Annotated in this window: 31 protein-coding genes, 2 pseudogenes and 1 CRISPR repeat array (2 of these 34 cut by a window edge); of the genes and pseudogenes, 19 read left to right on the top strand and 14 right to left on the bottom strand. The window is 50.7% G+C overall.

All coding sequences use genetic code 11. From position 1 onward, the window contains the following. On the bottom strand, window positions 1–1,620 hold the 5' portion of the coding sequence (locus J4864_RS05310; protein WP_211813989.1) for an outer membrane beta-barrel family protein. 558 nt of this gene lie to the left of the window's left edge; 1,620 of the gene's 2,178 nt are visible here — the first part of the coding sequence; its start codon is at window positions 1,618–1,620; its stop codon lies beyond the left edge, outside the window. Window positions 1,621–1,894: 274 nt separating this feature from the next. Between J4864_RS05310 and J4864_RS05315 the strand changes: the two genes are divergently transcribed. From J4864_RS05315 to J4864_RS05335, 5 genes and pseudogenes are all read left to right on the top strand, one after another. Continuing rightward, window positions 1,895–3,406 carry a GH3 auxin-responsive promoter family protein gene (locus J4864_RS05315; protein ID WP_211813990.1) on the top strand — a complete coding sequence of 504 codons (1,512 nt, stop codon included), beginning with the start codon at window positions 1,895–1,897 and terminating at the stop codon, window positions 3,404–3,406. Window positions 3,407–3,596: 190 nt separating this feature from the next. Continuing rightward, window positions 3,597–5,764 (top strand): annotated as a pseudogene (locus J4864_RS05320) (Ig-like domain-containing protein). Between the two features lie 636 nt (window positions 5,765–6,400). Continuing rightward, complete coding sequence (locus tag J4864_RS05325; protein WP_118866279.1) at window positions 6,401–7,090, top strand: succinate dehydrogenase/fumarate reductase cytochrome b subunit; 690 nt, start codon at window positions 6,401–6,403, stop codon at window positions 7,088–7,090. 38 nt (window positions 7,091–7,128) lie between these two features. Further along, window positions 7,129–9,111 (top strand): fumarate reductase/succinate dehydrogenase flavoprotein subunit, encoded by a 1,983-nt coding sequence (locus J4864_RS05330; protein WP_007367745.1) that lies wholly within the window; start codon window positions 7,129–7,131, stop codon window positions 9,109–9,111. 134 nt (window positions 9,112–9,245) lie between these two features. Further along, a complete protein-coding gene (locus J4864_RS05335) occupies window positions 9,246–10,004 on the top strand; it encodes a succinate dehydrogenase/fumarate reductase iron-sulfur subunit (protein ID WP_004353967.1) in 759 nt (252 codons plus the stop codon). A gap of 288 nt (window positions 10,005–10,292) precedes the next feature. On the opposite strand, the gene J4864_RS05340 is transcribed toward J4864_RS05335, so the two are convergent. Together J4864_RS05340 and J4864_RS05345 are read right to left on the bottom strand one after the other, a co-directional pair. Continuing rightward, the gene (locus tag J4864_RS05340; RefSeq protein WP_246479380.1) at window positions 10,293–12,872 is read right to left on the bottom strand and encodes a peptidase associated/transthyretin-like domain-containing protein; all 2,580 of its coding nucleotides are present in this window, start codon (window positions 12,870–12,872) and stop codon (window positions 10,293–10,295) included. Window positions 12,873–12,876: 4 nt separating this feature from the next. Then, window positions 12,877–13,737 (bottom strand): GLPGLI family protein, encoded by an 861-nt coding sequence (locus tag J4864_RS05345; RefSeq protein ID WP_211813992.1) that lies wholly within the window; start codon window positions 13,735–13,737, stop codon window positions 12,877–12,879. Window positions 13,738–13,833: 96 nt separating this feature from the next. Between J4864_RS05345 and J4864_RS05350 the strand changes: the two genes are divergently transcribed. The 13 genes and pseudogenes from J4864_RS05350 (at window position 13,834) to cas2 (ending at window position 33,463) form a co-directional block, all read left to right on the top strand. Then, window positions 13,834–13,986, top strand: coding sequence for a hypothetical protein (locus J4864_RS05350; protein ID WP_211813993.1), 153 nt, complete (start codon window positions 13,834–13,836; stop codon window positions 13,984–13,986). A 341-nt stretch (window positions 13,987–14,327) separates the two neighbouring features. Beyond that, complete coding sequence (locus J4864_RS05355; RefSeq protein ID WP_211813994.1) at window positions 14,328–15,524, top strand: serine/threonine-protein kinase; 1,197 nt, start codon at window positions 14,328–14,330, stop codon at window positions 15,522–15,524. 618 nt (window positions 15,525–16,142) lie between these two features. After that, window positions 16,143–17,585 carry a THUMP-like domain-containing protein gene (locus tag J4864_RS05360; protein ID WP_211813995.1) on the top strand — a complete coding sequence of 481 codons (1,443 nt, stop codon included), beginning with the start codon at window positions 16,143–16,145 and terminating at the stop codon, window positions 17,583–17,585. Window positions 17,586–17,761: 176 nt separating this feature from the next. Next, window positions 17,762–19,306 carry an endonuclease gene (locus J4864_RS05365; RefSeq protein WP_246479382.1) on the top strand — a complete coding sequence of 515 codons (1,545 nt, stop codon included), beginning with the start codon at window positions 17,762–17,764 and terminating at the stop codon, window positions 19,304–19,306. A 177-nt stretch (window positions 19,307–19,483) separates the two neighbouring features. Next, on the top strand, window positions 19,484–19,750 hold the full coding sequence (locus J4864_RS05370; protein ID WP_211813996.1) for a hypothetical protein: 267 nt from the start codon (window positions 19,484–19,486) through the stop codon (window positions 19,748–19,750). Window positions 19,751–20,195: 445 nt separating this feature from the next. Next, the gene (locus J4864_RS05375) at window positions 20,196–21,347 is read left to right on the top strand and encodes an N-acetyltransferase (protein WP_211813997.1); all 1,152 of its coding nucleotides are present in this window, start codon (window positions 20,196–20,198) and stop codon (window positions 21,345–21,347) included. A gap of 284 nt (window positions 21,348–21,631) precedes the next feature. Beyond that, on the top strand, window positions 21,632–23,590 hold the full coding sequence (locus J4864_RS05380; RefSeq protein ID WP_211813998.1) for a DNA topoisomerase IV subunit B: 1,959 nt from the start codon (window positions 21,632–21,634) through the stop codon (window positions 23,588–23,590). A gap of 99 nt (window positions 23,591–23,689) precedes the next feature. After that, complete coding sequence (locus J4864_RS05385; RefSeq protein WP_246479383.1) at window positions 23,690–24,103, top strand: four helix bundle protein; 414 nt, start codon at window positions 23,690–23,692, stop codon at window positions 24,101–24,103. A gap of 60 nt (window positions 24,104–24,163) precedes the next feature. Further along, on the top strand, window positions 24,164–25,732 hold the full coding sequence (locus J4864_RS05390) for a S41 family peptidase (RefSeq protein ID WP_211813999.1): 1,569 nt from the start codon (window positions 24,164–24,166) through the stop codon (window positions 25,730–25,732). A gap of 370 nt (window positions 25,733–26,102) precedes the next feature. After that, complete coding sequence (pnp, locus tag J4864_RS05395) at window positions 26,103–28,358, top strand: polyribonucleotide nucleotidyltransferase (protein ID WP_007367761.1); 2,256 nt, start codon at window positions 26,103–26,105, stop codon at window positions 28,356–28,358. A 660-nt stretch (window positions 28,359–29,018) separates the two neighbouring features. Further along, on the top strand, window positions 29,019–32,168 hold the full coding sequence (cas9, locus tag J4864_RS05400) for a type II CRISPR RNA-guided endonuclease Cas9 (RefSeq protein ID WP_317194558.1): 3,150 nt from the start codon (window positions 29,019–29,021) through the stop codon (window positions 32,166–32,168). 15 nt (window positions 32,169–32,183) lie between these two features. Then, window positions 32,184–33,115 (top strand): annotated as a pseudogene (gene cas1 / locus J4864_RS05405) (type II CRISPR-associated endonuclease Cas1). Window positions 33,116–33,121: 6 nt separating this feature from the next. Continuing rightward, complete coding sequence (gene cas2, locus J4864_RS05410) at window positions 33,122–33,463, top strand: CRISPR-associated endonuclease Cas2 (RefSeq protein WP_211814000.1); 342 nt, start codon at window positions 33,122–33,124, stop codon at window positions 33,461–33,463. Window positions 33,464–34,146: 683 nt separating this feature from the next. After that, window positions 34,147–43,106: a CRISPR direct-repeat array (repeat unit 47 nt; unit sequence GTTGTTGTTGCTACCACAAAGGTAGGAATTTTCAAGCAAATCACAAC). A 301-nt stretch (window positions 43,107–43,407) separates the two neighbouring features. Here cas2 and J4864_RS05415 read toward each other — a convergent pair. The 5 genes from J4864_RS05415 to J4864_RS05435 form a co-directional block, all read right to left on the bottom strand. Beyond that, window positions 43,408–44,544: an AAA family ATPase gene (locus tag J4864_RS05415; RefSeq protein ID WP_211814001.1), complete on the bottom strand. Its 1,137-nt coding sequence runs from the start codon at window positions 44,542–44,544 to the stop codon at window positions 43,408–43,410. Between the two features lie 150 nt (window positions 44,545–44,694). Beyond that, the gene (locus tag J4864_RS05420) at window positions 44,695–47,175 is read right to left on the bottom strand and encodes an outer membrane beta-barrel family protein (RefSeq protein WP_211814002.1); all 2,481 of its coding nucleotides are present in this window, start codon (window positions 47,173–47,175) and stop codon (window positions 44,695–44,697) included. 591 nt (window positions 47,176–47,766) lie between these two features. Beyond that, window positions 47,767–48,576 carry a DUF3108 domain-containing protein gene (locus tag J4864_RS05425; RefSeq protein ID WP_007367771.1) on the bottom strand — a complete coding sequence of 270 codons (810 nt, stop codon included), beginning with the start codon at window positions 48,574–48,576 and terminating at the stop codon, window positions 47,767–47,769. A 456-nt stretch (window positions 48,577–49,032) separates the two neighbouring features. Further along, on the bottom strand, window positions 49,033–50,079 hold the full coding sequence (locus tag J4864_RS05430; RefSeq protein WP_211814003.1) for a ribonucleotide-diphosphate reductase subunit beta: 1,047 nt from the start codon (window positions 50,077–50,079) through the stop codon (window positions 49,033–49,035). Window positions 50,080–50,148: 69 nt separating this feature from the next. Continuing rightward, window positions 50,149–52,671, bottom strand: a complete 2,523-nt coding sequence (locus J4864_RS05435; RefSeq protein WP_211814004.1) for a ribonucleoside-diphosphate reductase subunit alpha — start codon at window positions 52,669–52,671, stop codon at window positions 50,149–50,151. 501 nt (window positions 52,672–53,172) lie between these two features. Between J4864_RS05435 and J4864_RS05440 the strand changes: the two genes are divergently transcribed. Further along, window positions 53,173–53,625, top strand: coding sequence for a hypothetical protein (locus J4864_RS05440; protein ID WP_246479384.1), 453 nt, complete (start codon window positions 53,173–53,175; stop codon window positions 53,623–53,625). A 151-nt stretch (window positions 53,626–53,776) separates the two neighbouring features. On the opposite strand, the gene J4864_RS05445 is transcribed toward J4864_RS05440, so the two are convergent. The 6 genes from J4864_RS05445 to J4864_RS05470 form a co-directional block, all read right to left on the bottom strand. Continuing rightward, window positions 53,777–53,983, bottom strand: a complete 207-nt coding sequence (locus J4864_RS05445; RefSeq protein ID WP_040554616.1) for a DUF4250 domain-containing protein — start codon at window positions 53,981–53,983, stop codon at window positions 53,777–53,779. 106 nt (window positions 53,984–54,089) lie between these two features. Continuing rightward, window positions 54,090–54,323, bottom strand: coding sequence for a hypothetical protein (locus J4864_RS05450; RefSeq protein ID WP_211814006.1), 234 nt, complete (start codon window positions 54,321–54,323; stop codon window positions 54,090–54,092). Window positions 54,324–54,368: 45 nt separating this feature from the next. Further along, on the bottom strand, window positions 54,369–54,848 hold the full coding sequence (gene cdd / locus J4864_RS05455; protein WP_211814007.1) for a cytidine deaminase: 480 nt from the start codon (window positions 54,846–54,848) through the stop codon (window positions 54,369–54,371). Between the two features lie 48 nt (window positions 54,849–54,896). Beyond that, window positions 54,897–56,363 (bottom strand): right-handed parallel beta-helix repeat-containing protein, encoded by a 1,467-nt coding sequence (locus J4864_RS05460; protein ID WP_211814008.1) that lies wholly within the window; start codon window positions 56,361–56,363, stop codon window positions 54,897–54,899. Between the two features lie 61 nt (window positions 56,364–56,424). Then, the gene (murI, locus tag J4864_RS05465) at window positions 56,425–57,264 is read right to left on the bottom strand and encodes a glutamate racemase (RefSeq protein WP_211814009.1); all 840 of its coding nucleotides are present in this window, start codon (window positions 57,262–57,264) and stop codon (window positions 56,425–56,427) included. 14 nt (window positions 57,265–57,278) lie between these two features. Beyond that, window positions 57,279–57,671 carry the 3' portion of an OmpH family outer membrane protein gene (locus J4864_RS05470; protein ID WP_211814628.1) on the bottom strand. Its footprint extends 123 nt past the window's final position, so only the last 393 of its 516 coding nucleotides appear in the window; the start codon falls outside the window, past its right edge; the stop codon is at window positions 57,279–57,281.

The raw sequence follows: 57,671 nt of genomic DNA on the forward strand, positions 1-57,671 counted from the left end.
ATACAAGATGCGACCTATACCGTTGTTGGTAAATGAATAGTAGGGATTAAACTGGACTGTGAGTTTTGATGTCACCAGCATATACTCCATCTGCAGCTTTTGGTTACGGCTGCTTCCTAAGTTTGCATTACCGAAAGAGACCGTCGTCGGTGTGCTGATGATGGCTGGATTGAGATAGCCGATGCCGGGTCTGTTGATGCTGGTATTATAGCTGAACTTCAGCGTCTGTCCGTCACTGATCTTGTATTGCAGGCTTGCTGACGGTACCCAGTCATTGAGATTAGCATGGTAATCGGCATTACTGCCATCGGGATAGGATGCTTTCATGTGAGTAAACTCATACCTCAAACCTGCACGGGCAGCCCATTTGCCAGCGGTGAAGATATACGACAGGTAGGCAGCTGCCACTTGTGCGTTGTGCTTGAACCTGCTTTCCATATCAGGGGTACTCCCTTGATAGTCCATCAATGACGTGCTGTTGTTGTGACGGAGAATGTATTTTGTTCCGCTTTCCAGCTTGTGGTTTTTTCCAAAGGGCCGTACATAGTCAATTTGGAAGGTATGTTCCGTAAAGCGTTCACGGGTATTCTGGTCGTAACCTGTATAGCTGACAGGGAAGTTTACCATGTTGCTATATGCCTGACGGAAGATGGTGTGTTGTCGTGTGGCAGCCAGCATATAAGAAAGTGTCAGTACTTCTCCATCTAAACGGGTCTTATGTTGATAGTCCAAACGTCCTCCAAGATTAAGATAGGAGTAGCCTGGGGTAGTCATGTCATTGTCGAATTTGTAAATCAACTGGCTGTTCTTGTCCCATCGTTCATTCGTGTCCCGTGAGTTAGCATCGGCTTTATAGCCGAAGAAATTGGTGGATGCTGTCAACAGGTTGAGGGAATCGACCTCGTAACTGGCACTGATATTGCCGAAATGCAACTTTGCCCCCGTGCTGTTCTTGCCATATTCATGTGTGTGTTCGCCGGTCTTTACGTAGTCGTAAACCTCCTCTCTATCGTTTTCTGTCTGTTTTCTGTCCTGTTTCCTTAAGTTATAATTGACGGTTGTCGTGAGCTTTCCCACCTTTGTTGTGAGATAAGTACCAAGCCTTGTAGAACCGTGAGTGTCGACATCTGAGCTTACATTGCCTGACACTCCTTGCAGCCTATTGTTGCCCAGCATGACGATGTTGAGGATCGCCGTGGTTCCCTCGGCATCGTACTTGGCTCCGGGATCGGTGATTACCTCTATTCTCTTGATGGTGGAAGCGGGTATTGCCTTCAGGATATCCTTGAGGTTCTGCCCTGAAAGGCTGGGGTCGGGGTGTCCGTTCCTGTAGACCTTGAAACTGGCAGAGCCTTGGACCTTGATGTTTTCCTGCCCGTCAACGGTGACAAGCGGTATTTTCTTGAGTATTTCCAAGGTTGTTTTGGTCTGTGCAGTCTTGTCGTGCTGCACGTCATACGTCAGCTTGTCAATATCGTTCTTGATAAGCTGACGCCTTTGCGTTACGATGACTTCCTCCATCTTATGTGTCTCGGCGGAGTCGGTCCGGACTGTGTTCTGTGCCGGCAGAGATGCTGCTGCAAGGCTGGCGGCGAGGGTTAGCAGGGCTTTCTTTCGCATGGTAAACCGTTTCTCGTTATTAGTCGTGTAGACTGCAAAGTTAGTTTTTTTTTCGTTACGACCAACTCTTCCGTAAAAAAACTTTCCTGTACGGCAGCATGAGGGAGGGCTTGTAGTGCGACGGCGGCGTGCGGCCGTGTCTCTCCTGTCGCTTTTGGCAGATGGAGAAGCACCTTTTCCGGAGGCCTTGAACGCTGTGTTAAAATATAGAAAAAGCCTGTACTTTTGGCTTTTTTGGCGTACTTTTGCAATTTAAACAACCAGAGAAAATTGAATGAGTCTTACTGATATAGTAAACAAACTGTACTTCCAGCCGCGCCGCAAGGAGCTTGAGCGGTACGGTACGGAGGGAGAGACTATCCAGCGGGAAGTCATGGAATACCTCGTAGAACGGGCGAAAGACACCGAATACGGACGGAAACATCTGTTCTCGACAATCAGGACCTATGATGATTTCGTGCAGAACATTCCGGTCAACACCTATGAAGAACTGAAGGGCGACATCGACCGTATGCGCCACGGAGAACGCAACGTGCTCTGGCCGGGGACGGTGAGATGGTACGCCAAGTCGTCGGGTACGACCAATGACAAGAGCAAGTTCATCCCGGTTTCCCATGAGGGACTGCAGACCATTCACTACCAGGGCGGGAAGGATGTGATTGCCTATTATCTCGGCAATCATCCGGAGAGCCGGCTCTTCAACGGCAAGAGTCTTATCCTTGGAGGAAGCCATTCTCCGAACTACAACCTGCCCAATTCGCTTGTCGGTGACCTGAGTGCCATTCTCATCGAGAACATCAACCCGCTTGCCAACCTGTGCCGGGTCCCGAAGAAGGAGACCGCCTTGCTGAGCGACTTCGAGGTGAAGCGCGACCGTATCGCACAGGAGACAATGAGGCAGAACGTGACCAACCTGTCGGGCGTGCCGTCATGGATGCTGTCCGTACTGGTACGCATAATGGAACTGAGCGGCAAGCAGCATCTGGAGGAGGTATGGCCCAATCTGGAGGTGTTCTTTCATGGCGGCATCGCCTTCACACCTTACCGGGAGCAATACCAGCAGCTCATCACCAAGCCGGACATGAACTACATGGAGACTTACAACGCCTCCGAAGGCTTCTTCGGCATACAGGACGACCCGGCGGACAGCAGCATGTCGCTCATGATAGACTATGGTGTGTTCTACGAGTTCCTGCCCATGGACGAACTGGGCAGCGACCATCCGAACATCGTACCGCTGTGGGGCGTGGAGACAGGACGCAACTATGCCATGCTCATCAGCACCTCCTGCGGATTGTGGCGTTATGAAATCGGCGACACGGTTCAGTTCACTTCGACCCGTCCTTATAAATTCATCATCACCGGAAGGACAAAGTACTTCATCAATGCTTTCGGTGAAGAGCTGATCATGGACAATGCCGAAAAGGGCCTCGAGGCGGCCTGCAAGGCCACCGGGGCACAGATATCCGACTATACGGCAGCACCTATCTATATGGATGCGAAGGCAAGATGCCGCCATCAATGGCTCATAGAGTTCGCCAAGGCACCGTCGTCCCTCAAGGAGTTTGCCGACATCCTCGATGCGAAACTCCAGGAGATCAACTCCGACTATGAGGCAAAGCGTTTCCACAACGTCACTCTCCAGCCGCTGGAAATCATCGTTGCACGCAAGGACCTCTTCAACGACTGGCTCAAGACAAAGGGCAAGCTCGGCGGGCAGCACAAGATTCCCCGACTCTCCAACAGCCGCACAAACCTTGAAGAGCTGCTGAGCATGAACCAATGAAAAATAAAAAAGTAAAAGGGTAAAAAGGTAAAAGTCCTCCCTTGAAGGCAAGGGGGTAAAAGGATAAAAAGGTAAAAGTTTCCCCTTTGAAGGCAAGGAGATAAAAGGGTAAAAAGGTAAAAGTCCCCCCTTTGAAGGCAAAGGGTAAAAGGATAAAAAGGCAAAAACTCTTTGAAACGGACAGGCTTTGATGGAGAATAAAATAGACAAGGTAAATCGTAAAATCAGCGATATGAAGAAGATGAAACAGAGATATTGCCTGGAAGACAGGGATGGAAAGGAGGACTTTTCAGCCAGGATCAGCCATGCTCTTCCTGTCAGGATCAGCCATTGCCTTTCAGCGGTTTACCGGCCGACGCTTGTATCTTTTTACCTTTTTACCCTTTTACTTTTCTTCCTTGTTTCCTGTGCCAAGATGGGACAGCCCGATGGCGGCTGGTACGACGAGACACCACCCAGAGTGCTCGGGGCATCTCCTGCCGAGCGTGCTACCGATGTGAACAGCAGGAAGGTGAGCATCTACTTCGACGAGTTCATCAAGCTGGAGAACGCCTCTGAGAAGGTCGTCGTGTCGCCGCCGCAGCTGGAAGCACCTGAAATCAAGGCCACCGGGAAGCAGATCACAGTAAGCCTGCAGGACAAGCTGCAGCCGAACACCACTTACACCATCGACTTCTCGGATGCCATCTCCGACAACAACGAGGGAAACCCGTTGGGAAACTATACCTACAGCTTCTCCACCGGCGACCATATCGACACGCTCGAAGTGGCGGGCTACGTGCTTGATGCCGAGAACCTGGAACCCATCAAGGGCATTCTCGTGGGCCTTTACAGCAACCAGAACGACACGGCTTTCCTGAAACAGCCCATGCTGCGTGTCTCGCGTACCGACAGCCGCGGCCGCTTCGTCATACGGGGTGTCGCCAAGGGAGACTACCGCATCTATGCGCTGCAGGATGCTGACGGCAATTACAGGTACAACCAGAAGAGTGAACGGATCGCCTTCACGCCCGAAGTCATCATGCCTTCCTGGAAACCGGACATACGGCAGGACACGCTCTGGACCGATACGCTGCATATCAAGGACATCAGGCAGACGCCTTATACACATTTCCTTCCGGACGATGTGGTGCTGAACGCCTTTACCGCCACGCAGACCGACCGCTTCTTCCTGAAGACTGAACGCAAGGAAGCCAATCACTTCACACTCTTTTTCAGCTATGGCGATGCCGACCTGCCGCAGATAAAGGGCCTCAACTTCAATGCCCGGGATGCCTTCGTCACGGAACCCAGTCTGAACCAGGACACCGTCACCTACTGGCTCCGTGACACCGCCCTTGTCAACCAGGACACGCTGCGTATGCAGATTACTTACAATACGACCGACAGTATGGGAGGGCTTGTTCCGAAGAGCGACACGTTGGAGGTGCTCTCGAAGATTCCATACGCCCGTCGCCTGAAGCGTCGGCAGGAGGAATACGACAAGTGGAAGAAGAAACAGGAGAAGGCCAGGGAACGGGGGAAAAGCTATGAGACGGAGATGCCCGCAGCGCCCCTGGAGGTGAAGTTCGATGTCCCCTCGCAGATGGATCCTGACCAGAACCCGACGTTTGAAGTGTCTTCTCCGATAGAAAAGACCGATACGGCCAGGATTCATCTCTACGAAAAGATTGACACCCTGTGGTATCGGGCGAAGTATCAGTTCGGTGCTGAGCCTGGCAGACCGCGCTCCCTGAAACTTATCAGTACGTGGGATCCGGGGCATGAATACAGCCTCGAAGTGGATTCGGCGGCCTTCACCGACATCTACGGGAAGGTCTCGAAGAAGTACAAGCAGGGATCCGCATCCCCTCCACGGACGAGTACGGCACGCTGGTGATGACCTTGCAGGGCATGGCAGGCAGGAACTGCCTGCTGCAGCTGCTCAACGAAAGCGACAGACCCGTAAAAGAAGTGGATGCCAAAGACGGAAAAGCGACTTTCCACTATGTCAGGCCCGGCAGCTATTATCTCCGTCTTATTGTCGACGACAACGACAATGGCAGGTGGGACACGGGCGACTATGCCGCACAGCGGCAGCCTGAAGCCGTTTACTATTACCCGAAAGCCATCGAGTGCAAGGCAAAACGCGATGTGCAGGGAACGTGGAATCCGCGTCTGCTTCCGCTCTTCCGACAGAAGCCCGGAGCTATAACGAAGCAGAAAGCCGACACGCAGCGCAAGGCGAAGAGCCGCAACCTGGAGCGCGCGGCAGGCCTCGGCATTCCCCTTCCCGCCGAAAATGTCGGGCCGGAGAAGCAGAAGACAAAGAAGCGAAGACACAAAGACGACGGAAAGACCGAGGCAGACAGGCAATGACCTGTCCGGCTCTCTTTCAGCGCCAGCAGGACTCCCTGCACAGAACCCTACGCCCTCACCTGTCCACCCTTATGCTTGCGAATGTGGACCGGTGAGGGCGTTCCGTCTTTTGTCCCGACCGGTGGGAATCCTGTTCCCGACAGATTGGGAATCCTGTTCCCAAGGCCTGGGAACCGTGTTCCCGGCGGCTGGGAATCCGGCTCCCGACCGTCCGGGCTGTGACCTGCCCTGCAGGATCCGGATCAGCCGCATGGTGTCCTCGTATGCGGCCCGTAGCCGTGCGGGGAGGATACAGCAGGCGCATATTGCAGAATGGGCATGAAATCAGCCGTCAGACCGAGAAAATATACGGCAAAGGCAGGCGATATGTTCGCATTTGAAACATCCTCATTTATTAGGATGGAGGAGGGGTTCTTATTTTCAGTCTAAATACCGGATATTTTGTTTAAAATACTTTGATAAATCATTAAAATATAGTATTTTTGCAACGCATAACGTATGCGGCTATACCGACTTTTCGGTATCGGAAATGAAGAGACTGACTTCGATGGGGAGACGGGCAACGGTCTTCCCGCTGTGTTGACCTAATATGGAATAATTATTCTAACAGTTTAAATATTTAAAATCAGAACATTTATGTGGTTAATCAATTCATCTATTGGTAGAAAGGTGATTATGTCTGTGACCGGCATGGCACTGATTCTATTCATGACGTTCCACTGCTGTATGAACCTTGTCGCGCTCTTCTCCGGAAAAGCCTACAACATGATCTGCGAGCTGCTGGGGGCCAACTGGTATGCCGTCGTGGCTACCGTGGCACTGGGGGCACTGGCTGTCTGTCACATCGTCTATGCGTTCATCCTGACGGCGCAGAACCGCCGTGCGCGCGGCGACAACCGTTATGCCGTGACGGAGAAGCCGGCAAGCGTGGAGTGGGCAAGCCAGAACATGCTCGTCCTCGGTATCATCGTGCTGCTGGGCATCGGGCTCCACCTTTTCAACTTCTGGTACAACATGATGTTTGCAGAACTGACGGGGATGGCGGTCAAGATACCGCCCTCGCATGGTTTCGAGTACATCCAGGCAACTTTCGCCAATCCGGTGTATGTCGTTCTCTACATCATCTGGCTCGCTGCCTTGTGGTTCCACCTTTCTCACGGCTTCTGGAGTGCCATGCAGACGGTCGGCATCAACGGTAAGGTATGGTTCAGCCGCTGGAAGACCATCGGTGTCGTTTACGTGACCCTGCTGATGCTCTGCTTCCTCGTTGTAGTACTTGCATTTGCTTTCCATTGTGCGCCGAGCCTTTGCTGCGCTGCTGCATAATTTAAGTATCTAAATTGAAAATTTAATTCAGAACAATCATGACTAAGACATTAAATTCCAGAATACCAGAAGGACCAGTAGCTGAGAAATGGACCAACTACAAGGCTCATCAGCGTTTGGTTAACCCAAAGAACAAACTGAAACTGGATGTGATCGTTGTCGGTACAGGTCTGGCAGGTGCCAGTGCCGCCGCCTCTCTCGGAGAGATGGGCTTCAACGTACTGAACTTCTGCATCCAGGATTCACCGCGCCGTGCGCACTCCATCGCTGCACAGGGCGGTATCAATGCCGCCAAGAACTATCAGAACGACGGCGACTCTGTTTACCGTCTTTTCTACGATACGGTAAAGGGCGGTGACTACCGGGCACGTGAGGCGAACGTCTACCGTCTGGCGGAAGTGTCGAACGACATCATCGACCAGTGTGTCGCCCAGGGCGTACCTTTCGCCCGTGAGTACGGCGGCATGCTGGCCAACCGTTCATTCGGCGGCGCACAGGTAAGCCGTACCTTCTACGCCAAGGGACAGACCGGCCAGCAGCTGCTGCTCGGTGCTTACTCTTCCCTGAGCGCACAGATCCAGGCCGGGAAGGTGAAGCTCTACACCCGCTACGAGATGGAGGATGTCGTCATCGTAGACGGTCATGCACGGGGCATCATCGCCAAGAACCTCATCACCGGCAAGCTGGAACGCTTCTCTGCCAATGCCGTTGTGATCGCCACCGGCGGTTACGGAAACACCTACTTCCTGTCGACCAACGCCATGGGCTGCAACTGCACGGCTGCCATCCAGTGCTACCGCAAGGGCGCTTACATGGCCAATCCGTCTTACGTGCAGATTCATCCGACCTGCATCCCTGTACACGGCGACAAGCAGTCGAAGCTGACCCTGATGTCAGAGTCTCTGCGCAACGACGGCCGCATCTGGGTTCCAAAGAAGCTCGAAGACGCCAAGGCATTGCAGGCCGGCACGAAGAAAGGGTCTGATATTCCCGAGGAAGACCGCGACTACTACCTGGAGCGTCGTTATCCGGCATTCGGCAACCTCGTGCCGCGTGACGTCGCATCGCGTGCTGCCAAGGAGCGTTGCGACAAGGGCTTCGGTGTCAACAACACCGGCCTGGCTGTGTTCCTCGACTTCTCCGAGTCGATCAACCGTCTCGGCATCGACACGATCCTGCAGCGTTACGGCAACCTCTTCGATATGTACGAGGAGATTACAGATGTCAATCCGGGCGAGGTTGCCAATGAAATCAACGGCGTGAAGTACTACAACCCGATGATGATCTTCCCCGCTATCCACTACACGATGGGGGGTATCTGGGTCGACTACGAACTGATGACGACCGTGCCGGGCCTGTTCTCAATCGGCGAGTGCAACTTCTCCGACCACGGTGCCAACCGTCTGGGAGCGTCTGCACTGATGCAGGGACTGGCCGATGGCTACTTCGTATTGCCATACACTATCCAGAACTACCTTGCCGACCAGGCTCTCTGGGGCAGGATTCCGACCGATCGTCCTGAGTTCGATGAGGCAGAGAAGGCCGTCGATGCGGAAATCGACCGGCTGATGGGCATCCACGGCAAGCGTTCTGTCGACTCCATCCACAAGGAACTCGGTCACATCATGTGGGAGCATGTGGGCATGGGACGCACCAAGGAAGGTCTTGAAGAGGGTCTGAAGCAGCTGAAGGCACTGCGTGAGGAGTTCAACACGAACCTCTTCATTCCTGGAAAGAAGGAAGGCCTGAACGTCGAACTCGACAAGGCGATCCACCTCCGTGACTTCATCCTCATGGGCGAGCTTGTCGCTTACGACGCACTGCACCGTGAAGAGAGCTGCGGCGGTCACTTCCGCGAAGAGCACCAGACAGAGGAAGGCGAGGCCAAACGCGATGACGAGCACTTCTTCTATGTCGGCTGCTGGGAGTATCAGGGTGATGACACCAAGGCTCCGGAGCTGATCAAGGAACCGCTCGAGTATGAGGCAATCAAGGTACAGACACGTAACTATAAGAATTAGCAGACGAGTTGACGGGCGGACGAGTTGACAAGTCGTCAGCCTGTTCTACCAAGACATTTGTTCCTAATTAAATTTCAGACAAATAACTTGTTTACTTCACAACTTGTTTACTTGTCAGCTAAAACATAAATACAATGGCAAAAAATATATCATTCACAATCAAGTATTGGAAGCAGAACGGCCCGCAGGACCAGGGCCATTTCGATACACATGAGATGAAGAACATCCCGGATGACACTTCATTCCTTGAGATGCTCGATATTCTCAACGAAGAACTTATCGCGTCCGGCGACGAACCTTTCGTCTTCGACCACGACTGCCGCGAGGGTATCTGCGGTATGTGCTCGCTCTACATCAACGGTACTCCGCACGGCAAGACCGAGCGCGGGGCGACGACCTGCCAGCTCTATATGCGCCGCTTCAACGACGGCGACATCATCACTGTCGAGCCGTGGCGTTCGGCCGGTTTCCCGGTCATCAAGGACTGTATGGTAGACCGCTCCGCTTTCGACAAGATCATCCAGGCCGGTGGTTACACGTCCATCCGTACCGGTCAGGCACAGGATGCCAATGCCATCCTCATTCCCAAGGAGAATGCCGATGAGGCTATGGACTGTGCGACTTGTATCGGTTGCGGAGCCTGCGTGGCAGCCTGCAAGAACGGTTCTGCCATGCTCTTCGTTTCCTCCAAGGTCAGCCAGCTGGCTCTTCTGCCGCAGGGTAAGCCCGAGGCTGCCAAGCGTGCCAAGGCGATGGTTGCCAAGATGGATGAGGTGGGCTTCGGTAACTGCACCAATACCCGCGCCTGCGAGGCTGTCTGCCCCAAGAACGAGAAGATTGCCAACATCGCCCGCCTGAACCGTGAGTTCATCAAGGCGAAGTTCGCAGACTGATGACAAGCACCGGGCAGTAGTCGGCCGGACGGTCTGCCATGCTGCTTCCATCAACGGAAAAACCCGTAATTCCTTATCGGAGTTACGGGTTTTTCTTTGGCACTTCCGTCAACGGGGAAAGGATACCGGCATTTTCCATGTAGGGAGCTTTTCGCCGGCAGATCCTCCATTCCGATTCTATTGCCAGCAGGACTTTCCATGCACAACATCCTTTAAAAAGACAATCCCTCTCCTTGTCCACGGAGAAGCAGGTGAGCGGACGTACGCACGGCTCTTCCGCCCGTCCGGCTATAATCGCCACTGCAGACGGAGCAGTATTTCCCGTCCCCGCAGAGGCAGGGTAGAACTGAAACGGTTGAGCCCCGATTCCTGCGTGATGACGTAGGAGGTGCTGTTCAGGAGGTTCGTACCGGTCAGTCCCAGCTCCCATACACTGTTGATTTTGTAGTTGAAGTCCGCATCCAGCAGGCCACAGGCATGGAAATGCCCCTTCGTCACTTCATTTGTAAGGTCATAAAGTTTCCATTTCAGCTCTGTCCTCTTCGTCGGGAAAAGATAAAGAGCCGCATGGGTTATGTAGGATGCGAGCACGTCAGACCTGCTCATGCTGCTCCGTTCCCAGTGACAGCCGGCAGTAAAGGCGGTGGAAAAACGGAGCCACGACAGTTTCTGGAAGGTGGCCGTAAGCGTCCCGGAGGCGTGATGGGAGCGGTTGTCGACCATCATGCCGGACTGCGAAACCAGGAAACCTGTCCTGTCATACGTCGCTTCGGCTTTCAATGACAATCCGACAGAGGTGAAGGTCTTGTCCACCATAGCACTCACCATCGTATTGCGCCGGTGGTTGCCGCCCTTCTCCCACGTCATGACCGTCAGCGAATCGCTGTACTCGAAGTGGCTGAAAGCCTCCCTCCTCGTGTCCGACCAGACAAGGGAAAGACTGGCGAAAAGCATTGTCGCAAGGTCGCGGTAGCGGAGACGGAACGAAGTATGTACTTTCGTAGACTTGTAGATGTCGTCACCCGTCACCTGAACCGTCCTGTATCCTTCTCTCAAAGGCCTCCGGGCATAGAATCCGAGGGCATTGTCCTCTGTTGAAAGCGAAGCGGACAGGCTCACGCTCAGCCTGTCGCCCAGCATCTGGCGAAGGCTGATGTCCGGTTCGAATGCTACGAAATGGCGCACGGACGGCCTGCCGTCTTTCTTCACAAGGCTGCTCCTTGTCCATTCCACAGGCAGTTCGACGGCGATGAAACTCTCCCGTCCATACTTCCACGTGTAGCCAGAAGTCCCCTGTAACCTGAGCGTTCGGTGACGTATGTCATCATGGGCATTGTACGTATTGTCCCGGTAATACGTCTGCAACGAAAGTTCCAGATCGTTTCCCAGGACAGGGAAAGAACCCGTAACGACGTTGCGCGTCATGGCAGACCGTGTGGTAAAACGCTCTGCGGTGTTGTACAGCGGCAGGCTGTCGGACACGGTCTCCAGCCGTTCCCCACGACCGGCATACCTGAGGAGAGAACGGATCTGCAGCAGATTCCGCCCTATCCGGAAAGAAGAGGACAGGTAATTCCTGACATAAGAGGGACTTATCCGTGTCTGTTCGGTGACGCCAATTCCGTTTGTGACCACCTGGTCGTCGGAAGACTGCCGCCCGAACGAGCATCGAAGTTCGTCGGAAAAGTACCTCTTCCTGCTGTTCTCTTCGTATTTCAGCACCGGGACAATACGGAGTGTCCGCTGCTTCATCCGTTCGGCAGCCTCCACAGCTGCCGGCGTAAGGCCTCCATAACAGTTCCCTGACGACCGGTCGTATCCTGCATGGTCCTCGTAGAAAAGCACATTGCTGCGCAGTGTGGCGTCTTTCGACAGCGAGACGATATGGTTGAGGCCTGCACTGTACGCCTTGTTGTGCAGATACCGTTCCTGCGGAAGCGTCTCCCGGCTGATTACCCCCGAAAGTACGCCCTGCGGCAAAGGCTCGTATGCCTCCAGCTCATAGACGTTTATCTGCTCGTTCGTCTCCCCGGAAAGATCTTTCCCAGTATTGCTCATCTTGGCGGAAACGAGCGTCTGCGACCGTTTCATCACCTGCGTGAGAAACAGCCGGTTGTCCCAGATGTCTGGTTTTATGCCTGCTCCGCCGGCAATCTCCCCGAAGGGGCGTGCCCGGTGTCCCTTGTCAAGCCGGATGTTCAAGGCCGCCGATTCTGACGGCTTGCGCCCTTGCAGCAACTTCACGGGCTGATGGTTTTCCAGCACCTCCACGTCACGCACCGCATTGACTGGCATATTGCGGGTTGCCTGGGTATAGCTGCTGCCCATGAGGTCCTGCCCTTCTATATAGAACCGGTTGATGGCACGGCCTTGATAAGACACCGAACCGTTTTCGGCAACCTTGATTCCCGGTAGTTTCCTGAGCACATCTTCTAAGTGGCGGTCGCCTTTCTGCAGGAAAGAACCAACGTTGTAGACCAGCGTGTCACCTTGCTTTCTGATCGGCGGGAGCTTTACGACGACTTCCTTCAATGCTATCTGCTTCGGTGAGAGCAGGATAACCGCCGGCTGACTGCCGTGCTGCCGCAGGTCTGCGACGCTGACCTTACGCCTGCCATAACCCATCAGTGAAAATACCAGCACGTCTGCCTTCCCTGCGGTGAGGCTGAGATGTCCCCTTCCGTCTGCAATCTTGTAGCTCTGCAGCCTGCCGGCCGGGCTGACAACACGGCACATCACGTCAGCCAGCGGCTGTCGGCTGTCAGAGTCCCTGACCTCAACCGCCAGTTTCACCACCGCCTCGTCCTGCTGGGCGAAGCAGGGACACCAGAGGGTGGAAAGCAGAAGCAGAAGTAAAAGCCGGTGCAAACTGTTATTCAAGTTCTATGGGATTGTAAGGTTTTGCTCTCACCGTTGCGGCCGCATCAGCCTCCACGGTGATGTTTCCGCCGCTTGTCAAGGCTTTCAAAGGGTCTGCACAATAGTTCCTGTACATCTGTCTGACCGCCTTCCGGCTGCTCTTGACCACGGCATTTCTGTCGTACATGTAGATCGGGGCGTAGCCCTTTACAGTCTGCAATCCTGTCAGCGTGAAGACGAAGTTGTCCTGTGTGTCCTGCACTTTGAAGATGAGGCCGGGCAGCCCGCCGAACTTATACGGACCGTAGGGAAGCTCCACATCAGGGGCATACCAGGCGATGTAGTCGCGCCCGAAAAGCCTTGTCCTGCCCTTCCGGCACGGGTAGCCTGCTATCGTGCTGTCTCCCTCCAGCAGTTCCCACTGCAGCTGGGGGATGGCTTCATTGTATTGGTATCTTTGGATTCCTCCTGCGGTGCGTTGGACAAACTCGTTGTTCTCTCTTCTGTTTTGCAGGATGAGTTCTTTGAATCCCGTAGCCTTCAATGCACCGAGCAGTTTCGGGCCAGAGGATGTGGCAGATGACTTTCCCTTTGCAATAGATGCGGAAATAGAATCGAATGTCAGCAGGGCATAGTCGGTGAACATCGTGTATCGACTGCCCACTCTCAGAATCGTGGTCGCCGTCCGCTTGGCATCAGGATGCTTTGCGTCTCTCGCATACTTATACTCATAAGCAATCTGATATTGTGCAGACTCGTATTGTACAGTCTTGGTTGTGTCGCATCGGCCTTCTAACTTGGAGAAATCCAATGTCTGGCCATGCAGGTGGACCGTGCTTGCGAAAAGAACGAAAAGGAAAATGTTTTTCTTCATTTTGATGAATTTTGAAAGTATGATATTGACGGAGAGCAGACTTTGAGAAGTCCGATCCGCTCTTGATCCGGAGCTGGAGAATCCTGTTTGCCCACAGTGCGCATCGTCTATATTCTCTATCTGCCTCATGGCATCTTCCTGGCTTCCTCTACCGGCATCGGTGTGTACGAGAATGCCAGAGGATGTGCGTACTTCTGCGGCATCGGTCTGTATCATGGCGGATGCGGGCGCAATTGTCAATGCAGGTAAAGTCGCCAAAAGATCTTTTTCATGCTTTTAAAGTCAAAGGGAGCATTTTCCAGCTCCGTGCGGACTTATCCCCACGGCATAGCTCATGGCATCCTCTGCCGCTCAAACAAGGTCTTCTTGTATGCTGCAAAGATAGGTATTAAAACGGAAAAGTACAAGCCATTGTCATGTTTTTTGTGAATTATAATTTTAGAAAGAGGTTGCATTCTTTTCATCCTATAATTAAGGAGAAAGATGGCCACAGGGCGTTTTAAGTTGTCTTTTTCCGTCCTGTCTCATTTTTTTTTGCTAATTTTGCCACCAGACATAGATAACCATTCATTTCAAACCGATTGATACTGATGAGCGAAAATAAACTTTCCACCAACGAACCGGCACAGACGGCGGATGCACCTGTAAAGGCAAGTTATACCGAATACACCGTCATCCCGTCCCAGGGATACTGCATGATCGTGAAGTGCCGCAAGGGCGACCAGCCCGTAGTGCTGAAGGCACTGAAAGAAGAGTACCGCAACCGGACGCTGTTCCGTAACGCCCTGAAGCGTGAATTCAAGCAGTGCCAGCGGCTCAACCATTCCGGTATAGTGCGCTACCAGGGACTGGTAGAAGTAGACGGCTACGGACTCTGCATAGAGGAAGAGTGCGTAGAAGGACGTACCTTGCAGGCTTACCTCAAGGAACAGCACACCGATGACGAGAAAATCTCCATCATCAACCAGATTGCCGATGCCCTGCGCTACGCCCACAATCAGGGTGTCACCCACCGCAACCTGAAGCCGTCCAACGTGCTGGTCACCGGTCAGGGCGACCGTGTGAAGCTCATCGACTTCAGCGTGCTTGCTCTCGACGAAGTGAAGCCGACAGCCGACACGACACGCTTCATGGCTCCGGAACTGAAGGACGAGACGATGGCTGCCGACGCTACCGCCGACATCTATTCGCTCGGAACCATCATGAAGGTGATGGGGCTGACACTGGCCTACAGCGAGGTCATCAAGCGTTGCTGTGCCTTCAAGCGCAGCGACCGTTATGGCAGTATCGACGAGTTCCTCGCCGACCTCAACCATGAAGGCTCTTCCTTCACGATGCCGAAGATTGGAAAAGGCACCGTCATGGCCGGCGTGATAGTCGTCGTCGTGCTCGTTCTTGGCGTGCTGATCTACAACTACGGCGGTACATTGGCAGAACAGGTCGGAAAGATTGATGTGGCTTCCCTCTTCAAGTCGGATGCCGAAAAAGCTCCGGAAGACACGGTCAGCATGAAGCCTGCCGCACAGCCCGACAGTGCCGCAGCGGTAGAAGAGGCACCTGCGACAGGAAAACTTGCCTTTATGAACACGATGAAGCCGGCTCTCTACAAGGACCTGGACCGTATCTTCGAGAAGAACGCATCGGACAGGACGAAGCTGTCAAAGGCCATCAAGGCTTACTACCGCGGGCTGATCCAGGCGAACGATACGCTTGACAGGGAACAGCGCGCGGAGGTCGACCGCGTCTTCGGCGACTATGTGAAGCAGAAGAAGGCTGCATTGAAGTAAAATCGGCATTCGCACCGGAAAGGCAGGAGACGTAGGTTTCCTGCCTTGTCAGATGGAATATCCAGGATAGGCTGGGGTAGACGCTGGCTTTCTTCCCGCTTCTGTAGAGGCAAGCGGAGACAGGCGGCATCTGTCCCGGTCTGCTTTTTGGGGAAGGAGAAAAAAAAGCCTCACCCCCAGCCCCTCTCCGAATGGAGAGGGGAGTGATTAGCGAGATACCCACATATCGCGACCTCTGCAAAAGCCGTTTTATGTCCAAAAGCTACCATTGATTATCAATTGGTTATATTTATGGTTTCGCTATCTATATGAGGTTTTGCAGAGATCCCATATCATGAAATGAGGACGGAATATGCTTGCGGGGCATCGCTATGGGCAAAACATAAGGGAAAACAAGAGGGAAAGGAGAGGAACAGCCTCACCCCCGACCCCTCTCCGAATGGAGAGGGGAGTGATTAGCGAGATACCCACATATCATGAAATGAGGACGGAATATGCTTGCGGGGCATCGCTATGGGCAAAACATAAGGAAAAACAAGAGGGAAAGGAGAGGAGATAAGAAAAAACAAGAGGGAAAGGAGAGGAGATAAGACGAAAACAAGAGTCAAGGAAAACAAGATGAGGCGAAAAGATGAGAAAAGGCCTTCAGAACAGCCACTGCCACGATATGTCCGGGATGTTCTGAGCAGACATGACATTTCACTCCCCTCTCCATTCGGAGAGGGGCTGGGGGTGAGGCTTCTTTCCCTCCAAGCCCCCCGCTACCCCGACATCGATATGCCCTTCCTGATCGACCAGATAACCGGATGGCAGACGGCACGCACGAAACTGCCGTCGTGGGCGGCGAACGAGGACATCCTCTATCCGCCTCATCTGTCGATGGAACAGTGCTCAAGTGAACAGACAGCAAAGTACAAAGCACGCCTCGCCGTCCGCCTCGCCGAGTCTATTGATTCTGTTTCCTCTCCCGCTCTCGCCGACTCTTCTTCCCCTTCTTCCACCTCTACTCCTTTTTCTGTCTCTTCTTCTCCCTCTGCCTACAACCGCCTGTCACCCGATGATTCGTCCATGCCCATGCCGCCACATTCCCTCGCCCGGAGGGACTCGGGGAGGTTTCTCTGCGACCTCACAGGCGGCTTCGGGGTCGACTTCTCTTTCATGGCACGTGGCTTTGAACGGGCCGTCTATGTAGAACGGCAGGCTGCACTCTGTGAAACGGCGCGCCAAAACTTCCATGCCCTCGGCCTGGAACACGTCGAAGTCGTCAATGCTGACGGTACGGAATACCTCCATCAGCTTGCCCATGCGTCGGTGATCTTCCTCGATCCGGCACGTCGAAACGAACAGGGAGGCAGGACGGTGCTCATCAGCGACTGCACGCCAGATGTCCTGGCACTGGAAGAAGAACTGCTGGAAAAGGCCGGTGCGGTCGTGATAAAGCTCTCGCCGATGCTCGACTGGCACCGTGCCGTGGACGAGCTGAACCGTATGGGGGAGGTCGTCCGTGAGGTTCACATCGTCTCAGTGCGCAATGAATGCAAGGAACTGCTGCTCGTCCTGCGGAAAGGAAATGGCCCGGCAGCGAATGTCCCTGCGGACGGTCTGCGTGTGTTCTGCGTAAACGATGACAGCATCGTGTCGTATGGGCTGGGGGAGGTTTCCGGTCTGTCGCAACACATCCTCCCGGCTGCTCCTGTGGCAGGACAGTATCTTTATGAGCCGAATGCGTCGCTGATGAAGGCCGGCTGCTTTGCTCTGCTCACCGTCCGCTATCCCCTTTCCGCACTGGGGCAGAACACGCATCTTTTCGTCTCAGATGAAGACATAGCCGGCTTCCCCGGGAGGAAGTTTGTCATTACGGCGGTTTCGTCGTTCAACAAGAAGGAGCTGCGCCGTACGCTGTCGGGAATCGACAGAGCCAATCTTTCCGTGCGCAACTTCCCCATGAGCGTCGCCGACCTGCGCCGTCGGATGAAGATGAAAGAGGGCGGTGAGACGTATCTTTTTGCGGCGACTGATGCCCATGGCAGTCATCTGCTGTTTGTCTGCAGGAAAACTTAGCAGCTTGTTTGCCATTGTCAATAGATTTCCTTATCTTTGCATCCGCACCGTTGTTGACCTCTGTGAGAAACTCCCGGGCCTTTCATAGCGGTGTATGGACAGGCCTGTGTCTGTGTATCAGCTAACTGGACAACAGATTTCTATGATAAATATTTACGATTAAAAACCTACAAACAATGAACAGGTATTTTAGGATGATCATCGCAGCCGCGCTGATCGGTGTCTCAACGTCTGCCAATGCCATCGACCGCAACGCATTGGCACAGTATGCTTCCTCACTGAAAGGACTGAAGAAGGAACAGCTGAAACAGAAACTGCACGAACTGATGAACAAGAAAACCGTGCTGAAGTATGGAAGTGGAAAGGGAAAGACATGGTACGGCTTCTGGTACACCGACCGTGATTACAAGACCAATGCGTGCATCAACCGGTACAGCGAGCACTCATTCACGTTCCCGGCAAGCAATGAGGGCAGGTCTATCAAAGGCATGAACATAGAACATTCCTTCCCCAAGAGCTGGTGGGGAGGAACGGAAACCCAGGCTTACTGCGACCTCTACAACCTTTATCCCTGTGAAGCTGCAACGAACCGCGACAAGAGCAACTACCCGATGGGAATCGTGACCGACGTGAAGAAGGCCGCGGCAAAGGGCTACACCAAGATAGGAAGAGGCAATGCCGGCGGCGACAAACTGATGCTGTGGGAACCCGGCGACCGTTTCAAGGGTGAGTTCTCCCGCAGTTATATGTACATGGCCACCACCTACCAGGATTACGTGTGGGTCAAGACCGGTACCCAGAGCCTGGAACGGAATGACTGGCCGACACTGAAGCCGTGGGCTTACACGCTTTATCTCAAGTGGAGCCGCAAGGACCGTGTGGACAGCATGGAGATTGCCCGCAACAATGCGGCAGCCAAGATCCAGCACAACCGCAACCTTTACGTGGACTATCCGAATCTCTGCGAATACGTATGGGGCGACAGCATGGACGTGGCCTTCGACCCTTACCGGTCTGTCACGACCGCCTCGGATGATGACCGTTACACAGGTGCAGTCGTTCCAGACACACCGGACACACCAGACACACCGGACACACCGGATACGCCGGATACGCCGGACACGCCGCAGAGTATTACCTTCGTGAAGACAACGGCGATGCCGGAGTCGGGCAAGCGTTACCTGATGGTGGCAGAGGCTGACGGGCAGTGCTATGTCTGCACGAGTCTGGACCGGAAATACGGCTATCCGAAAGGTACAAAGATGGCAGACGACAACGGGAAAATGGCTGCTTCCGATGCAAAGATGATTCTCACCTTCGAGCAGGGAACAACCGGTTTCTACATCAAGGATGGCAACGACAAGTATTATGGACAGGAGGAGGAATTCCAGACCATCCAGTTCCTTGACGACAAGAGCAAGGCCGCGGAATGGACGGTGGCCCCGAAGGGGGACGGGGCGTTCAGGATTACCACTTCTGCGAACCATATCATCCAGTACTCTAAATCGCATCAATCCTTCGGAGCCTATAAGACCGAGGATGGCAGCAAACCTTACCCGATGCTCTATGTGGAGGATAAGACAGCGGGAATCGCTGCATTGCGGACTGCTTCCGCCGGTGACGATGCGGTCTACAGCCTGCAGGGTGTACGCATACCGGCTGATGCACGGCTGGCTCCGGGCATCTATATCCGCGGCGGCAGGAAGTTTGTCGTCAGATAACCCGTCGTCTGACAGGAGACGGTATTGGAGTCAGGACAGGCGGATGTGTCTGTCCTGATTTGGTTTTTCATGTGTCCACATGATCCACAGCTTCCTCTTTCTGGAAAACCGGTTTGCGCATACAGGCAGGCTGTCGCCCAATGTCCCAGGGCAGGCTGCCGGCAGGAGGCGGTTGGAATGATACCTGATAAAATGGGTTCTTCCGTTAAATGCGTAGATTGGAGAATAAAGGCTTATGCACTGGCAGGGTATGACTGTCCAAAACCAGATGGCCTTAAAAAGGAGGATGAACTGAAAGATGAAATGCAGGAAAGGCCAATAGATACGATGCCTGACCATCAGCCTGTCTTTCCGTCTTCCACAGACAACCTTATTCCCATGTCATCGGTATTTGTAAACTGTTTTCATGCAACCCAAACTGACACATGCCTTTCTGGCTTCTAAAAGATGCCTGATTGACCTGCAACAGGTGCTCTATCAGCGTGCAACTAACGCCCTTTTGAAGTCCAATCAGGCACCTTTTACGAACGGCTTGACAACCAATTGATTGACTGCTGGTTACAGACTTGCTTTTTGCACGTGTCCTTTTATATCTGCAGATGATCTGTTTGAAATTATGTAATGACTTTTCAAAATCTTGTCTGTATTTCAACGTATTAAAATGAAAAGGCTTTTGTATCGGAGGATGATAACAGGACAGGAAGTTGGCCGTCCCGGCCATGTTTTTGTTTCATGAATCACCTCGGTTCTTCCGTTAAAGCTATGCGAAAAGCATCTGCACATTGAACGGAAGAAGCGATAAAATGCCGTTCAAGATTTGCCAATCTGCCTTTTTATTAGTACTTTTGCACGTTTAAGACAAGGAAAATAACGAATTTAGAATAACGGAATGTCATCAGTTCAGATAAAGAGAGTAGAGACGAAGAAAGACCTCAAGGATTTCATCGAGTTCCATTATGATCTCTACGAGGGCAATCCCTACGATGTGCCCAGTCTCTACAGTGACGAGTTGAACACGCTCTCGAAAGACAGGAATGCGGCCTTCGACTTCTGCGAAGCTGAGTATTACCTTGCCCTGAAGGACGGCAGAGTAGCGGGGCGCGTGGCTGCCATCATCAACCACAAGGCCAATGAGAAGTGGAAGAAGAAGGACGTGCGGTTCGGCTGGATCGACTTCATCGATGACATGGAGGTGTCATGTGCCCTGTTCCAGGCCGTCGAAGACTACGGCAGACAGAAGGGCATGGAGGCCGCCGTGGGACCGCTGGGCTTTACCGACATGGATCCGGAGGGAATGCTGACGTGGGGCTTTGACCGGCTCGGCACGATGGCGACCAGTTACAACTACGCGTATTATCCGCGGCACATGGAGCAGCTGGGCGGCTGGGTGAAGGACAATGACTATGTGGAATATTACCTTGAAGTGCCCGAAAAAGCTCCGGAGAAGTACACGAAGATTGCCGAGATGGTGGAGAAACGCTACAACCTCCATGTGCGCAAGCTGACGAAGCGGGACATCTTCGAGGGAGGCTACGGCAAGAAACTCTTCGACCTGATCAACCTGACGTATGCGGATCTGTACGGCTTCTCGGAACTGAGCGACCGGCAGATAGACCAGTACATCAGGATGTACTTCCCCCTGGCCGACCTCAACCTCGTCACGGCTGTCGAGGACGGCAACAAGGACAACCAGCTGGTGGGCATCGCCATCACCATTCCCTCACTGAGCCGGGCACTGCAGAAATGCCGCCGCGGACGGCTTCTCCCCTTCGGATGGTGGCATCTGCTGCGCGCCATCAAGTGGCACAAGACCGAGGCCGTAGACCTGCTTCTGATAGGCGTGCTGCCTGAATACCGGGCAAAGGGTGCCAACGCCCTTGTCTTCGCCGACCTCATCCCGCGCTATGTGGAGTATGGATTCAAATGGGGCGAGACGCAGGTGGAGATGGAGACCAACGAGGGCGTGCAGAGCCAGTGGGGACCGCTGGATCCCATCAACCACAAGAAACGCAGATGTTACAGGAAGAGCCTGACGGACTGATAGAGGACCGGAGGCTGACGATCCGCCTGCATATCGGCCGTGAAGCGTCGGAGGCAGGCGGAAGACAGCTGACTCCCTGTCGCACAGCGGGAGACTTTTGACCATCAGGTTCTCTGCATCCTGATACGACTTGCCGGACGGGGGGAAGCCCGGTTACGGTCTGCTTGTCCGGCACCGGCGGCACACCCTGTTCATGCACGATGCCCCCGCCATTCATCCCTCCTGTTCCCCCGAAAGACAGACAGCCCCCGACCACTCACCATTCATTACCCATTATCCGCTATATGAACCCATCATCATCAACCATCACCCCCGATGCATCACCGGTAGAATATACCGACGACAACATCCGGCACCTGTCGGACATGGAGCATGTACGTACCCGGCCGGGGATGTACATCGGCCGGCTGGGCGACGGCAAGCTGCCGGAAGACGGAATCTATGTGCTCCTGAAGGAAGTAATCGACAACTCGATCGATGAGTTCAAGATGAATGCCGGCGACCGGATCGAAATCGACGTGGAAGACAACCTGCGTGTCAGTGTCCGCGACTACGGCCGCGGGATTCCGCAGGGCAAGCTCGTCGAGGCCGTCTCGGTGCTGAACACCGGCGGAAAATACGATTCCAAGGCTTTCAAGAAGAGCGTCGGACTGAACGGTGTAGGTGTGAAAGCCGTCAATGCGCTCAGTTCCCATTTCGAGGTGAAGAGCTACCGGGACGGCAGGGTACGTGAACTCACGTTCGAGAAAGGCAACATCCAAAACGACAGAACAGCGAAGTCTTCGGATGAAAGCGGGACATACATCTACTTTGAACCGGACAATACGCTCTTCAAGAACTACAGTTTCCATGATGACATCGTGGAAGAGATGCTCCGCAACTACACTTATCTGAATACGGGACTGACCATCATGTACAACGGACGGCGTATCCTCAGCCGCCATGGACTGAAGGACCTCCTGACGGACAACATGACCGTAGACCCGCTGTATCCCATCGTCCACATGAAAGGAGAGGACATTGAAATAGCCTTCACACATACCAACCAGTACGGAGAGGAATACTATTCTTTCGTGAACGGGCAGCATACCACGCAGGGCGGAACGCACCAGACGGCCTTCAAAGAGCATATTGCGAGGACGATCAAGGAGTTCTTCGGCAAATACGAATACGGTGACATCCGCAACGGACTGGTGGCGGCTATCGCCGTGAACGTCGAGGAACCGGTCTTCGAGTCGCAGACGAAGATCAAGCTCGGTTCCACCCAGATGGCACCCGACGGCGAATCCATCAACAAGTACGTGGGTGATTTCATCAAGACAAACGTCGACAATTATCTCCATATACACAAGGAAGACTTCACGGACATACTTGAAAACAAGATCAAGGAGACCGAACGGGAACGCAAGGCGATGGCGGGCGTGACGAAACTGGCGCGTGAACGTGCCAAGAAAGCCAACCTGCACAACCGCAAGCTGCGCGACTGCCGTGTGCATTACTGCGATGTGAAGAACAACCGGAAAGAGGAAAGTTCCATCTTCATTACAGAGGGGGATTCGGCCAGCGGAAGCATCACCAAGAGCCGGGATGTCAACACACAGGCGGTGTTCTCGCTGCGCGGCAAGCCCCTCAACTCCTTCGGACTGACGAAGAAGGTGGTGTATGAGAACGAGGAGTTCAACCTCCTTCAGGCTGCCCTTGACATCGAAGACGGCCTCGACTCGCTGCGTTATAACAAGGTGATCGTGGCGACGGATGCTGATGTGGACGGCATGCACATCCGTCTGCTCATCATCACCTTCTTCCTGCAGTTCTTCCCCGAACTCATCAAGAAAGGCCACGTCTATGTACTTCAGACCCCCCTCTTCCGTGTCCGTAACCGCCGGACGAAGATAAAAGACAAGCAGGTCATTGCCGATGCGGATGCCCACCGTGCCAAGAACGAAAAGAAGAACGATTTTATCACACGTTACTGCTACTCCGAAGAGGAGCGTCTGGCGGCCATCTCCGACCTCGGTCCCGAGCCTGAAATAACCCGATTCAAGGGCCTCGGTGAGATTTCACCTGATGAATTCGCCCATTTCATCGGCTCTGACATGCGCCTCGAACAGGTTACCTTGCACAAGAACGACCAGGTTTCCAAGCTCCTGGAATACTACATGGGCAAGAACACGATGGAGCGTCAGAACTTCATCATCGACAACCTCGTCATTGAGGAGGACCTGCCGGAGGAGGAAGAGTAAAAAAGTAAAACGGTAATAGGCGAAAGAAAAGGAAAAAGTAATATGGTAAAAATCAGAAAAGTAAAATAACAGAAGGGTAGAAGATCGTAAATAAAAGGGATGATACGTGAGTTGGAAGTAACAATAAATCATCAAATAAAGAAAATTCTCATGCCTGATAGTATTGTTTATGTTTTGTCTAAACGTTTCTCTCTACGTGTGATAAAACTTTACCAACTCCTAAGTGGAGAGAAGCATGAATACGTAATATCAAGGCAAATCCTTCATTCTGCAACAAGTATTGGAGCAAACATCGCAGAAAGAAAGTTTGCACAAAGTCAAGCTGATTATCTGAGCAAAATACGTATTGCACTTAAAGAGGCGAATGAAACCTTATACTGGCTTGAACTGCTTTGTGAGTCTGGTTATATAGAGCAGTATTTGTTTGATTCTTTAGCAAATGATGTCCGTACTATTATTGGTACATCAGTGAATAATATTAATAAAATTGAAAAGCGAAACAGAAGTCTTTAAGAGGACTTTTTATTGCTTTTTCAAGAGCATGACAAAATGATTAAATTATAAAATTAGTCTATGAGAAGATATATCTGTCTTTTACTTTTTTACCTTTTCACCTTTTTACCTTTGTATTCTCAGCAGCATAACGCTTCTCCATTGCGGAAGCTCCAGCTGGCGGAGATGGCGATAACGAACTTCTACGTGGACTCCGTGGACGAACAGAAGCTGGCGGAGGATGCCATCAGAGGCATGCTCGAGAAGCTCGACCCGCATTCCACCTATACCGACGCCAAGGAAACCAAGGCGATGAACGAACCGCTGCAGGGCGACTTCGAGGGAATCGGCGTACAGTTCAATATGATCAACGATACGCTCGTCGTGATCCAGCCTGTCGTCAACGGCCCTTCCGAGAAGGTGGGAATCCTTGCCGGCGACCGGATCGTGAACGTCAACGACTCTTCCATAGCCGGCGTCAAGATGGCACGCATCGACATCATGAAGCGGCTGCGTGGCAGGAAAGGGACGAAGGTGAAGCTGGGCATCGTCCGCCGGGGCGTGAAAGGCACGCTGACCTTTGTCGTCACACGCGCCAGGATTCCCGTACATACCCTCAATGCCGCCTATATGATCCGGCCGGGCGTGGGCTATGTCCGCCTGGAAAGTTTCGGCATGAAGACGCACGGAGAGTTCATGTCGGCAGTAGACTCACTGAAGAAAAAAGGCATGAAGACGCTGCTCCTCGACCTTCAGGACAACGGCGGCGGCTATCTCCAGTCTGCCGTGCAGATCGCCAATGAGTTCCTGCGGAACAATGACATGATCGTCTATACCGAGGGACGCCGGTCCCGCCGGCAGGACTTCCGGGCAATGGGCAACGGCCGCCTGCAGGATATCAAGGTCTATGTGCTGGTCAACGAACTGTCGGCATCGGCCGCAGAGATTGTCACCGGAGCCATCCAGGACAATGACCGGGGGACGGTCGTCGGTCGAAGGACTTTCGGGAAAGGGCTTGTACAGCGGCCGCTCGACCTCCCCGACGGCAGCATGATCCGGCTGACCATCGCCCATTACTACACGCCCAGCGGCCGCTGCATCCAGAAGCCGTACAAGAAAGGCGACCTGAAAGACTACGAGATGGATCTCGAGAACCGGCTCAGACACGGCGAACTGATCCACCCGGACAGCATCCATTTCTCCGATTCACTGAAGTATTACACCCTCCGGCGGCATCGTGTCGTGTACGGCGGCGGCGGCATCATGCCCGACTGTTTCGTCCCGCTCGATACGACCCGTTTCACCCGTTTCCACCGTCTCCTGGCCGCCAAGAACATCATCATCAACGCCTATCTGAAGTATGTGGATGCAAACCGGCAGGCACTGAAGACCCAGTACAGGTCGTTCGACGCATTCAACAAGACGTATGGCATACCGCAGTCGCTGCTCGATGCAATCGTGTCAGAGGGAAAGAAAGAGAAGATAGAACCGAAAGATGCCGCCGAGATCAAGACGACGCTTCCTTACCTCAGCCACCAGCTGAAGGCACTCGTGGCTCGTGACCTCTGGGACATGAACGAGTACTTCCGGGTATGGAACGAGCAGAGCGATATCGTCAACAAGGCCGTGCAGCTGGCAGCCGGCAAGTAGAGGGACAGCGTACGGCAACCGCTTCAGACGGATTTCAGCAGGCCGCCAGAAGGAAGTGAAGGAGAATATACGGCAGATCCAGCGCATTCCCGCCGGTCTCCAGCCTCCCGGACAGCCACACCGAGAGGGCAGGTTTCATGGAACGCACACGTCGACAGGAGCGTTTCCGCAACCTCCCGGATTCGACGGAAGAGCCAAAATATCTCCGTATTTATTTGTGTGTTACATATATAATAGGTAAATTTGCACGGATTAAATTTTGTGGAACGCGTGAGAAGGTAAGCGTCATGGCAGCGGAGCTTCGCCAGAGGTTACCCCCTTTTGGTTCCCTAAGATGTTGGTCAAAACAATAAGTATTTTAAAATTTTAGATGAACGTAATTACGAAAACAGTTCAGTTGCCAGATGGAAGAACCATCTCAATTGAAACCGGAAAGGTTGCAAAGCAGGCTGACGGCGCAGCGGTACTCCGCATGGGAAACACCGTACTTCTCGCCACTGTTTGTGCAGCCAAAGAGGCAGTTCCGGGCACAGACTTCATGCCTTTGCAAGTTGATTATCGCGAGCAGTATTCTGCCGCAGGTCGTTACCCAGGCGGTTTCACCAAACGCGAAGGCAAAGCCAATGACGATGAAATCCTTACATCACGCCTTGTGGACCGTGTTCTCCGTCCACTTTTCCCATCAGATTACCACTGCGAGGTCTATGTACAGGTCATGCTGCTGTCGGCCGACAGCGTTGACCAGCCTGACGCCCTTGCAGGGTTTGCAGCATCCGCAGCACTGGCTGCATCAGACATCCCCATCGAACACCCCACCTCAGAAGTCCGCGTAGCCCGCATCAACGGCGAATACGTCATCGATCCTACCTTCGAGCAGATGAAGGAGGCAGACATGGACCTCATGGTCGGTGCCACCAAGGACAACATCATGATGGTCGAGGGCGAGATGGACGAGGTTTCCGAGCAGGACCTCATCGGCGCTCTGAAGGCAGCGCACGAGGCCATCAAGCCTATGTGCGAGATGCAGGAAGAACTTTCGAAGGCCTGCGGTACGGACGTGAAGCGCGAGTACGACGATGAGATCAACGACGAAGAGCTGCGCGAACAGGTACGCAAGGAGACCTACGACGCCTGCTATGCCGAGGCACAGAGCGGCGACAACGACAAGAAGCACCGCGAGGAGACCTACGAGAAGATCAAGGCAGACTTCACCGAGGCATACGATGCGGCCCACACAGACCTTTCAGAAGACGACCTCGAAGAAAAACACGCAGAAATCGACCGTTACTTTGCAGACGTGCAGCGCGACTCCATGCGCCGCAGTGTCCTCGACACCGGCAAGCGCATGGACGGCCGTGCGACAGACGAGATACGTCCTATCTGGTGCGAGGTAGACACGCTGCCGATGCCCCACGGAAGTGCGCTCTTCCAGCGGGGAGAAACCATGTCGCTCTCTACCTGCACCCTCGGCACGAAGATGGACGAGAAGATGATCGACAACGTACTGGAGAAGAGCTACCAGCGTTTCCTCCTCCACTATAACTTCCCGCCGTTCTGCACCGGTGAGGCCAAGGCACAGCGCGGCGTAGGCCGCCGTGAGATCGGCCACGGCCATCTGGCATGGCGTGCGCTGAAGGGCCAGATTCCGGCCGACTTCCCCTACACCGTCCGTCTGGTAAGCCAGATCCTCGAGTCCAACGGCTCGTCTTCCATGGCGACCGTATGCGCCGGCACGCTGGCGCTGATGGATGCAGGTGTCCCGATGAAGAAGCCGGTATCAGGCATCGCAATGGGTCTGATCAAGAACCCGGGCGAGGACAAGTACGCCGTACTGAGCGACATCCTCGGCGATGAAGACCACCTGGGCGACATGGACTTCAAGACGACCGGTACCCGTGACGGTCTGACCGCCACACAGATGGACATCAAGTGCGACGGTCTGTCGTTCGAGATTCTTGAGAAGGCGCTCATGCAGGCAAAGGCCGGCCGTGAACACATCCTCAACCTCCTGACCGACACGATCGCAGAGCCGCGTGCAGAGATGAAGCCGCAGGTTCCACGCATCGTGCAGCTGGAAATCCCCAAGGAGTTCATCGGTGCCGTCATCGGCCCCGGCGGCAAGATCATCCAGCAGATGCAGGAAGATACAGGCGCCGTCATCACCATCGACGAGACCGACGGTGTCGGCAAGGTGCAGGTTTCCGCTCCCAACAAGGAGTCGATTGATGCCGCTCTCGGCAAGATCAAGGCGATTGTCGCCGTACCGGAAATCGGCGAAATCTACGAGGGAACGGTACGCTCCATCATGCCTTACGGCTGCTTCGTGGAGATCCTGCCGGGCAAGGACGGTCTGCTCCATATCTCCGAGATCGACTGGAAGCGTCTCGAGACAGTAGAGGACGCAGGCATCAAGGAGGGCGACAAGATCAAGGTCAAGCTCCTCGACATCGACCCGAAGACCGGCAAGTACAAGCTCTCACGCCGTGTACTGCTCGAGAAGCCGGAAGGCTATGTCGAGCCGCAGCGCCGGCCGCGCGGAGACCGTCGCCCACGCCGTGACGGTGAACGCCGCCATGACGACCGCCGGCCGCGCCGCGAGTTCAGCGACGGCGAGAACAACGATTGATCGTCCGTTCTCCCTATAATAGACTTTTAAACTCATAAGAGGCTTTTAAAATCCCCCCGCAGGCGGCTTTCAACCTGCGGGGGGATTTGCTTTGTACACACCTGAAAACGTGCCTCTGCCCAGCTGTCACATCAACTTGTGACACACCCTCCGTCGGTTTTGAATTAGTTTTACAGATAGAACCAGTGTCTTCTCCCTTTTTCTGCGACTTTCCGCCCCTGTAAACAGGGAGGACCGACTGCCCGGATTCCAATCAGCCGTCACCTGCATTCCAACCGATGCCCGGTTGCACGTCAAGTGGTGCTTTCTTGAAGTCCAAGTAACGCCCTTTTGCAAGGGAATCGGACATCTTTTCCAATGGGTCTGCTATGTATCTGATAATAAGGTGCTTGCAATCCCCCCGACCCGGTTTATATCGGTCGTCTTCACGTACATCGCTTAAATCCATGGGAAATAGGACGATACCGGTTCCGGCATCGCATCCATGAGTAAATTATCTGAACAAAAACAGTCCATGGCCTGCATCAGGAAGCAGCGGAAAGGATTGATTCCTTTCTGCAATCAGTGGCGGACCTCCCCCATTGGGGCAGACTTCCTTGCTGCCGCCCGGTGCAGAAAAGAGGGACAGGATGCAAAATAAACAGGCAGACCGTTGGGAATGTGGAAGTTAATGTCCTCAACCTCCGGCTGTATGACAGGACGGACGACAGAGAGGTAACTGCCGGGTATCTGCCGACAAAAGAAGACTATGTCAGGCTGTTCGTTTATCTGAACGACCGGAAAGAGATCAACCAGGATACATTGCTGAAGGACTATTTCAGACTGAAGAAAGTGAAATGCGGCAATGAGAAGGAGTTCGCCATCCGGTGGAATTACATTGAAGACAAAGAAAAGAAATACCCCTGCAACGAGACGAGACATGAGCTGCTGGCCGCACTCGACAGAGCCGGCATGGAGCACGGCTGGCTTGACGACAGCGGCCGGCAGTATCGGCTCTGGCACCTGCTCTACTCGGTGGAAGCCAAAGATGAGGCCGAGGGAGCCTTGCGCAGACTGAAGGATGACGACAAATTCGTCAGTGAATTCCTGAAAATAAAGCCTTTCAGGAAAGAATACGGAGCCTACTCGGAGAAAGCGGTGAAGAAGCTGCTGGCCGTCATGCGCACGGGCAGCCTGTGGCGGGAAGACGAGATATGCACGGCTACGAAAGAGAGAATCAGCCGCATCATAGAAGGAGACATCGAAGAGGAAATCAAAGTCAGAATGAGGCATACGGCATGTCCCTTCAGGTCTGTTACCGACTTCCAGGGACTGCCCGAGTGGCTGGCCTGCTACGTGGTGTACGGCAGACATTCCGAAACGACAGACATACAGCGGTGGAAGAAGCCGGAGGACCTGATGGCTTACATCAGGAAATTCAGGCAGCATTCGCTCCGCAATCCGATCGTGGAGCAGTGCGTCCTCGAAACGCTCCGCACCGTCCACGACATCTGGAAGGAAGCCGGACAGATAGACGAAATCCATGTGGAGTTAGGACGGAACATGAAGAGCACGGCGGAGCAGCGGAGGAACATGACGGAAAAAGTACTGCGGAACGAGAACACCAATCTGCGCATCAGGCGTCTGTTGATGGAACTGAAGAATGAAGCCGACATCAGGGAGGTACGCCCGTATTCGCCGATGCAGCAGGAGATACTGCGCATCTACGAGGAGGGAGCTCTGCAGGAACTGACGAAGGAGGACAGCGAATATGCAGAGATCGCCAGAATATCAAAGACGGCACAGCCCTCGGCGAAGGAACTGCTGAAGTACAGGCTGTGGCTGGATCAGAAGTACTGTTCGCCCTATACCGGCAAGCCCATATCCCTGTCAAAGCTCTTTACTCCGGCTTATCAGATAGAACATATTATCCCGCAGAGCCGTTACTTTGACGATTCTTTCAGCAACAAGGTAATCTGCGAATCGGAGGTAAACGCATTGAAAAGCAACAGATTAGGATATGAGTTCATCAAGGAACACGGCGGAGAGATTGTCGCCTGTACGATGCTGGGCAATGTACGCGTGCTGAACGAGCAGGAATACAAGACATTCGTAACGGGACATTACGCCAATAACCGGCGCAAGAGAGAGAACCTCCTGCGGGAGGATATACCGATGGAGTTCGCCAATCGGCAGATGAACGACAGCCGGTACATCAGCAAGGTGGTGAAAGGTCTGCTTTCCAACATCGTACGGACGGCAGAGGAGAGAGAGGAGACATCAAAGTTCGTCATATCCTGTACCGGCAGGATTACCGACAGGCTGAAACAGGACTGGGGACTGAATGATGTCTGGAACAGCCTTGTATATACCCGTTTCAAACGGCTCAACGAACTGACGGAGACAGAAGCCTTCGGGCATTGGCAGGACAAAGACAGACGGGTGTTCCAGACTTCCGTCCCCCTGGAACTGCAGCGCGGGTTCAGCAAGAAGCGGATAGACCACCGACACCATGCAATGGACGCACTGGTGATTGCGTGTGCCTCCCGAAACATCATCGGTTATCTTAACAACGAGTCTGCCGAAAGTCCGGAGAAGCGGGAAGACCTGCGCCGGAAACTGTGCGACAAAAACCGCATCATCCGGAAGCCATGGGAAAGCTTCACACAGGATGCCCGTGCAGCGCTGGAAGACATAGTCGTCAGCTTCAAGAACTATGTCCGCATCATCAATAAAGCCACGAACTACTATGAGCGGTACGATGCCGACGGCAGGAAGACAAAGGCAGAACAGAAAGGAGGGGAGATGTGGGCAGTCCGAAAGCCGATGCACGAAGCGACCTATTATGGAAAGGTCAATTTAAGAAGGAAGGAACGGGTCAGCCTGAAGGCGGCTTTGGAGGATATTCCTTCCATCTGCAACAGGGATCTGCGCGACTATATTAACGGATTGGTGGAAAAGCATTACAACAAGAAACAGGTGCTGGCTCGTTTCAGGAGCGTCGGCAACCGATGGAACAAACAGCATATCGACAAGGTGGATGTCTGGCGGTTCAGCGACGGAAAGGAAGAAATGGTAGCAACAAGGAAACCGCTTGACACCTCGTTTGATGCCAAACGCATCGAAGCTGTCACCGACACGGGAATCCAAAGGATTCTCTCAAACTACCTGGAAGCAAAGGGAGGAGATCCTAAGATAGCCTTCACACCGGAGGGAATAGCCGACATGAACCAGCATATAACGGCTTATAACAACGGGAAGCAGCACAAGCCGATATTGAAGGTGAGAGTCTCTACAAAGCTCGGAAAGAAATACCCCGTAGGACAGACGGGCTGCAAAGCCGGGCAGTTTGTGGTTGCAGAAGCCGGGACCAACCTCTACTTTGCAGTCTATGAAGATGGGGAAGGCAACCGGAGCTACGATACGATTCCTTTAAATGAGGCGGTAGAATGTCTGAAACAGGGACTTCCACCGGTTCCCGAAACGAGAGAGAAAGGAGACCGTCTGAAGTTTTATCTCTCACCGAATGATCTTGTGTATGTACCGGCGGGAGACGAGGAGAATGAAATAGACAGAGAACGGATCTACAAGTTTGTTGATTCCAGCGGTACGACAGCGAACTTCATCCCTCACAGGACAGCCGGACTTATTTACAATGTGGACAAGAAACTGGCCGAGGCATTGTGTAATGGCAGCATCATTCAGAATGAATATGGCGTAGGAAGTCAGCAATCCAAAAATCAGAAGGCACTGACAGGGGAAATGGTCAAGGCCGTCTGCTGGAAACTGGAGGTAGACCGGTTGGGGAACATTCTTAGAATCATAAAGTAAAGACCGCACAGAACCATGATAAAGAAGACCCTTTGTTTCAGCAGCCCTGCCTATCTGAGCCTGGGCAATGCGCAGCTGGTGCTCCGGCTGCCTGAAGTGGAGAACAATGAGACGCTGCCGCAGAGGATGAAAAAAGAAGCCGAGCGCACCATCCCGATAGAAGATATTGGGGTGGTGATGCTCGACAACCGGCGCATCACGGTTACGTCAGAAGTCCTGGAAGCGCTGCTGGAAAACAACTGTGCCGTCATCACCTGCGACCAGAAGGGGATGCCGGTCGGGCTGCTCCTCCCTTTGTGCGGGAACACGACACAGAACGAGCGGTTCCGCTTACAGCTGGACGCCTCTCTTCCTTTGCGCAAACAGCTCTGGCAGCAGACGGTAAAGCAGAAGATTCTCAACCAGGAGCGTGTATTGCATGCAAACACGGACAAGAACACCGGCTGTATGCGTGCGTGGGCGAATGACGTACGCAGCGGCGACACCGACAATCTCGAAGGGAGAGCCGCCGCATATTACTGGAAGAACCTTTTTGCAGGTCATCCCGGCTTCGTCCGTGACAGGGACGGGGCACCACACAACCATCTGCTCAATTACGGTTATGCCATCCTGAGAGCTGTCATAGCCCGGTCATTGGTGGGAAGCGGACTGTTGCCCACACTGGGTATCATCATCATAACCGTTATAATGCTTATTGTCTGGCCGATGATGTGATGGAACCATACCGCCCGTATGTCGACCAGCTGGTCATCGACATCATCCGTCGTAATGAGGATATATCGGTTCTGACGAAAGAACTGAAGATGCAGCTTTTGATCATCCCCATGCTGGATGTTGTCGTCAATGGAAAACGAAGTCCGTTGATGATTGCCGCACATCAGACGACGCCCTCTCTTGTCAAATGTTTCTCGGGAGAAATCCGACGTGTCAGCTATCCGAAAATGTAGGTTATCATGATGCGGCTTGATCGTTTCAGTGAATATCGGATTATGTGGATTCTCGTGTTCTTCGACCTGCCTACGGAAACCAAGAAGGAGAAGAAAGCCTATGCTGACTTCCGTAAGTCCTTGATGAAAGATGGATTCACTATGTTCCAGTTCTCTATTTACGTACGCCATTGTGCGAGTATGGAGAATGCCGAAGTCCACATGAGACGGGTTCGGGCAATGCTCCCTAAGATCGGGAAAGTTGGCATACTGTGTATTACGGATAAACAATTCGCCAATATACAGCTTTTCTACGGGGAAAAGCCGAAGCCTCCCAATGCTCCCGGACAGCAATTGGAACTCTTTTAGACTAAAACCTGTGAAAAGTGGGCTCTTCCGTTAAATGCGTAGATGAAGCTCTTTGATATTTATGGGATGTCAAAGGATCTGTATCACGTATCAAGTTATATGCAACATTGATTTACGTTGGTTGGGAAATAAGTGCGTGACGTTTTGGAAGACAAACACAGATCTTCCCCTAGTGTCAGCAATCGTACTATTTGTTCTGCACCATAAAGTCAGTGAAAATCATACAGATAGCAAAATTTTTAGGAACTTATTGTTCCTCAGATACTTATAATACATATTAATAATAAATTACGTGTTTAGTTACGGAATTAAGGATAAAAGTATCAGTTGGAGTATCTTTCTCTGAATGTTTGGATAAAAGTCATTCAGATTATAGTTTCCTGTAACGGTTACTACTTGAAACAAAATAAAACTGGATAAATGTGCCTGTATTTCCGGTAAACAAAGGCTATAGGAATTTCAAGCATTATTTTCCGAACAACAATAGTTTAAAATGCACCTTCAATAAGAGTTTCGTAGAAGTAATGGTAAAACAGACAAGAAGTATCATATTTTTCTTATTCCTTATGTCATAGTAAGCAAAAAGTCCCACACCTTAAAGTGTAGGACTTTTGCCTTGTGGTATTTTTTATTTTCCAAACGACAACCCATCCATCTGATAGTCAACCATTTGTCTTCAATGAGTTGTTGTTGCTACCACAAAGGTAGGAATTTTCAAGCAAATCACAACAAACTTGAAAAGATCCTTTATCCGATTCAGGTTGTTGTTGCTACCACAAAGGTAGGAATTTTCAAGCAAATCACAACGAAGTTCAACGACTTCAGCGTCGAAAGTCTGTTGTTGTTGCTACCACAAAGGTAGGAATTTTCAAGCAAATCACAACTTCTGCCGGAAAACTCTTCAATGGCATATCGGTTGTTGTTGCTACCACAAAGGTAGGAATTTTCAAGCAAATCACAACAGGGGTGTAGGGGGCTTATTAAGCCCCCCGTTGTTGTTGCTACCACAAAGGTAGGAATTTTCAAGCAAATCACAACCAAGATGCTGTCCGGTGACGGCAGCTGGAGTTGTTGTTGCTACCACAAAGGTAGGAATTTTCAAGCAAATCACAACAGGGGTGTAGGGGGCTTATTAAGCCCCCCAGTTGTTGTTGCTACCACAAAGGTAGGAATTTTCAAGCAAATCACAACGTCTTCGTCTGTTTCTGATTTTGATTTCAGTTGTTGTTGCTACCACAAAGGTAGGAATTTTCAAGCAAATCACAACATGCAACGAAGCAGTATCTGATTGATGTGCGTTGTTGTTGCTACCACAAAGGTAGGAATTTTCAAGCAAATCACAACAAGTCCAACTATGACTGGAAACAGATTCTGTTGTTGTTGCTACCACAAAGGTAGGAATTTTCAAGCAAATCACAACGACAACCATGGTCGTGTCTACGGCTCGTCTGTTGTTGTTGCTACCACAAAGGTAGGAATTTTCAAGCAAATCACAACAAGCTTGAAAAGATCCTTTATCCGATTCAGTTGTTGTTGCTACCACAAAGGTAGGAATTTTCAAGCAAATCACAACGCTGTCACGCATGACGTTGCTTCATTTGTTGTTGTTGTTGCTACCACAAAGGTAGGAATTTTCAAGCAAATCACAACAACTCCGTGGTGCAGTCACTTGTTAACTTGTTGTTGTTGCTACCACAAAGGTAGGAATTTTCAAGCAAATCACAACATGTCGGATGGCGTGTATCAATTCCAGATGGTTGTTGTTGCTACCACAAAGGTAGGAATTTTCAAGCAAATCACAACGGTTTCCTGATCGGCATGACTGCCATCTACGTTGTTGTTGCTACCACAAAGGTAGGAATTTTCAAGCAAATCACAACGGCCGCCGGTTGTATAACGTATTCCGTGGTGTTGTTGTTGCTACCACAAAGGTAGGAATTTTCAAGCAAATCACAACCGATGCAACGAAGCAGTATCTGATTGATGTGTTGTTGTTGCTACCACAAAGGTAGGAATTTTCAAGCAAATCACAACGACAACCATGGTCGTGTCTACGGCTCGTCTGTTGTTGTTGCTACCACAAAGGTAGGAATTTTCAAGCAAATCACAACAGGGGTGTAGGGGGCTTATTAAGCCCCCCGTTGTTGTTGCTACCACAAAGGTAGGAATTTTCAAGCAAATCACAACATACTGCTATTACACCTATCCTGACGACTGTTGTTGTTGCTACCACAAAGGTAGGAATTTTCAAGCAAATCACAACCTTCTGAACCTCATGACAATAACTTTACAGTTGTTGTTGCTACCACAAAGGTAGGAATTTTCAAGCAAATCACAACGATGCGTAAGGAGTTCGCTACGTGCGTCATGTTGTTGTTGCTACCACAAAGGTAGGAATTTTCAAGCAAATCACAACAGCAGACCGATTCTTTTTTGCCTGAACGAGGTTGTTGTTGCTACCACAAAGGTAGGAATTTTCAAGCAAATCACAACAAGTCCAACTATGACTGGAAACAGATTCTCGTTGTTGTTGCTACCACAAAGGTAGGAATTTTCAAGCAAATCACAACAATTACGTGGTGCAGTCACTTGTTAACTTGTTGTTGTTGCTACCACAAAGGTAGGAATTTTCAAGCAAATCACAACAAAAAAGGAGATATACCGCTGGCCGGTGTAGTTGTTGTTGCTACCACAAAGGTAGGAATTTTCAAGCAAATCACAACCGAGCCTGTTACTGTCATGAGGCAGGTTGAGGTTGTTGTTGCTACCACAAAGGTAGGAATTTTCAAGCAAATCACAACCGCCAGCGGTGCTACTACTTCCTCTTACGGTTGTTGTTGCTACCACAAAGGTAGGAATTTTCAAGCAAATCACAACAAAAAAGGAGATATACCGCTGGCCGGTGTAGTTGTTGTTGCTACCACAAAGGTAGGAATTTTCAAGCAAATCACAACGACTTCCGTCTGTGTAACTTTGACGATGGCGTTGTTGTTGCTACCACAAAGGTAGGAATTTTCAAGCAAATCACAACGCAATAGACTGCGCCGTCACCACATCCACAGTTGTTGTTGCTACCACAAAGGTAGGAATTTTCAAGCAAATCACAACGCCGTATGATGCCTATACTGTTGAATCACTGTTGTTGTTGCTACCACAAAGGTAGGAATTTTCAAGCAAATCACAACTTTGATGCGGCAACGGAAGATTCAGGCTCAGTTGTTGTTGCTACCACAAAGGTAGGAATTTTCAAGCAAATCACAACAGGACAATTCCTTTCCAATGCTGCTTCAGCGTTGTTGTTGCTACCACAAAGGTAGGAATTTTCAAGCAAATCACAACTCCCTAAAGACGTTTTTAAAAGTCCTTGAGGTTGTTGTTGCTACCACAAAGGTAGGAATTTTCAAGCAAATCACAACAAGGATTTGGTCCTTCTGAATGGGGATTTAGTTGTTGTTGCTACCACAAAGGTAGGAATTTTCAAGCAAATCACAACGTATTCGTTTGGATAATGATACTTCTCGTAGTTGTTGTTGCTACCACAAAGGTAGGAATTTTCAAGCAAATCACAACCGTTACCCTCAGTTGGGCTATTTTGATAGGTTGTTGTTGCTACCACAAAGGTAGGAATTTTCAAGCAAATCACAACAATTTTTCTGACCTTTTTGATCGTCAGGTCGTTGTTGTTGCTACCACAAAGGTAGGAATTTTCAAGCAAATCACAACCCGTTCGTCGCATTCTGCGCCTTTCGTTTTGTTGTTGTTGCTACCACAAAGGTAGGAATTTTCAAGCAAATCACAACAGACAGCTAGTGCGCAATGCTGTTATGCCGGTTGTTGTTGCTACCACAAAGGTAGGAATTTTCAAGCAAATCACAACTATACTCTTAAGAAAGCCGTATCAGACAAGTTGTTGTTGCTACCACAAAGGTAGGAATTTTCAAGCAAATCACAACATAAATCAATCTGTGTGAATCCCGAGTGCGTTGTTGTTGCTACCACAAAGGTAGGAATTTTCAAGCAAATCACAACGCCTCAGTTAACGACCTATAGAGTGCTTCAGTTGTTGTTGCTACCACAAAGGTAGGAATTTTCAAGCAAATCACAACCCCTTTGTCCCAGTATAGTCCTGTATGTTGGTTGTTGTTGCTACCACAAAGGTAGGAATTTTCAAGCAAATCACAACCTTGGCGCAAATCAAGGCAAGGCACTTGACGTTGTTGTTGCTACCACAAAGGTAGGAATTTTCAAGCAAATCACAACTTCAGTCGGACATGTTGCGCCTGACGCATGCGTTGTTGTTGCTACCACAAAGGTAGGAATTTTCAAGCAAATCACAACCAAGACTTGACCAATAGCAAAAACGTGCGGTTGTTGTTGCTACCACAAAGGTAGGAATTTTCAAGCAAATCACAACATATCTGACGGTGTATATCAGTTCCGCATGGTTGTTGTTGCTACCACAAAGGTAGGAATTTTCAAGCAAATCACAACCGATAGCAGCACCGTACTTCCGCTCATCGAGTTGTTGTTGCTACCACAAAGGTAGGAATTTTCAAGCAAATCACAACTTCGACAACTACTTCCCAACTCGTAATGTCGTTGTTGTTGCTACCACAAAGGTAGGAATTTTCAAGCAAATCACAACTTATCTTCGTTCTTCTGATTTGTTAAAAAAGTTGTTGTTGCTACCACAAAGGTAGGAATTTTCAAGCAAATCACAACTGCTTGGGATGACTGCCATATACCCCGATTGTTGTTGTTGCTACCACAAAGGTAGGAATTTTCAAGCAAATCACAACATCTTTCATAGAGCGCCTCTATTCTATGCGTTGTTGTTGCTACCACAAAGGTAGGAATTTTCAAGCAAATCACAACTTCTCGTCAGAGTATCAAGTCTGGTCAGCGGTTGTTGTTGCTACCACAAAGGTAGGAATTTTCAAGCAAATCACAACAGGGTGAGAAGTTGAAATTTGATGGTCGGAGTTGTTGTTGCTACCACAAAGGTAGGAATTTTCAAGCAAATCACAACGTCTCGTCAGAGCATCAAGACCGGTCAGCGGTTGTTGTTGCTACCACAAAGGTAGGAATTTTCAAGCAAATCACAACGGGGGTGTAGGGGGTCTGATTCAGACCCCCGTTGTTGTTGCTACCACAAAGGTAGGAATTTTCAAGCAAATCACAACTGATGGCGAATCCTTTGGGTTCATCCCTCGGTTGTTGTTGCTACCACAAAGGTAGGAATTTTCAAGCAAATCACAACCAGGTCTCGCCTGTCGATACCGTTGCAGCTGTTGTTGTTGCTACCACAAAGGTAGGAATTTTCAAGCAAATCACAACAGCAGAAGTGAGTGAAACGCACAAGATAGAGTTGTTGTTGCTACCACAAAGGTAGGAATTTTCAAGCAAATCACAACCAAATAGGTTACTTGCTGCCCTCGCTTGTTAGTTGTTGTTGCTACCACAAAGGTAGGAATTTTCAAGCAAATCACAACACTGTTTTGTAACCGTCAATTTGTTACACGTTGTTGTTGCTACCACAAAGGTAGGAATTTTCAAGCAAATCACAACATCTGTGAAATAGACATCCTTTCTACGATGTTGTTGTTGCTACCACAAAGGTAGGAATTTTCAAGCAAATCACAACTAGAAGGAGGTTCTCATGCATCCGGCCATGAGTTGTTGTTGCTACCACAAAGGTAGGAATTTTCAAGCAAATCACAACAATGAGGTGCTTGACGCTTTGGTCAACCTGTTGTTGTTGCTACCACAAAGGTAGGAATTTTCAAGCAAATCACAACTTGCTGTAAGACTGCCGTTCGCCTTTGCAAGTTGTTGTTGCTACCACAAAGGTAGGAATTTTCAAGCAAATCACAACATGTCGGGATGTCCTTGAAGTTCTTGCCTGTTGTTGTTGCTACCACAAAGGTAGGAATTTTCAAGCAAATCACAACCTCATTCTGCGCCGTTCGTGTTTAACTTGAGTTGTTGTTGCTACCACAAAGGTAGGAATTTTCAAGCAAATCACAACGAAAGAAAGGCAGAAGGTTATTTGTCTATGGTTGTTGTTGCTACCACAAAGGTAGGAATTTTCAAGCAAATCACAACTGGTATGACGGTATAAATACATCTATCATGTTGTTGTTGCTACCACAAAGGTAGGAATTTTCAAGCAAATCACAACAGAACTCGTTATTATCCGTATTGAAACCAAGTTGTTGTTGCTACCACAAAGGTAGGAATTTTCAAGCAAATCACAACAGAACTCGTTATTATCTGTATTGAAACCAAGTTGTTGTTGCTACCACAAAGGTAGGAATTTTCAAGCAAATCACAACCTAGTCTCTTTCGTTTGGTTCGTAATTATCAGTTGTTGTTGCTACCACAAAGGTAGGAATTTTCAAGCAAATCACAACATATTCCTTATTGCTTTGTTACGTATTTCAGTTGTTGTTGCTACCACAAAGGTAGGAATTTTCAAGCAAATCACAACACGTGACAACTTGATTAAGCAAGGTAAGTCGTTGTTGTTGCTACCACAAAGGTAGGAATTTTCAAGCAAATCACAACCGTCTGTTGATTTCGATGCCCTCGGCTACGAGTTGTTGTTGCTACCACAAAGGTAGGAATTTTCAAGCAAATCACAACCCTGATTCAGTGTCTAACCGTTTGATTTAGGTTGTTGTTGCTACCACAAAGGTAGGAATTTTCAAGCAAATCACAACTAGAATTCCAAAACCTGTTCCTGTCTCATCGTTGTTGTTGCTACCACAAAGGTAGGAATTTTCAAGCAAATCACAACAAAATAAATATTTTATGAGTTTTGATTTTAGTTGTTGTTGCTACCACAAAGGTAGGAATTTTCAAGCAAATCACAACTTCGGGTATTTTATAAAATCACTATCAGATGTTGTTGTTGCTACCACAAAGGTAGGAATTTTCAAGCAAATCACAACTCGCTTTACAAGTCTATCGTTGAGCTAACTGTTGTTGTTGCTACCACAAAGGTAGGAATTTTCAAGCAAATCACAACTAAGCAGTTTCTACATTATTAGTTTCCTCGTTGTTGTTGCTACCACAAAGGTAGGAATTTTCAAGCAAATCACAACGCGTGCCTGGTATAATCCGAAGATGTGTTTGTTGTTGTTGCTACCACAAAGGTAGGAATTTTCAAGCAAATCACAACTTCTCCGCAGCATCGTCCAATGCTACTGTAGTTGTTGTTGCTACCACAAAGGTAGGAATTTTCAAGCAAATCACAACAAACAGCTCCTGCGTTACCCTCAATTAGGCGTTGTTGTTGCTACCACAAAGGTAGGAATTTTCAAGCAAATCACAACAAGATGCAGGATTGAGTGTTGCTGCTTTGGTTGTTGTTGCTACCACAAAGGTAGGAATTTTCAAGCAAATCACAACGAACGCCGTATAGCTGATATGCGTGCGTCTGTTGTTGTTGCTACCACAAAGGTAGGAATTTTCAAGCAAATCACAACAGGGGTGTAGGGGGGCTTTATAAGCCCCCCGTTGTTGTTGCTACCACAAAGGTAGGAATTTTCAAGCAAATCACAACGGAATGCCGTCACATTCTCCATTCGTCAAGGTTGTTGTTGCTACCACAAAGGTAGGAATTTTCAAGCAAATCACAACTGAGGAGAAAGCATCATTATTTGCTCTCACGTTGTTGTTGCTACCACAAAGGTAGGAATTTTCAAGCAAATCACAACAATCCGCTGGAGGGTGGCATCGTCCACGCCGTTGTTGTTGCTACCACAAAGGTAGGAATTTTCAAGCAAATCACAACAATTTATTGAAATTATGATCTTTATTGATGTTGTTGTTGCTACCACAAAGGTAGGAATTTTCAAGCAAATCACAACAAGCGACCAAGCAGTATCTGATTGATGAACGTTGTTGTTGCTACCACAAAGGTAGGAATTTTCAAGCAAATCACAACTCAATGGCCTTTCTATCTCCTCTTCTACTTTGTTGTTGTTGCTACCACAAAGGTAGGAATTTTCAAGCAAATCACAACATGGATTCGTGTGTTGTCTCCATCATTTGTGTTGTTGTTGCTACCACAAAGGTAGGAATTTTCAAGCAAATCACAACTGCTGCTGGTGTGCCTCTGCAGGCTGTCAAGTTGTTGTTGCTACCACAAAGGTAGGAATTTTCAAGCAAATCACAACTTGAACTTTCAAAGTACCGTCTGCTTTAAAGTTGTTGTTGCTACCACAAAGGTAGGAATTTTCAAGCAAATCACAACATCTCTTCGTCTGAACTCAAGCAGGCTGTTGTTGTTGTTGCTACCACAAAGGTAGGAATTTTCAAGCAAATCACAACTATGACTTCGAGGTTTACGTTCCCGTCTGGTTGTTGTTGCTACCACAAAGGTAGGAATTTTCAAGCAAATCACAACTATAATCGCCCAAAATTCTTTCCAGGCCGTGTTGTTGTTGCTACCACAAAGGTAGGAATTTTCAAGCAAATCACAACAGGGGTGTAGGGGGGCTTAATAAGCCCCCCGTTGTTGTTGCTACCACAAAGGTAGGAATTTTCAAGCAAATCACAACAAGCAGATCCTCGACAAGATGCTGTCTGGTGTTGTTGTTGCTACCACAAAGGTAGGAATTTTCAAGCAAATCACAACGCTATGATGTCCAGTTCGGTGCGCGACCGTGTTGTTGTTGCTACCACAAAGGTAGGAATTTTCAAGCAAATCACAACATAGTCCTACACCAGTAGTTTCCATCAGAAGTTGTTGTTGCTACCACAAAGGTAGGAATTTTCAAGCAAATCACAACACGAGTGCATGCGAGTTCTGAAGCCGAACGGTTGTTGTTGCTACCACAAAGGTAGGAATTTTCAAGCAAATCACAACCCAGTCCGTAGTACTCGTCAGGCATGCGCAGTTGTTGTTGCTACCACAAAGGTAGGAATTTTCAAGCAAATCACAACGACTATCCGGCTTTTAATTTTTTGGTTCGTGTTGTTGTTGCTACCACAAAGGTAGGAATTTTCAAGCAAATCACAACATGGCAAGGTTGTTGGTAAGGAATCTATCAGTTGTTGTTGCTACCACAAAGGTAGGAATTTTCAAGCAAATCACAACCAACCCTTTTTTCTTCTTATTCTGCGTTAAGTTGTTGTTGCTACCACAAAGGTAGGAATTTTCAAGCAAATCACAACGGTGTCGACACTATTGTGTCTGCTGCTGAAGTTGTTGTTGCTACCACAAAGGTAGGAATTTTCAAGCAAATCACAACGGTTATGAATTGACACCTCTTGCTTGTATGTTGTTGTTGCTACCACAAAGGTAGGAATTTTCAAGCAAATCACAACGGTTATGAATTGACACCTCTTGCTTGTATGTTGTTGTTGCTACCACAAAGGTAGGAATTTTCAAGCAAATCACAACTTTGTACCAATTTTGACGGTTGATGGATAAGTTGTTGTTGCTACCACAAAGGTAGGAATTTTCAAGCAAATCACAACTGGTGCTGAACAACACCGGCGGCGAGAACGGTTGTTGTTGCTACCACAAAGGTAGGAATTTTCAAGCAAATCACAACTGCCGGCTGGATTGTTTACCGCATTAACAAGTTGTTGTTGCTACCACAAAGGTAGGAATTTTCAAGCAAATCACAACATGTTGTAAGTGTAGAGGGTGTGTCAAAATGCAAATACCATTTTGATAATCTCACAGTTTGAAACAATCCAATAGAAATGACCATTTCTGTACTCGATTCTGAGTAAAGAAATGGTCTTTTCTTTGTTGTAGGAAAAACCTGCTTATAGTTTGAAAGTTGTCAAGTTATTCATCTGCATTTTGACACACCCTACTTAATGAATATGAAGTTTGAAGTTATATAATCGCCTTGAACATGCTGAATATGAAGCTTGAGGCTATATCATCGTCATGTACACTTAGATGAATAGGAAACTCAGAATTATACCATCATTCTCCTTTGGAACCACTTGTGGAAAACAGGGTCGGTTATTTTCAGTTCTTCTCCTTCCTTTTCTATCAGGTCACGTTCCAGAAGGGCTGTCTTCAGCCGGTTCACATTGGAATAGCTGCCTAAATGGTACTTCTCCCGGACTTCCGACAGTGTAAAATTCTTTGTGACACCGGTGCAGATCGCACGCAGGAAGTTAAGCTGATATCCTGAGAGCGGCTCCACCATCTGCATGAAAAGCACTTCATTCGTAGCAAGAAGATCCTCCGAAGCCTGTTTTATGTCGGCCTCGTCCACACGCTCCCCTTCCTCTTTCTGTGTGTAAACAAGCCAGGACAACTGCTGTACATAAGCCGAATAATTGTCCGTGAACCTGCAGATTTCCTCTGCCAGAGCTGTGCTGATGGTCCTTTTGCCGTCTGCAAAGTGGCTGACAATATATTCCACCCATTCGGCCGTCGGAATCTTGTCCAATGCTATCAGGTCGCCGAACTGATAGAAAGGCATACTGTGGTGCAGGAAGATGCTGCCCATCAAGTGATGCTTACTACCGAAAAGACAGTAGGACACGTGCTGCTGGTGCTGCCAGACACTCCTCAGCCGTGCCTGTACCTGTTTGCTGTCGGCCATTTCGCCTATCTGCTGGAATTCATCTATGCAGACGACGATATGTTTTCCTTTCCTCACGGCAATCTTCTCGACCATTCCGAGCACCTCTTCAGGCGTATGCGTCTTCGGTGTTATCCCTAAAGAAATGGCAAAATCGCTGTTCGGTTCAGGGCTGAAGGAAATCCGCGGTGTAAGTCTGTACAGGAAGTCCCGGGCTTCTTCAAGCCACATGCTCCGCTGCGAAGCGGTCTGCTTCAACACTTCCGATGCCAGCCTGTTGTAAAAGTCGTACTCACTTTTACAGCCGAAGATGTCCAGATAAACCGTAAGGATGTTGTCGTCCGGCTCGAGTCTGCCACACACGTGTTTCACCAGGGAAGTCTTTCCCAACCGTCGCGGGGACATCAGTATGACGTTGATGCCGCCCCTGAAATCATTCAGGAGCCGTTTCGTTTCCTGCGACCTTCCAATGAAGTTGTAATCGGAGACCGCCACACCATAAACAAATTTCCTGCACATGACGTTACGTTTTCAGTTTGTTTTACGAATGCAAATATAGTAATAAAACGGCAATCACACAAGCAGGTGTCACACAAAATTGTGTGACACCTGCTTGTGTGATTGCCAATATGCTTTCTACAAGATAGTTACATATATTCTTCCATGACTTTACATACCGCCGCCGGCACCCATTCCCATGCCGTTCATCTGCTGGTCGTTCTTCTTTTCCTGGAAGTCGTTCGAAATGTTGCTCTTGTGTGTCTGGAACTGCTTCTTGGTGTTTCCGAAGTTCCAGGTGACGGTCAATGCCACCTGCTGGGCTGGAATCCGGATGTTCATACGGTTCTCGAAGCCGGCTCCACGGCTGTACTGGCTGATCTTGATCTTGCCCGTCAGCGGTACGAAATACATCAGACTGATGTCGAGCTTGTCCTTGACAAGACTCTTCGAAAGCGACGTGTTGAACATATTGAAGCCGCCGTTATACCCCTGCAGGGAATATTTCTTCGTCAGTCCACCCACGAACATACTCCATTTCAGCTTCCACGGCAAGGTCTGCTGCAGTCCCAGGAATCCCGTGGCCTGCCATCCATGGCTGTGTTCGCCCAGCTGGTTGGAACGGATGTCACCGTAATCGACTCCTCCGTTGAACATGATACGGGTCTTCGGCGTGAGGGCATAGTTCATGAAAGTAGTGAAATTCGTCCAGCGGCTGCGTACGATATTGCCGTAGGTAGTGTTCAGAACCGTCCCGTCCATGAAGGAATACTGCTCGATCTGGTTGTTGGCAAACGATTCTCCCAACGTCATGTTGACCATGAACTTCGGTGTGAAGTAGTTGAAGACAAAACTTATATTATGGCTTTTCTCAACGGCCAGGTCCGGGTTGCCATAGCTCAGCACCGTCGGGTTGGAACGGTCGACATACGGGTTGAGATAGCTGATTCCGGGGCGGGTGATGCGCATTCCGTAGTTCACACCGATGTTGAATCCTGCCGAGATATTATAAGTAAGACTGGCCGACGGCACCAGATTACCGTAGTTCTTCTTGAAGTCGCTGCCCGGACCGACGATGAACTCCACGTTCTCCCATGTATGTTCATAGCGCAGGCCGGCCTTTGCTCCGAACTTGCCCAGCGTCGCACTGTATTCGGCATACTCGGCAAGAATGTTCTGTGTATTCTTGTAATTGACGCTGTTGGCTGCATTGTAGACCTCGTTTCCGCCCGTGATGTCATAGTACTTTGAATCGGACGAGTTACGACGGGAGATGAACTTCAGGCCGGCATTCAGCGTCTGTCCCTTGCCCAGCGGCGTGGTGAAGTCCGCCTGTACCGTATGCTCCGCACCCCGTGTCTTCGCCTCGGAGTAGAGGTCGTGCAACGGAATGGTCACGTTGCCCGGTATCGGGTCGTAGACACGGCGGTTGTCGTTCTCCGCCGGAGAAGTTGTGAAAAGATAGCTCAGCATCAGGCTGCTTGTACGATCTTTGTTGAAGAAACGCTGGTAGTCCACGCTTCCGTTGAAACTCGTGTTGGTGTTCTCCATCGTCATCTCGTTGCCGTAGGAGAACCCCGCAGCTCCGTATGGACCGCCTGAGAAACGTGTCAAAGGATGCCCGTCGTTCTTCATAGAGAAAGAAGTAAGCCCTACGGAAGCACCGATGTTGCTCATCGAGTCAAGTTCATATCCCAGGCTGATGCTGTTCATCGTGAACGGGATGCGTGTATGCCCTTCCTGCCAGTAGTCCATGCGTGACCCGTCGGCCGAGGTACGGTTGATTTCCGTTACAGTCCCGTTGACCAGGGCCTTGCTGTACATGACGTTGGCACTGTAGGTAAGTTTTCCCTGCTGTCCGCTCAGGAAGCCTGAGGTGCGCCATCCCCTGCTGCTTGCTGTGAGGCTTACATTGCCGTTGTAGCCGTTCAACTTCACCTTGCCCTGACCGTCGGCATGGTTCATGACGATGTTCAGCACACCGCCGACACCTTCCGCATCGTATTTTGCTCCCGGGTTCGTAACCACCTCTATCGACTTCACGGCCGATGCCGGCATCGACTTGAATATCTGTGACGGGCTGGCCGAGAACATCACGTTGGGTTTTCCGTCCACATAGACCTTGAAGGAACTCTGGCCGTTGACGGTGATATTGTCCTGTCCGTCGACCGTCACCATCGGGACTTTGCGAAGCATATCGAGTACCGTGTTCGTCTTGGCATCGTTGTCGGACTGTACATCATATGACATCTTGTCGGTCTCCATCTTCACCAGCGGCTTCTGTGCCACCACCTCAACGCCTTTCAGCTGCTTGGCATCGTCCTGTACAAGAAGCTGTCCGAGGCTGATCGTGCCGCCTGCCGCCGTCAGCTGTACCTTGCGTACGATTTCCTTGCGCCCCATCGAGCTGAAAGAGATGAGGTAACTGCCCTGTCCGGTCACTTTCTGGGCGAACTTCCCGTCCTGTCCCGTGACCGACATGGCTACCGGCTTCTCGCTTCTTCTGCCTTTGTAGACTCTGATTGTAGCGAACGGCTCTCCCTCATGAGTCAGAGAATCGACCAGCGCACCTGAAATAACAGATGTCTGACCTTGTGCGGCCATGGAAACCAACAGCAAAACATAGGTGAAAAACAATTTTCCAATTTTCATAATAGTATGTTTTATGGATCTCAAGTTACGGTATTATAACTTTTCGCCTAAATAATAGAATCATTTAAAATTAATATTTTAAGCATACTTTGTAAGGAGGTCGACAAGACTGCCTGTCTGCAAATTCATCCTAATCAAGTGTACCACTTATATAACACACTGCAAAAGTAGGATAAATATTCTGTCCCTGCAAATGTTTTTCCTAAAAAAATAAGGTACTCATAGAAAATAATGTGCTCAACCCTTCATGCCACCTTAATTATATAGAAGCCGCATCGGATTTCGGCACTGCACTGCATTCTTTTACTGCACTCTGCTCCCTCCCGGCAATAAACAGTAAGGTTGTGCGCCCTCGAAACGACTGGTGTTGACCGACGACACGATGAGTGTCGGACATCAGTGCAACGACAGGATGCGGAACCGGTTGCATTCCCGTCACAAAATACTACGCAAACGGCCTGCCATAAGGCCATTTCCAAAAGCCTGTAAAGGGTGTGCAGACATCAAAAAGGCTTTCTCCCGTAACACAAAAAGGGTACAAGAGAAAGCCTTTCTTACCTAAGATAAAAGCAAGAAGAATGTATTTTCACCCTATCTCACCTGTGAGGTGACCGGACTGTTGATGCCTTTCATCGCTACCAGGAAGGCCTTGGCAGAACCGAACTTCAGGCGCATATCAAGGCGGACGGGGATGTGGTTCTTGTCATCAGTGACGTAAAAACTGGCAATGTCGCGCCACTTCTCGTCTTCATATTCATAATAGGTGAGACGTAGACAGCGATACTTGTGACCATTGTCAGCCTTTATGTTCTCCTTTCCTAAATAGACGATTCGGGCGGCATGCCGGCTGTTCCCATCTACGATAGGGAACTTCACCACCTCGCCTTTCTTCCAGCTTTCAGGATTAAAGCTGCGTGCCCGGAGAAAGATGCTCATCATGTCGAAAGAACAGTCATCGTAGGTGCGCTCCATCCACTGATGCTTGCCTTCATTGTTGATTCTGTGCTGGCGCAGCCTGCTCCTGCCGTTCGGATAGGAATAAAACACCTCATCCACCGTGTAACGCTTCCCTTCCCTGGCTCCCTTACGGAAGTAGAGCGGTTCCATCTGTTTCGAGTTATAGGTGAGAAGCGTGTCGCGCAGCACGAAATAATCGTCCAACCGACCGTTCCCGCGTGTGGTGAGCGAAGCACGGTAAGCCGGAATACCCTTGTAGGTGGACGAGACCGTGTACCACGATGCCGTACCCGCTTTGACCCAGATAAACTTCCAGTTGTAATAGAGGTTGTACGTCAAGTATTCGCCGCTGCTGAAAGCCGTATTGCGGAATGTACACTGTGCCGACGCACTGACAGCCGTCATTGCCAGAAGACAGACTATATAATTCTTCAGCTTTTTCATATTCTCAGTTTAATCCGTTCAACTCATATATATTCTTTATTTCTCTCTTTTAAAAGAAAAAGAATGTTTTAGTATGATAGGCTGTGGATTTGTGCAGAACTTTTCTGCCGTTTTCTTGGCAGAATGGTTATCAATCCGTGGTAGCGGCTTGTCGACAGATTGTGTTTATATTTTCTGTCTGGTAATCAGCTGCTATACCCGTTTATCCACATTTTCCACAATCGGTGCAAAGATAATAAGTTTATATCTTTTTTAGCGTGTAAGTTGTGTAAAACTTCCCTAAAACGGCGTGAATAACCCTGTGGATATCCACGATGCGCTGTCTGCTTCCGTAGCTGTGTGGATATCCACAGGGTTATGAAGGAGTTATCCACAGGTTTTTCCACAGGGTTATCAACAGGATGATATGGGTTCTGGTGGTACTGGCTGCTGCCAGAGAAGCCAGCCATGTACTCCCTACAGGTCATCCACCAGTGCCGTGCTCTTGGCGTATGCCGTGCTCTTGGCTTCAAAGAAGTCGGTCTTTACCATGTTGGCATTGGAGTACTGCCCTACCCATTTCATGTTCTCCGGCTCTTTCCGGTTGTCATCATAGAGGAAGCCGAAACCGAGGCCTGACCAGCGGAGATTACCGAGATAACGGATATAATCGGATACCATCTGTTCGTTCAGTCCCTGTACATCATTGCCGATGACGTACTGTCCCCATGCTATTTCCTGCCGTACCCCCTCACGCATCATGTCTTCATAAACCTTTATTCTATCGGGTGTGAACATATCCGGTTCCTCTTTCTTGAGTTCGAGGATGATGCTGCGGAAAAGCCAGAGATGGGTGTTCTCATCCCGGTTGATATAGCGGATTTCCTGTGCCGAGCCGGACATCTTTCCGTTCCGGCTGAGGTTGTAGAAGAACATGAAGCCGCTGTAGAAGTAGATGCCTTCGAGGATGAAGTTGGCAATGAGCGTCTTCATCAGGCTGAACTTGTCACGCTTCTCATGGAACTCGTTGTAGCAGTCGCCGATGAACTTGTTACGGTTCAGCAGGTGTTCGTCTGTCTTCCACTGGTAGAGAATGTCGTTCCGTTCCTCCGGACTGCAGATGGTATCGAGCATGTAACTGTAACTCTGGCTGTGGATACACTCCTGAAAGGCCTGGATATGCAGACAGAGGTTCACCTCGTTGGCAGTGATGTATTCGCTGACGGTCGGCAGGTTGTTGCTCTGCAGGGAATCGAGGAAGACAAGGAAGCTCAGTATCTTGTCGTAAGCCGTACGTTCTGCCTTGTCGAGCCGTGGATAGTCTTTGAAGTCCTGTGACAGGTTGATTTCCTCCGGAATCCAGAAGTTGTTCATGGCCTGTCTGTACCAGTCGCTGACCCATGAATATTTCATGTTGTTGAAGTCGTTGAGGTTGGTGGTGTTGCCACCGATCATTCTTCTCAGGCGCAGGTCGGTGTCGCCTGATGGATTGAATAATTTGTTACGTTTCAGTTTATTGTCCATTGTGTGAATATTTTAGTAGGCGGTGATAAGCGGTGATAAGCGATGATTTTAACTCCCTTGACTCCTTGCTTACGATGCGCAGCTCTCGCACTCTTCCACCTCCAGTGACTTGCTGCGGACATAGTAGAGGGTCTTGACACCGCTCTTCCAGGCGAAGAGGTAGAGGTCGAGTACCTGACGCATGGTGAAGTCGTTGGTAATGTATAAGTTCATACTTTGCGCCTGGTCGATGTGGCGCTGGCGTATGCCGGAGGCGCGGACGCTCCACTTCTGGTTGATGAGATAGGCACTCTTGTACATCCAGTAAGTCTCGTCAGACAGTTCCGGTGCGACCCGCGGGAGCATGCTTCCTTTCTTTTCCTCCAAGAAGAAACGCTTCATAATGGGATCCAGTCCGGCTGTCGTCCCTGCGATGATGCTCGTACTGCTGGTCGGAGCGACGGCAAGCAGATAGGCATTGCGCATTCCCTGCCGGGCGACCGTGCGGCGGACCTCCTGCCATTCGGCACTGCCATAGCCTCGCTTGTCGAAGTAAGCACCCGTCTGCCAGTCGCTTCCTTCAAAGAACTGATAGCTTCCTTTATCTCTGGCAAGGTCAGAACTGGCGAGGATAGCCGCCCGGTTGATGGTCTCGAAGACCTTGTCCATGAACTGCAGGTGATCCTCACTCTCCCATTTGATGCGCCGTTTGGCCAGTGCATGGTGGTAACCGCTCACGCCCAGACCTATGGAACGGTACCGCTGGTTGGTGATCCGGGCGTAGGGAACAGGATAGAAGTTGAGGCTGATGACGTTGTCAAGCGCACGGACAACTGTCGCCACCTTCTCTTTCATCTGCTCCTCGTCCTCCAATGGCAGTCTGCCAAGCGACAGACTTGCCAGGTTGCAGACCACGAACTCGCCCGGACGGGTCTTCGTGACGACAACGGTATCACCGTCTTCCGTCTCTATCTCCTTGGATATTGTTTCGATGGGAGCCATGTTCTGGGCTATCTCCGTGCAGAGATTGGAGCAGTAGATCATTCCCTTATGACCGTTGGGGTTGGCCCTGTTCACTGTATCCCGGTTGAATGTGAACGGTGTTCCGGTCTCTACAGCAGAGCGGAGGACGAGGCGGACGATGTCCTTGATGCTGATGACACGCCGCGAGAGACGCTGGTCGTTGACACAGTCAAGATACCTGCGTTCCCACTCCTCGCCGTAGCAGTCCTCCAGGCAATAGCCCTTGATGCGCATGATTTCGTTCGGACAGAAGAGCGTCCAGTTCTGATTCAGGTCTTCTTCGGCCATCTTCCAGAACAGGTCCGGATAGCAGATCGCCGGGAAAATGTCGTGTGCCTTCATGCGGTCGTCGCCGTTGTTGGTGCGGAGCTGCAGGAACTCGGGCAGATCCTTGTGCCATACATCCAGGTAAACTGCCACGGCACCCTGCCGCATTCCCAGCTGGTCTACCGCCACAGCGGTGTCGTTGACGAGTTTCATCCATCGGATGACTCCTCCCGCCACGCCCTTGAAGCCACGGATATTGCCCCCCGTGGCACGTATCTTGCCGAAGTACATCCCCATGCCGCCGCCGAACTTGCTCACCTGCGAGAAGTTGTCCAGCGAGCGGTAGATGCCGTCCAGACTGTCGGGGACAGTGTCTATGAAGCAGCTTGAGAGCTGATGGTTCGGTTTTCTGGCATTCGAGAGCGTCGGTGTCGCCATGGTCACTTCCAGCCGGCTGAGCAGGTCGTAGATGCGCCGTACCCATAGAAGCCGGTCTTCCTTCTTCTCCGGCAGGGCGAGATGCAGTGCGATACCGAGGAACATCTCCTGTACACGTTCGAGCACCTTGCCTGCATAGCTCTTGATGACATAGCGTTTCAGCAGCAGGTCGAGTCCGGAGAAGTTCAGGAGTTCATTGCGGTCAGGCTGCATGAAGTCGGCCGCCTCGTTGATTTCCTCTTCGCCGTAGTTCTGAAGGATGTAATCGCCGTAGAGCCCTTCTTCCGTCATGTATCTTACTTTCTGATAGAAGGTCTTGAGCCCCAGTTCCTCTTCCAGCCGACTGATTTTCTGTTCCGAGCGGTACGAAAGGATGCGTGCGGAAATCATTTCCCATGCCGGAGCCTCGGGTGTCGTCAGTTCCACCGCCGCCTTGATGAGTGCGTCGATGGCGTCTCTGTGCGACATCCCCGGCTTGCTGAAGCTGGCGAACTTCTCCTGAAGTGTCACCATGCTGTAAGACCTTTCACGGTATTCGCGTGCCACACGGTGCAGGACATCAGCCAGCTGGCGGTCGTCTGCCGCCCAGGCAATGTAGTTGATGGCCTGCCGCTGTTCGTTGCGCTGATAGCGGAAGAGGATGTAATTCTTCGCTTCATCGTAATGCCCGTGCTCCATGAGACATTTCTCCACACGGTTCTGTATGTCCTCGACGGTGCGCAGCCCGGGGTTGTCTGTAATGAACTGCTCTACTTCACCGACCATTCCGGCTATCTCGTTGTCTGCAATCTCCTTTCCGGTACTGATGAAACTCTTTTTAATGGCTATTGAAATCTTATTATTATTGTAGGCTTCCTTTTCACCATTGCGCTTGATTATTTCCATTTGTCCAATATGATAGTTTTCTTTTTATTCAATTTTCTGAGATTACACACTTTTTATATTATGATATAAATAATTTATTATAAGCTGTTTAATAAAATTAACGGATTAATTTTCAGCAAAGTTAAGAAAAATATATGAGAAGAAAGTTATCCATAATAGAATATTTTGATATGTTTCCAACTTTTAATTATTGTCCATATAAGAGGATAATCGATGAAAAATCATCGTATGAACGGACACGTTGACAAACTGTTTTTACGAAAGCTCCTATAGGAAACATTGCCCACTTCCATGCCTTCTTTCTTATTGTCCAAATGCGGTAATATCATCATTCGATCCTATTATTTTCATCACTTTATCGACCGATGAAGAATATGACTAAAACGACTGATTTAATGATTAAAAAGAAATTTTATGTTCTATATTAGTCCAATATTGTTCTTTTTATGTATTTTTGCAGCCGAATTTACAAACTCAATAGTACAGAACATGATGAAAAGTATGAAATTGTTTGTTGCCATCGTGGCAACAGTGTTAAGTTTTTCTTCTTGCAGCAAGGATAATGACGATCAGGTAATTCAGGACAACCCGCTGAAGAATACAGAGTGGTCTTTTGAGAGGATACAGGAAGGAAATGCGAACACGACCACCCACTGGGGATCGTTGAAGTTCGTCTCAGACACAGAAGTAGTCAATGAAAGCGGATATAAAATCACGTTCAAGAAGGTAACGCCAGACGGACACCGTCGTAAGGACGAAACGCACAGTGAAATCAACACTTACAAGTATGCCCTTGACGGTACGAAGCTGACGATGTACATTCCGGCCAGCGGAGAGCAGCAGCCTGCAACCACGCTGACCTTCCGGGTAGACCTGAAGGGCGGGACGATTACGCATACGCATAACGGAACAGAAAAGATTACAGACGAGAACATCGTTTACAAGCGCAAATAACGCTTGTGAAACATAGTAAAAAGGAGAGCCTCCCGACAGCCGCATGGACTGTAAGGAGGCTCTCCTTTTCGTTTCAGATGGCTTTGTACAGCCTGACCGACAGCGTCTTTGCGAGGCCGTTCAAGGGAGGTCGGGCAAGGACAATGGGAACTCATTGCTTCCTGTCGAAGCCGACAGGTCGGAACTGATGCTGTTCTTCGCTGTACACATATCCGGCCTTGAGCATATAATCCTTGAGGCGTTCGGGATCTTCATTGAAATTGTAGCAGAGTGATTTCAACGAATCGAATTCTCTGTCGCGCAGCAGCATATTCACGCTGCTCAGCAGTATTGCGGGGTCTTTGGGTAAATGGTCCATATCTTTGTTAGGAGTTAAAAGAGTTATAGGGAGTTAATGGAGTTATGAACTGATGTCTTTACAGCTGGCGTACCTTGATGGGAGGGCCGGGTGATCTGTTCCGTTGTCATCGGTCGTCGGTACAGACATTCCCAGCCGTCGGGAACAGGATTCCCAACTGGTTGGGAACAGGAATCCCGGCCGTCGGGAACAGGATTCCCAACCGGTTGGGAACGGAAATCCCGGCAGGTAGGAAAGACACATTCCTGCATTCCATCCATCGGATCGATTCCTGCAGCTTGTAACTTCCGGCTGTCCGTTCCCGGTCTTTCGCTTGGAACTTCCCGCTGTCGGTCTTCATTCCGTAGCCTGAGACTTCCGGCTGTCTGCCTGTGTCCTGCACCTGCTATTTCATCGATTCTCCGACAAACTGGAGCGGAAGAAGATCCTTGACAGTGCTGATGACATATACGCCTGCTGTACCGTAGAGGAGGATGCGGACCGGCTGTCTGTATCGGTCTTCAATCTCCAGAATGACCTGCCGGCAGGCACCGCAGGGTACGATCGGATCCCGCATCAGTCCGTATTCGTTGGCGGCGGCAATGGCCAGCGTGGTGATGGGCTGGTCGGGACGGGTGGACTGTGCTGCAAAGATGGCCGAACGCTCGGCGCAGAGACCTGACGGGAAGGCGGCATTCTCCTGGTTGGCACCCATGACTTCTGTCCCATCGGCAAGGAGCAGTGCAGCTCCCACACGGAACCGGCTGTAGGGAGAATAGCTGTTGGCCGTGGCATGGATGGCTGTCTGGATAAGGTGCTGGTCGGCTGCCGGCAGTTCTTCCGGCTGGCAGAAGCCGATCTTGATGCTGATGTCTATTGTCTTCATATTTGATTGTTTTTGGGCGGTGATAGGCGGGGGTAGGCGGTGATGAGCTTAATTGACAAGCAGCTCGTAGCAGCCGATGTCGGGCTTGTTGTCGCGTGGCCTGCCGTCATGGTCTGTTGTGAAACGGGAGTCGGGGAGGGGAGCAGCGGCGTTGATTGCCGGGAACTTCTCTCCTTTTTCGGGTTTCTTCAAGTGGAAATCGTAATGCTGTTTGTTGCCGTCTACCAGCACGAACTGTCTGTCTCCGCCGTCAGGATGATCCTTGCTGTTCTCCCATAGTACATCCGTGAAACGGGCAAGCAGTGCAGGCTTGTCCGGCTTCGGAGTGCGGAGGATACAGTGGTCGAACTGGTAATTGGCCGTCACTTTCTCCTTGTTGCCACCCATGAGCACATCGTCTGAATAGCCCGTTACAAGGGAGTTCCTGACGTTGAAGACCTGCAGGGGATAGTCTTTCCCGCTGCTGTGATTGCCGAAGCTCAATGCCGCACCGCGGTTTCCGTCGAACGGATAGAACTGGGCGAACGTGCAGTGTGTCAGTGTCACATCGCCGCCGATGAAGGCCGCACAGTCTTTCAGTGTGTTGGAGAACTGCGTGTTGTAGGCCTCGATCTTGCAGTTTATCGCCTGCAGACCGTAGCCCTGACAGTTGTGGACGGTGGAATTGGCAAGTGTCAGCTTCGTCCGTTCCGTCGTCGCCGTATCGCAGAGAATACCGTCGTAGGCCGAATGGATGTCCGTATGTGTGAGGCTGTTGTCGTAACTGTCCTTGTGGAAGCGGATGCCGTGCCACTGACCGCTCACACGGTCGTACGGCAGATAGGGAAACAGCTTGTCCAGGCGGTCGCCACGGAGTGTCACGGGTTTTTCGGCCGTCCCTTCGCAGTGCAGTGTACCGTACACATCGATTGCAGCCTTGTTGGAGAAATAGACCGTCATGCCTGCCGGAATGGTCAGCGTAGCTCCTGCCTCCACTTTCAATGTGTCCTGGAAGACAATGGGTCTGGTACCGGTCAGCGTGGTGTTCGACGTGATTTTCCGTCCCTTTACGAGTTCTGCATCCCAGCTGTAGATCCTGAGATTTACTTTCTGCTGTACGCCGCTCTCGAGCGTGAATGCAAGGTTGTCTGTCAGCAGCTGCGGCGTGGCAGCGTTGTTTCTGGGCGATGTCATCTCCACGAAGACACGGATGCTGTCTTTGTCGCGCACCTCCAGTCCGCTGGCCTGATAACCGTTGGCAGCAGACAGCTCTACGCCGTCCACGTTCACTCGGAAGCCCGTCTGGTTGCCTTGTTCCAGCCGGACGCTGTTCAGGCGCAGTCCGTCTCCCGAGCGGTTGTATGCCCAGAAGGTCTTTGTCGATGTGGGGACGTTCGAGAAAGTGGTGTCAAGCCGCAGTGTATCGGTCTGGAATGAGAGCAGGTTACTCCTCGATGTCGTGAACGTATCGTCATCGGAGCAGGCTGCCAGCAATGCCATGGCTGAAAGGAACCATCCTATGGATAACTTCTTCATTCTTTATTTTTTTTGTTCTTATCTAACGGACTGACAGCCTTTTTTATTGCTTTCCGCAGCCTTACTCCAGGTCGATGTGTCCCACATCGACTTCCTCGTGCAGGAAGATGCGTGCGGTCTCCTTGAATTTCTCCGGATTCTCGGTCGTGAGGTATTTCACTGTCGACTGCTTCGTGCAGCGGGCATCCATTTCAGGATGGCGGCGTAAATAATCCCGCAGGCTCTCGGCGACGTATTCTCCCTGTGGGATGATGCGCACGCCATGTGGCGCATGCTTCAGGATCTTCGGCATGAGTATGGGATAATGCGTACAGCCGAGGATCAGACTGTCAATCTGCGGGTCGATGCGCATGATGTGGTCGATGCGTTTCTTCACGAAATAGTCGGCGCCGGGGCTGTCGGCCTCGTTGTTCTCGATGATGGGTACCCACAACGGACACGGCACGCCTGTCACCTTGATGTCCGGCCACAGCTTCCGGATTTCCAGGTTGTAGCTGTTGCTCCTGACGGTGCCCTCTGTTGCGAGCAGTCCCACATGCCGGGAACGGGTGAGCCTGCCGATGATTTCAGCCGTCGGACGGATCACCCCCAGCACTCTGCGGTCCGGGTCGAGGGCGGGGAGGTCGTTCTGCTGTATGGTACGGAGTGCCTTGGCCGAAGCCGTGTTGCAGCCCAGGATGACCAGCTGGCAGCCCAGTCCGAAGAGTTTCATCACCGCCTGCCGTGTGAACTGGTAGACAATGTCGAACGAACGGGAGCCGTAGGGGGCACGCGCATTGTCGCCTAAATAGATGTAGTCGTACTCCGGGAGCAGCTGGCGGATGCCGTGCAGGATGGTCAGACCGCCGTAACCCGAGTCGAACACGCCGATGGGTCCCGGCTGTTGGGAATACTTCGTCATGTTTCTGTCTTGTGTTATTTCAGTACTGCGATCAGTGCATCGGTAATGTCTTCTCCCATCGAAGGGCTGGCGAAGGGGAGGCTGTTGTCGTCTGTGTTGAGGATGAAGGCATATCCGCTCTCCTTTCCCATCTCCCGGACTGTTGCGTCGAGTTTCCCGCGGACAGGTGCATAGAGGTCTTCTTCAGCCTTTTTCAGCAGCCGTTCCGACTCTTTCCGGAACGTGATGTTGCGGTCCATGAGTTCTTCCAGTTCAGCCTGCCGTTTGCGGAGGATGGACGGTTCCAGCTTGCGCTGCACGTCGAGGAAGTCCTCGTAGCGGCTGTTGAAATCGTCTACGGAACGCTTGGTCTCGGCATCATATTTCGCTTTCAGCTCATTCAGGCTGCGGGTCGCCGCGGCATAGTC

Origin of the sequence: Prevotella multiformis, assembly GCF_018127985.1 — a bacterium.
Lineage (GTDB): Bacteria > Bacteroidota > Bacteroidia > Bacteroidales > Bacteroidaceae > Prevotella > Prevotella multiformis.

What these genes read in the sequence shown, in the direction of transcription:
- J4864_RS05380 (WP_211813998.1), top strand. Translation starts at nt 21,632, where the DNA reads ATGAACCCATCATCATCAACCATCACCCCCGATGCATCACCGGTAGAA.
- J4864_RS05445 (WP_040554616.1), bottom strand. Translation starts at nt 53,983, where the DNA reads ATGGACCATTTACCCAAAGACCCCGCAATACTGCTGAGCAGCGTGAAT.
- J4864_RS05420 (WP_211814002.1), bottom strand. Translation starts at nt 47,175, where the DNA reads ATGAAAATTGGAAAATTGTTTTTCACCTATGTTTTGCTGTTGGTTTCC.
- J4864_RS05415 (WP_211814001.1), bottom strand. Translation starts at nt 44,544, where the DNA reads ATGTGCAGGAAATTTGTTTATGGTGTGGCGGTCTCCGATTACAACTTC.
- J4864_RS05385 (WP_246479383.1), top strand. Translation starts at nt 23,690, where the DNA reads ATGATACGTGAGTTGGAAGTAACAATAAATCATCAAATAAAGAAAATT.
- J4864_RS05460 (WP_211814008.1), bottom strand. Translation starts at nt 56,363, where the DNA reads ATGAAGAAGTTATCCATAGGATGGTTCCTTTCAGCCATGGCATTGCTG.
- J4864_RS05430 (WP_211814003.1), bottom strand. Translation starts at nt 50,079, where the DNA reads ATGGACAATAAACTGAAACGTAACAAATTATTCAATCCATCAGGCGAC.
- pnp (WP_007367761.1), top strand. Translation starts at nt 26,103, where the DNA reads ATGAACGTAATTACGAAAACAGTTCAGTTGCCAGATGGAAGAACCATC.
- murI (WP_211814009.1), bottom strand. Translation starts at nt 57,264, where the DNA reads ATGACGAAGTATTCCCAACAGCCGGGACCCATCGGCGTGTTCGACTCG.
- J4864_RS05335 (WP_004353967.1), top strand. Translation starts at nt 9,246, where the DNA reads ATGGCAAAAAATATATCATTCACAATCAAGTATTGGAAGCAGAACGGC.
- J4864_RS05325 (WP_118866279.1), top strand. Translation starts at nt 6,401, where the DNA reads ATGTGGTTAATCAATTCATCTATTGGTAGAAAGGTGATTATGTCTGTG.
- J4864_RS05345 (WP_211813992.1), bottom strand. Translation starts at nt 13,737, where the DNA reads ATGAAGAAAAACATTTTCCTTTTCGTTCTTTTCGCAAGCACGGTCCAC.
- J4864_RS05360 (WP_211813995.1), top strand. Translation starts at nt 16,143, where the DNA reads ATGAGGCGAAAAGATGAGAAAAGGCCTTCAGAACAGCCACTGCCACGA.
- J4864_RS05440 (WP_246479384.1), top strand. Translation starts at nt 53,173, where the DNA reads ATGAAATTGTTTGTTGCCATCGTGGCAACAGTGTTAAGTTTTTCTTCT.
- J4864_RS05390 (WP_211813999.1), top strand. Translation starts at nt 24,164, where the DNA reads ATGAGAAGATATATCTGTCTTTTACTTTTTTACCTTTTCACCTTTTTA.
- J4864_RS05435 (WP_211814004.1), bottom strand. Translation starts at nt 52,671, where the DNA reads ATGGAAATAATCAAGCGCAATGGTGAAAAGGAAGCCTACAATAATAAT.
- cdd (WP_211814007.1), bottom strand. Translation starts at nt 54,848, where the DNA reads ATGAAGACAATAGACATCAGCATCAAGATCGGCTTCTGCCAGCCGGAA.
- J4864_RS05370 (WP_211813996.1), top strand. Translation starts at nt 19,484, where the DNA reads ATGATACCTGATAAAATGGGTTCTTCCGTTAAATGCGTAGATTGGAGA.
- J4864_RS05375 (WP_211813997.1), top strand. Translation starts at nt 20,196, where the DNA reads ATGTCATCAGTTCAGATAAAGAGAGTAGAGACGAAGAAAGACCTCAAG.
- J4864_RS05450 (WP_211814006.1), bottom strand. Translation starts at nt 54,323, where the DNA reads ATGAAGACCGACAGCGGGAAGTTCCAAGCGAAAGACCGGGAACGGACA.
- J4864_RS05315 (WP_211813990.1), top strand. Translation starts at nt 1,895, where the DNA reads ATGAGTCTTACTGATATAGTAAACAAACTGTACTTCCAGCCGCGCCGC.
- J4864_RS05365 (WP_246479382.1), top strand. Translation starts at nt 17,762, where the DNA reads ATGAACAGGTATTTTAGGATGATCATCGCAGCCGCGCTGATCGGTGTC.
- J4864_RS05425 (WP_007367771.1), bottom strand. Translation starts at nt 48,576, where the DNA reads ATGAAAAAGCTGAAGAATTATATAGTCTGTCTTCTGGCAATGACGGCT.
- cas2 (WP_211814000.1), top strand. Translation starts at nt 33,122, where the DNA reads ATGATGCGGCTTGATCGTTTCAGTGAATATCGGATTATGTGGATTCTC.
- J4864_RS05330 (WP_007367745.1), top strand. Translation starts at nt 7,129, where the DNA reads ATGACTAAGACATTAAATTCCAGAATACCAGAAGGACCAGTAGCTGAG.
- J4864_RS05355 (WP_211813994.1), top strand. Translation starts at nt 14,328, where the DNA reads ATGAGCGAAAATAAACTTTCCACCAACGAACCGGCACAGACGGCGGAT.